This is a genomic window from Microvirga yunnanensis, from assembly GCF_025460875.1.
Genome location: NZ_JAMXFI010000021.1, coordinates 1 through 57,449 on the forward strand (window position 1 = coordinate 1; position 57,449 = coordinate 57,449).

The window sequence follows — 57,449 nt, forward strand, 5'->3', positions numbered from 1 at the left end:
CCACCAGGAAGGTGAGCTCGAACATGGCGATGGTGCGCACCAGCACCAGCAGCAGCGCCGCCAGGATGCCCGGCAGGAGCAGCGGCAGGAGCACGTGGACGAAGAGCTTGAAGGTGTTGGCGCCGAAGACGCGGGCCGCCGCCTCGATCTTCGGGTCGATCTGCTCGATGAACGGGATCATGACCAGGATGACGAAGGGCACGGTCGGCACGAGGTTGGCCGCCACCACGCCCCAGAACGTGCCCGCCAGGCCGGTCTGGTAGAGCACGGTCGCCAGCGGGATGCCGAAGGTGATCGGCGGGATCATCAGCGGCAGCAGGAAGAGCAGGATGAGAAGCCGCTTTCCGGCGAATTCGCGCCGGGCGAGCGCATAGGCGGCCGTCACCCCGAGGGCTCCCGAGATGAACACCACGGCGGCGATCACCTGGAAGGTCACCATCAGGACGTCCCAGAGCTGGAACTCGCTCCAGGCGGAGGAATACCAGCGCGTGGTGAAGCCCACCGGCAGCCACGTGCCGAGCCAGCGCGTGGCAAACGAGCTCGTCACCACGGTGGCGATCATGGCGAACAGGTTGATGACGAAGAAGCCGACCAGGAACCAGATGGCCGCGGCCCAGAGCTTGGACCCGAGTGTGGTGTCGCGGATCATCGGCTTTACCCTTTCGCGCCGGAGGCAGGACCGCGGTAGAACAACCCGCGGGAGGCGAGCACCGCCACCACGATGGCGAGCTGCACGAAGCCCATGATCATCGCGATCGCCGAGGCCATGGAGTAGTCGTATTCCTCGAAGGCCGCCGTGGCGGCGGCGATCGAGATCACCCGGGTAACGCCCGCGGGCTCGCCCAGCAGCACCGCCGAGGGGAAGACCGAGAAGGCCTGCACGAAGGACAGGCAGAACGTGATGGCGAAGCCCGGCATCAGGAGCGGCAGGTAGACGTGGCGGAAGCGCTGCCAGGCGCTGGCGCCCAGGGTCGCGGCCGCCTGCTCGAGGGCCGGGTCGATGCCGGTCACGTAGGACAGGGTCAGCAGGAAGGTGAACGGGAAGCCGGTGATCACCAGGGAGGCGAAGACACCCCAGTAATTGTGCACGAGCTTCAGGGGCTGCGAGATGAGCCCGAAGGTGATCAGGGTGCGGTTGAACCAGCCCTGCGGCCCGAGATAGTTCAAGAGGCCCTCGGCCACGAGCACGGTGCCGAGGGTGATCGGCAGGACGAGGATCGTGGTCAGGAGGCGCTGGCGCCGCATCAGGCGCACGCGGAACGCGATCGGCACTGCCAGCAGCAGGTTGATCAGCGTGACGGGGATCGCGAGCCGGAGCGTGTTGCCGATCGTGTCGTAGAGGAACGGGTCCGAGAAGAAGCGCTTGTAATTGGCGAGCCAGTCGCCGCCGGCCTTGGGCTCGAAGGAGAGCACGAACCCGAACGCGAACGGGTAGACGAAGAGGAGCAGGCTGAAGATCGCCGCCGGAACGACGAGCAGCGTCACCGCGTCGAAGCCGCGCGCGGCGAGACGCTGGCGCAGGCTCGGGCCGTGCTCGACGGGAGTCGCGGGAGCAAGGGCGTCCATCACTGCCTCCCCTGGATCGGCTCCGCGAAGACGAGGACACGCCCGTCATCCGCCCGCAGATGCACCTGCGAACCGGGCTCGACCGGCTGGTGCGACCGGAACACGAAATCGAGCCCGCCGGCCGAATGGGCCGTGCCGACGAATTCGCGGCCGCGATATTCGATGGTGTCGACGGTCACCGCGATGGCGTTCGGCCCCGCCTCCCCGACCATGAGGTCGTCCGGCCGGATGGCCGCGAAGGCCGTGGCGCCGGCGGACAGGGTCTCGCGGGCGACGCCGCTGATCCGCGCGCCCTCCACGTCGAGGACGGCGCGGCCGCCCTCGGCGCCGACCACCCGGCCTTTCAGCTTGTTGCGGAAGCCCATGAAGTCGGCCACGTCGAGATGGGACGGGGCCTCGTAGAGCTCCTTGGGCGTGCCGACCTGCCGGACCACGCCGTCGCGCAGCACCACGATGCGGTCGGCGAGCGACAGGGCCTCGTCCTGGTCGTGTGTCACGTAGATGGTCGTGGCCCCGAGCTCGTTGTGGATGCGCCGGATCTCGGCGCGCATCTCGAGGCGCAGCTTGGCGTCGAGGTTCGAGAGCGGCTCGTCCATCAGCACGAGCGGCGGCTCGATCACGATGGCGCGGGCGATCGCCACGCGCTGCTGCTGGCCGCCGGAGAGCTGGCCCGGCAGCTTGTTCTCCTGGCCCTTCAGGCGCACCAGGTTGAGCGCCTCGTCCACCTTTCGGTCGATCTCGGCCTTCGGCGTCCCGCGCATCTTCAGCCCGAAGCCGATGTTCTGGCGCACGTTGAGATGGGGAAAGAGCGCGTAGTTCTGGAACACCATCCCGAACCCGCGCTCCTCGGGCCGCAGGGTGTCGACCCGGCTCTTGTCGAGCCAGATCGCCCCGCCGGTCACAGGCAGGAGACCCGCGATGCAGTTCAGCGTCGTCGACTTGCCGCAGCCCGACGGGCCGAGCAGGGCGATGAACTCGCGCCGGCGGATCGTCAGGGAGATGTCGCGCAGGGCGTTGAGCGCCCCGAAGTCGCGGCTCACGCGATCGAGCCGGACTTCGTCGAACTGGGAAAGGGCAATGGTCATCGCGGGTCCTTGGTTCTTGGGTCGTGTATCGGTTCGAGAGTCACCGCCACTCGCAGGCCATCCTCCTGTCATGGCCGGCCCTGTGCCGGCCATCCCGATGCTGAAAGGCGCTACGCCTTGCGGATCGGGATCACCGGCACGAGGCCGGTGATGACGTCGAGAGGATGGCGATCCCCGCATCACAGCCGCCGGGGATGGCAGAAAACCTCAACCGCGACACGACCTGTCCTTGTTCTTGCTCTGGACGTCTTACTTACGCTTGCCGCCGCCGACCTGCTCGTCCCACAGGCGGAAGGCGACCACCATCTGGTCGGGCTGGAGCGGAAGCTCGATCGGGTTCTCGGCGATCCACTTCTCGTATTCGGGACGGCCGAATTCCTTGATGGCCGCCTGGCTCTCGGCGGGCGCCATGTCGAGGGTCACGCCCTTCACGGCCGGGCCCGGATAGAAGTAGCCCTCGTCGAAGGTGTAGGCCTGCTGCTCCTTGGTGAGCAGGAAGCTCATGAGATCGAGCAGCACCGCAAGCTTCTCGTTCGGCAGGCCCTTGGGCACGCACATGTAATGCGCGTCCGACACCCAGTGGAAGCCCTTGAGCGCCGCCACCTTGGCCTCCTTCGGCACGACCCCGAGGACGCGCGGGTTGATGTCCCATCCCGTGGTCGACACGGTCATGTCGCGGGAGCCTTCGCCGAGCTCCTTCATCACCGCGCCGGTGCCGGACGGGTAGTACTCGATGTTCTGCCCGAGCTCCTTCAGGAAGGCCCAGGTCTTGTCCCAGCCCTTGGCCGGATCCTGCGGGTTGCTGTCGCCCAGGATGTAGGGCAGGCCCATGATGAAGGTGCGGCCCGGGCCGGAATTGGCCGGGCGCGCATAGAGGAAGCGGCCCGGATTGGCCTTGGTGTAGGCGAGAAGCTCCTCGGCCGTGGTGGGCACGGTCTTGACCTTGTCGGGCATGTATTCGAGGAGCGGGCCCGACGGGTAGTAGGTCACGACCACGCCCTGCCCCTTCGCCAGGCCCTGCATCTTGGCGGCCGGCGCGAGATAGATGTCGTCGAGCTTCGGCAGGGAGTTCGCCTGGCCGGGGACGAGGTCGACCCACAGCTTCTGCTCGATGCCGGCGGAGAGCGCGTCCGTGCCGGTGAGCACGAGGTCGATGTCGACCCGGCCTGCATCCTGCTGGGCCTTGATCTTGCCGGCGAGCTCCGGCGCCGTCGCCTTGGTGAAGGTGATGCGCGAGACCAGGTTGGGCTTGGCCTTGCGGTAGTTCTCGATCGCCTTCTGGGTCAGCGCCAGGTTGCCGGCCACGTCGATGATGTTGAGCGTCACCGGACTCGTGGGCAGGGTCGCCTGCGCGAAAGCCTTTCCGCCGAGGGTCGCAACGCCGGCGGCGCCGGCGACACCGCCGACGAAGGTCCGCCTGGTGATCAGGTTCGTCATGTCTTCCTCCCGTTCTGTGCGACATGGCTCATGGTCGGCCATGTCCCGTGTCACAGCTTGTAGGCCTCTTTGGCGAGGCGATAGGCGAGATCGTAGGCCACCTCGTGCGCTTCGTCCTCGTCGAGGCGGTGCGTCGTCACCAGGGTGGCGAGAGAGGCGCAGTCGACCCGGCGGGCCACGTCGTGCCGGGCGGGAATCGACAGATAGGCGCGCGTGTCGTCGTTGAACCCGACCGTGTTGTAGAAGCCGGCGGTTTCGGTCGTGAGCTCGCGGAAGCGCCGCATGCCCTCGGGCGAGTCGAAGAACCACCAGGCCGGACCCAGCCTGAGGGCCGGATAATGGCCCGCGAGCGGCGCGAGCTCGCGCGAATAGCTCGTCTCGTCGAGGGTGAAGACGATGAACGTGAAGCCGGGCTCGTTGCCGAAGCGGTCGAGCAGCGGCTTCAGGGCGCGGACGTAATCCGTCTGCAGCGGAATGTCCGCCCCCATATCGCGGCCGAAGCGCCGGAACAGGGCCGCGTTGTGGTTGCGGAAGGAGCCCGGATGGAGCTGCATGACCATGCCGTCCTCGACGCTCATGGCGGCCATCTCGGTCAGCATCTGGGCGCGGAACAGCTCCGCATCCTCGGGCCCGGCATCCCCGGACGCGACCCGGCGGAACAGCGCCTCCGCATCGGTCGGTGAAAGGTCCGCCGTGCGCGCGGTCGGGTGGCCGTGGTCGGTGGAGGTCGCGCCGTAATCGCGGAAGAAGGCGCGCCGCCTGCGGTGCGCATCCAGGTAGCCGCTCCACGTGGACGTGTCGCAGCCCGTGATCTCTCCGAAGCGCGCGAGATTCTCGCGGAAGCCCTCGAATTCGGGATCGATCACCGGGTCGGGGCGGTAGGCCGTCACCACGCGGCCGGACCAGCCCGAGCGCCGGATGGCCTCGTGGTGCTTGAGCGGATCGAGCGGGCTCTCCGTGGTGGCGATCGCCTCGATGCGGAAGCGCTCGAACAGCGCGCGCGGGCGGAACTCCGGCGTGCGCAGGGCCGCGTCGATGCGGTCGTAATAGGCGTCTGCGTTCCTAGCCGACAGGCGCTCGGTGAAGCCGAACAGGGTCGCGAACGTATGATCGAGCCAGAGGCGCGTGGGCGTGCCGCGGAAGAGGTGATAATGCGACGCGAACCGCCGCCAGATCGCCCGCGGGTCGCGCTCCACCGCGCTGCCGTCCTTCGCCGGGAGCCCAAGCTCCTCCAGGCGCACGCCCTGGCTGTAGAGCATGCGGAACACGTAGTGATCCGGGATGACGAAGAGCGTCGCGGGATCCGGGAACGGCTCGTTCTCCGCGTACCACCGCGGATCCGTATGGCCGTGCGGCGAGACGATCGGCAGATCCCGGACCTGCGCATAGAGCCGGCGCGCCACCTCGCGGCTGGCGGAATCGACAGGAAACAGCCGGTCCGGATGGATCAGCATGGCGTACTCCCTCGGGCTCCGTCCGGGCCCATTCCCGGGCCGGCTGCGAGCGCCTCATTGAGCAAACCTTAAAACGATCCACGATCCTTTGCAATGGTCTACTAGTATGGTAGTGTGCCACTTATGACCAATAGACCGACCCTCGCGAAGCTCGATCTCAGCCGGGAGCCCATGGCCCGGCAGGTCGCGCGCGCCCTTCGCCAGGCCATCGTCAGCATGAAGATCGCGCCCGGCGAGATGCTGTCGGAGCAGGACCTGGCGCAGCGATTCGGCGTGAGCCGCTCGCCCGTCCGAGAAGCCCTCATCAAGCTGAGCGAGGCCGGCCTCGTTCGCGTTCTGCCGCAGCGGGGCACGCAGGTGGTCAAGATCTCGCGCGCGGCGGTCGAGGATGCCCGCTTCATCCGCGTCGCGGTCGAATGCGCTGTCGTTCGCGAGGCGGCGCTGAAAGCCTCTCCCGTTCTGATCGCGGAGCTGAACGCCAGCCTGACCCGGCAGCGGCGCGCCCAGCGGGCCACCTCGTCGGACGACTTCATGGCGCTGGACGAGGAGTTCCACCGCCTCCTGGCGGAGGCCGCCGGACGTCCGGCCGCGTGGCGCATGATCGAGGACGTCAAGCCGCAGATGGACCGGGTGCGCTACCTCGACGTGAAGCAGGCCACTCCGCGCCATCTCATCGTCGCGCAGCATGCGGAGATCGTCGACGCCATCAAGGCGGCCGATCCCGTAGCGGCCGACAGGGCCATGCAGCAGCACCTCAGCGAGATCCTGCGCTCCCTGCCCGAGCTGGCCGCGAAGCACCCGGATCTCTTCGAGCCCGAGGCCGATGCCCTGCCGGAGGTGCTCAGCGCGTGACACCCTCCAGACAAGAATCCGCACCCTCCGCCGACGCCCCCGTTCGGCCCCAGCTTTGAGAGGCAATCATGGAACAGACCTGGCGCTGGTTCGGCCCCGACGACGTCGTACAGCTCTCCCACATCCGGCAGACCGGCGCGACCGGGATCGTCACCGCCCTGCATCAGATCCCCTATGGGGTGATCTGGAGCGTCGAGGAGATCGAGAAGCGGAAAGCGCTCATTGCCGCCGATCCGTCGCTCGGCCTGCGCTGGAGCGTGGTCGAGAGCCTGCCAATCCACGAGCGCATCAAGATCGGCGAAGGCGACCTGACGAGCCTGTTCGACCATTACCGCCAGTCCATGCGCAACCTCGCGCAATGCGGCGTCACCACGATCTGCTACAACTTCATGCCCGTGGTCGACTGGACCCGCACCGAGCTCGCCTACCCGCTTCCCGGCGGCGGCACGGCCCTGCGCTTCAATATCCATGAGTTCGCAGCCTTCGACTGCTTCATGCTGGAGCGTGCGGGCGCGGAGGCGGATTACGCGCCCGACGTACTGACCCGGGCCAAGGAATGGCATCTGCGCTCGTCGGAAGCCGACCGGCGCAAGCTCCTCTCCAACATCATGGCGGGCCTGCCCGGCGCTTACGACCGCTACGACGTTCCGGGCCTGCGCGTCATGCTCGACCGCTACCGGGACATCGACGCGGCGGCCCTGCGCGAGAACCTCGCCCGCTTCCTGCGCGAGGTGATCCCGACCGCGGAAGAGGTCGGAATCCGGATGTGCATCCATCCGGACGATCCGCCGCGCCCGCTCATGGGCCTGCCCCGCATCGTGTCCAACGCGGACGACATCGCCTTCATCCTCAAGGCGGCCGATTCCCCCGCCAACGGGCTCACGCTGTGCAGCGGGTCGCTCGGGGCCAACCCGGTCAACGACGTGCCGGCCATCGCGAAGCGCTTCTCGGACCGGATCTGGTTCGCGCATCTGCGCAACGTCGCCAAGGACCCGGACGGCTCCTTCATGGAAGCCGACCACCTGGGCGGCGACACCGACATGGTGTCTCTGGTGACGGTGCTGCTCGAGGAGCAGAAGCGTCGCAAGGAAGCCGGCCATCCGCACTGGCGCATTCCCATGCGCCCCGACCACGGGCACGAGCTTCTCGACGACGTGGGCCGTCCCACCCATCCGGGCTATCCCATCATCGGACGGATGAGAGGCCTGGCCGAGCTGCGCGGCGTCATGCAGGCGGTCTCCGCCCTGCGCGGCCTGCCGCTTTAGAGCATCGGACGGAAAAGTGGCCCCGGTTTTCGCTGGCGCGGCCCGCTGGGTCCGTCTTGACCGATGCTCTCATTCAAGAAGTAAGCATCGGATGGATCCCAAAAGTGCAAGTCCACTTTTGGGTCCGATGCTTTAGGATCGTGCTCCAGAGGTCGAGGTAACAACCTCCCCGTCATGGCCGGGACAAGCCCGGCCCTGACGGGGGGGTGGTACGGCCGGCGGGAGCTCAGCCGCGGGGAGCCTGCAACCCCGTGCCGAACCTACCCGAGCAGGTTCCGCAAGGTCCGCATGAACACGCGCGCGCCGATCCCGATCAGGTCGTCGGGGAAGTCGTAGTCGGGATTGTGCAGGCTCGGGTGGTCCCTGCCGGCTCCGAGGAAGAACATGGCCGCCGGCGCCCTTTGACCGAAGCGTCCGAAATCCTCCGAGGCCCGCAGCGGGAGCTCGCCCTCGTCATGCGGAACGCCCTCTTCGTCCAGCGCGCGGCGGAGATGGGCCACGGCTTCCGGAGCGTTCTCGCAGTGCTGGAAGATGTCGTCGTGGGAGATCTCGACGCTGAGCCCCCGGTTGCGCGCGGCGCTCAGGACGAGGTGCTCGGCGCTCACGCACAGATCCTCCATGCCGGCATCGGTCATCGTGCGCAGGGTCGCCCAGATCTCGGCCCGCGCCGGGGCGACGCCGAAAGCCGGCTCGCCGATCTTCACGTGAGTCACCGTGACCATTGCGAAGCCGTCGTCCAGCGGCCCCCCATGACCGAGCCCCGTGAGCGCCGGCATCAGCTCGGCGACGACGGGCACGGGCGACAGCCCCGTCTCGGGCATGGACGCATGGGCGGTCTTGCCGTTCAGGACGATACGCATGCCCCGCGACGCGCAATTGACCGGCCCTTCCGCCAACGCGACATGGCCGAAGGGCAGACCGGGGAGATTGTGCAGGGCGAACGCGAAATCCGGGCTGATCTCGCGAAAGCGCGGGTCGGCCACGACGGCCGCGGCTCCGGAGCCGTCCTCCTCGGCCGGCTGGAACAGCAGGATGGCGCGGCCGCGCTGCGGCCGCTGGCGTCCGAGCGCGCGCGCCAGGCCGGCCAGGATGGCCGTGTGTCCATCGTGCCCGCACAGATGTCCCTTGCCGGGGGCGGCCGAGCGGTGAGGCGCGTCGGAGATCTCCTCGATCGGAAGCCCGTCGAGCTCCGAGCGGATCATGACGGCCGGGCCCGGCGCCCTGCCCTGGTAGACCGCCGCGATCCCATGGCCGCCAAGGCCGGTGATGATCTGGTCGGGGCGCGTCTGGGCCAGAAACGCCCGCACCTCCCGGGCCGTCTGGACCTCCTCGCGGGAGAGTTCCGGCATGCGGTGGAGCGCGCGCCGAAAAGCCACCAGATCGACCATGTCCTCGTTGGTCAAAACCATGGATCGCCTCCCTGCCGGGGCTCGATGGGAGCACAGCCGCTCGACCGACGACAGCCCGGCCTGTTTCGGCCGCATGTTATGGCCCGAAGAACGGGCCCGGATCAAGCTGCCGAAAAGTCGGGTGCGAAAGACGGGCAGGAGGTTCCGGCGTCTTCGGCGGCTGTCCACCCCACCCTCACGTCGTCGCCGGCCCTGTGCCGATCATGACGGTGGTGAGCATGCACGATTGCTGGCGCGGCCCGCCCGGGCCAGAGCATCGGACGTGATAAGTGGGTCCACTTTTCCGTACGATGCGCTAGGGTCCTTGCGACGCCCCCTCCCGTTTCATCGATCCGTCGTCTCATGAACCTGTTCGTTTTCGGTCTCGGCTACTCCGTCCGCCAGTTCATCGGCCTTTATCGTGACCGGTTTACCGCGATCGGCGGCACCGTCCGGTCGCCGGAGAAGGTTCGGGCCATGGCGGCGGACGGCATCCAGGCCTGCCGTTTCGACGGCGCCGGTTTCGATCCCGTCATCCCCGATCGGATCGCCCGGGCCGATGCGCTTCTCGTCTCGATTCCTCCCCTTGGGGAGACGGATCCGGTGCTGGAGCAATTTTCTCACGCCATCGCGGCGGCGGCGAACCTGCGCTGGGTCGGCTACCTGTCCACGGTCGGCGTCTATGGCAACGCGGACGGCGCCTGGGTGGACGAATCGACGGCGCCCAACCCCGCCACGATCCGCTCGCGCCACCGGATCGCCGCCGAGGAGCAGTGGCTCTCCCTCGGCGAGCGCGCGCCCTTCGCCGTGCAGGTCTTTCGCCTCGCCGGCATCTACGGACCGGGCCGCAACGCCCTGGTGAAGATCGCCGACGGCAGCGCCAAGCGCATCGTCAAGAAGGGCCAGGTCTTCAACCGCATCCACACGGCCGATATCGCCCAGGTGCTGATGGCCTCCATCGAGCGCCCGCACCGCAACGCCGTCTACAACGTCGCGGACGACGAGCCGGGTCCGCCGCAGGACGTCATCGCCTATGCGGCGCAACTCCTCGGGCGCGACCCGCCCCCGGAGGTGGCGTTCGAAGACGCCGACCAGACCCCGATGGCGCGCTCCTTCTACTCGGACAACAAGCGCGTCCGGAACACGCGCATCAAGACCGAGCTCGGCGTGGCTCTGCGTTATCCCACCTATCGGGAGGGTCTGCAGGCCCTGCTGCGGGCCGGAGACGGGATCACGCGGGAGCGCTGACGCCGCTCGCCCGGGACAGTCTGCGCCCGAAGGCCATCACGAGCGGTTTGAGATGGTAGCTGTCCTGCGGCATCGCATCGACCGGCCATCCCGCCTTTTCGACCGCCTCCGCGGTGACCGGCCCGACGGCCGCGACCAGGGTCGCGTGCATGGCCGCGTCGAGGTCCGGGTCCAATCCGAACCGGCGCGCGACCTCCTTGAGCCGCCGCACCTGGGCCGAGCTCGTGAAGGCGATCAGGTCGATCGTGCCGGACGCGAGTTCCCGGATCAACGCGACGACCCGTTCGTCCTCCTCGTGCGAGGCATAGCGATAGCTCAGGATCGGATCGACCATGGCGCCGGCGGCTTCGAGGAAGGCCGGCAGGGCCTCCTCGCCGCCCGGATACAGAAGCACGCCGACGCGCCTGCCCGTGACGGACAGGCCCGACAGGGTCGTCATCAGCCCGGCCGTCGTCGGCTCCTCGGCCATCACGTCCGGCGCGAGGCCGATGCCGCGCAGGACCTTCGCGGGCTTGGGCCCGCGGGCGACCTTGCACGTCCGGCCCAGCGCGGCGATCACGTCTGCTTCGACGCCACTGCGGCGCGCGAAGCCGAGAAGCCGCGACAAGCCCTCCCCGGTGTAGAGAACCACGACATCGTGCATCCCCTGGACCAGCCGGTCGATCCAGGCCTCCACCGGGGCCGGATCCTCCGCGTCGTGGATCGACACGAGCGGGCAGCGCACCGCGACGGCGCCATGCCGTTCGAGCATCCGCGTGAACAGATCGAGCTCCCGGCTCTCGGGTACGGCGATGCGGCGTCCATCCAGCATGATCCTGCCTTTATCGTTCTCTCAGGCTGTCGCGTCCAGCATCCGATGAGGCCCGGGCCGTGACGGCGCGGCTTCGATCGCACGCCGGAAGACCCGGCCGACCGCGATGATGACGGGCTTCGAAGGGTCGCGCCGTGCGCTGGCCCGGCCGAGATCCGCAAGCGGGCCGGCCCAGCGTTCGTCGCCGCGGGACACATTCGCCACCATGACGGCCGGCAGCTCCGGCGAGCAGCCCGCCGCGATCAGCCGATCGGCGATCGCGCCCGCGGTGCCGCCGGCCATGTAGAAGACCGTCGTGGTGTTCGGGTCGGCCAGCCCGCGCCAGTCGAGGCCTGCCGGCAGCTGTCCCGTCTTCGCGCATCCGGTCACGAAGCGGACCGACTGCGCCATGTCGCGATGGGTGAGCGACACGCCGAGTGCGGACGCCAGCGCGATGCCGGCCGTGACGCCCGGCACCACGTCGACGGGAATGCCGGCCTTCTCGAGATGCTCGATCTCCTCGCCGGCGCGGCCGAAGATCATCGGGTCGCCGGACTTCAGCCGCACCACGTGCTTTCCCTGGCGGGCCAGGCGGGTCATGAGGTCGTTGATGTCCCCCTGAGCGCAGGAGGCGCGTCCTCCCCGCTTGCCGACCATCAGGCGCTTCGCCTCGCGGCGGGCGAGTTCCAGAACTTCCTCGGACACGAGATCGTCGAAGAGAATGACGTCGGCCGACTGGAGCGCCCGCATGGCTTTGAGGGTCAAGAGCTCCGCGTCGCCCGGGCCCGCCCCCACGAGGGTCACGCGCCCCACCCTTTGCGCCGGCCCGCAGGCGATCTGCTCCAGCACGGCCTCGACGGTGCGGCCGAAGCTGTCCGGCTCCCGGCCCTGGAAGGCGAGATCGGCGAAGCGCTCCCAGAAGGCGCGCCGGGCCATGCCGGGCGCGAGACGCGCCATGACGCGCTCGCGCAGGTGCTTGGCGCAGGCCGCCCAGGAGGCCACGGAGGGGTGCAGCAGCGTCTCGATCCTGCGGCGGATCGCCTGGCCGAGGATCGGCGCGGCGCCGTCCGTCGAGATGCCGATCACCACCGGCGAGCGGTTGACCACGGACCCGAACTGGAAATCGCAATGGCCGGGCTTGTCGACCACGTTGACCGGAACGCCCGCTCTCCGCGCCGCCTCCGCGAAAGCTTCCGCCTCGTCCTCGCGGTCGAGATCGGCCACCGCGAGGGCTGCATTCTCCAGGATGCCCGGGGACCACTCCGAGCGGTGCAGGACGAGAGCCCCGTCGGCGGCGCCGCGCGCGACCAGGGCGTCCATCTCGGCGGAGACGTCCGGGGCGTAGACTTCGACGCGGGCTCCCGCGGCCGCGAGGAGCTCCGCCTTCCAGGCCGCGCCGGGCGATCCCCCGACCAGGACCGCGCGCCGGTCCTTCAAGTCGAAGAAGACCGGCAGCTTGGCCAACCGGCCGAGGCGGACCGGATCCGCCTCAGACGGCTGTCTTAAGGGTTGCAGCATCGATCAACCTCCTGATTTCGACGCGGCAGGAGCCGCAATTCGTGCCCGCGCGGACGGCCTCGCCGACCGCGTCCACGCTTGCGGCGCCGTCCGCGACGGCGGCCGCGATCTGGTTCGCCCCGACCGAGAAGCACGCGCAGACGATCGGGCCGGGATCCGGCTGGTCGGCGCCCGGCCGCCCGCTCAGCAGGCGCAGGCGCTCCGCGCCACGGATCGCCGGCGCCGCCAGACGCTCGACCACCCATGTGCGCGAGACGGCGACCGGCTGTGGGGCGATGAACAGCGCGCCCAGCAGGCGATCGCCCGAGAAGGTCGCGAGCCGGAAGCTTGCCCGGTCTTGGTCGCTGTAGGAGAGCGTCTCGGGATCCTCGCCGCGACCGATCAGAGCGGCGGCATACGTGGCCCAGTCCTGCGCCGGCGCGGCGCCGGCAAGCTCGATGCGCCAGCCCCCGTCCGTGCGGGCGAGCGCCCAGTACTCCGCCGGGATCGTCTCCGGCCTGTTGCGCACCACCGCGAAGCCGTACCAGGCGACCTCGTAAGGTTCGATGCGGGCGTGCGAGAACTTGAGACCCGGCTGCCCCGAGACGGGATCCGCCGCCGGCAGAACCGCCGCGCTGATGCGTCCCTGCGCGGCGTGCTGGTCCGTCCAGTGCATGGGAACGAAGACGCTGCCCTTCTGCTGGCGCTCGGTCACCAGCGCGCGCACGACCGCCGTGCCCTGCGGGCTGACGATCCGCACCAGGGTGGCGGGACCGATGCCGGCATCTTCGGCGTCCTCCGGATGGATCTCGCAGAAGCTCTCCGCGTAATGGCTCGTCAGGCGCGGCGTCTTCGCCGTGCGCGTCATGGTGTGCCACTGATCGCGGATGCGGCCCGTGTTGAGGACCAGCGGGAACTCCTCCGAGGCCTCCGGCGGCGCGACCGGCGTCGGGACGAAGCGCCCTCGGCGGTCGGGCGTGTAGAATCCGCCCTCGGCGAAGAAGCGCGTCGCGGTGCCGTCGAGCCCCTCGCCCGGCCGGCGCGGCCACTGGACCGGCGCCAGCGCATCGTAGGCGCTCTCGCTCAGCCCGGCGCAGGCGGAGATGTCGAAGTCGCGCGTTCCGTCGTTCGCGAGCCCGGACAGGGCCGCGTGTTCGCGGAAGATCTCCGCCGGCGACCGGTAGTCGAAGGCCTCGGAAAAGCCCATGCGGGCGGCCACGTCGCAGACGATGCGCCAGTCGGGTCGCGCTTCGCCCGGCGGCTTCAGAAACGCGCGCTGGCGCGAGATGCGGCGCTCGGAATTCGTCACCGTGCCGCTCTTCTCCGCCCAGGCGGCGGCCGGCAGGAGGACATCGGCGTGCCGGGTGGTGTCGGTCCGTGTGACGTCGCTCACGACCACGAACGGGCATGCGCGCAGGGCATCCTCGACGGCATCGGCGTCGGGCATGGAATCGGCCGGATTGGTGCCCATGATCCAGACCGCCTTGACGCGCCCCTGGCCGATTGCGCGGAAGAGATCAACGGCCTTCAGGCCGGGCCGGGCCGCGATCCCGGGACTGCCCCAGAAGGACCGCACCATCTCGCGATGGTCCGGGCGGTTGATGTCGAGATGAGCGGCCAGCATGGTGGCGAGCCCTCCCACCTCGCGCCCGCCCATGGCGTTGGGCTGCCCGGTCAGGGAGAACGGCCCCATGCCGGGCCGTCCGATCCGGCCGGTGAACAGATGGCAGTTGATGATGGCATTGACCTTGTCGGTGCCGGCCACCGACTGGTTGACACCCTGCGAATAGGCCGTGACGACGCGCTCCGAGCGGCTCCACAGCGTGTAGAACTCGCGAAGCTGCTCGGCCGGGAGGCGCGTCGCCTCCATGGCGCCCGGAAAGCCGCGGCCCTGCGCGGCCGCCAGGGCCTGGTCGAGACCCGAGGTGTGACGTTCCACGTAGTCGCGGTCACGCAGGCCTGTCCGGTCGAGGTGATCGAGCAGGCCGGCGAACAGCGCCACGTCGGAGTTGGGCGCGATCGCCAGATGGAGATCGGCCGCCTCCGCCGTCACGGTGCGGCGCGGATCGACCACCACGATCGTCGTGCCGCGCCGCTCGCGCGCCGCCAGAAGCCGCTGGAACAGGACCGGGTGGCACCAGGTCATGTTCGAGCCGACGAGGACGACGAGATCGGCCTCTTCGAGGTCCTCGTAGGTGCCGGGGACGGTGTCGGACCCGAACGCCCGGATGTGGCCGGCCACCGACGATGCCATGCAGAGCCGGGAGTTGGTGTCGATATTGGCCGCGCCGATGAAGCCCTTCATCAGCTTGTTGGCGACGTAATAATCCTCCGTGAGGAGTTGCCCGGAGCCGTAGAAGGCGACCGAATCCGGCCCATGGGCGGCAATCGTCTCCGAGAAACGCCGCGCCACGAGATCGAGCGCGTCATCCCATCCGGCCCGCCGTCCGTTCACCTCCGGATGGAGCAGACGGTCGTCGAGGCTCAGCGTCTCGCCCAGGGCCGAACCCTTCGAGCACAGGCGGCCGAAATTGGCGGGATGCCGCCGATCTCCCGCGATCGAGACGGTTCCGTCCTCCTGCGGGGTCGCCACGACGCCGCAGCCGACGCCGCAATAGGGGCATGTGGTCCGGGTCGGGGATCCGGTCGCCATCCGTCCCCCTCAGGCCGCACGCGCCATGAGCGCGGACGCCGCGAGCAGGATGCGGCCACCCTCGACCCGCAGCGGGATCCTGTGCGCGCAGCCCTGATCGGCCCCCTGCGCCTCGCCGGTCTTGAGACTGATGACCCAATTGTGCAGCGGGCAGGTCACAGAATGACCATGCACGATGCCTTGCGACAGCGGCCCTCCCTTGTGAGGGCAGCGGTCGCGCAGGGCGAAGAGCGTTCCGTCCGCCGCCTTGAAGACCGCAATGTCGCCGGACGGCGCCTGCACCACGCGCGATCCGAGGAGAGGCACGTCGTCGACCGTGCCCACATCGATCCATTCGCTCATTCCGCCGCCTCCGCCAGGGTGAAGTTCGCCATGGGCCTGAACTCGTGCGCATCCCGGCCCGCGACCCGCTCGGCCCATGGATCGATCTGCGCACCGCGCTGCGAGATCACGAAGCGCCCGTAGAGGTCACGGCGCTTCTCCAGATCGTCCACCACGGCGGCGCGGATGGAATCCACCCCGACCCTGTCGGCCCATTTGTACATGCGCTCGAGGTAATGCCCCTGCTCGCGATAGAGCTGGGTGAGGGCGGCGATCACCTCGATGCATTCGTCCTCCCCGGCCACCTTGCAGAGCACCTGCGTGCCCTTGATGTGAATGCCGGCGGCGCCTGCGAAATGGATCTCGTAGCCGGAATCGACGCAGATCACCCCGACATCCTTGCAGGTCGCTTCCGAGCAGTTCCGCGGGCACCCGGAGACGCCCATCTTGACCTTCGCCGGCGTCCAGGAGCCCCACATGAACCGCTCGATCCGGACGCCCAGCCCGGTGGAGTCCTGCGTGCCGAACCGGCACCACTCCTTGCCGACGCAGGTCTTCACCGTGCGCAGGCCCTTGGCATAGGCATGGCCCGAGACCATGCCGGCATCGTTGAGATCGGCCCAGACCGCCGGCAGGTCCTCCTTGCGCACGCCCAGCAGATCGATCCGCTGCCCGCCCGTGACCTTCACGGTCGGGATGTTGTATTTCTCGGCCACGTCGGCGATCGCGCGCAGCTCGCGCGGGTTGGTCAGGCCGCCCCACATGCGCGGCACGACCGAATAGGTGCCGTCCTTCTGGATGTTGGCGTGGACGCGCTCGTTGATGAAGCGCGAGCGGCCGTCGTCCTCGTATTCCTCCGGCCAGTCGCAGAGGAGGTAGTAGTTCAGGGCGGGCCGGCACCTGGCGCAGCCGCAGGAGGTCTTCCAGCCGAGTTCCTGCATCACGGCCGGGATCGATTTGAGCCCCGCGGCCCGGATGAGCCGGCGCACGTCGTCATGGCCGAGCTCCGTGCAGCCGCAGAGGGGCTCGACGGCCGATTTCGCGAACTTGTCTCCCAGGGTGAGGGTCATCACCTGCTCGACGAGGCCCGTGCAGGTGCCGCAGGATGCGGAGGCTTTCGTGTGCGCCCTCACCTCGCCGACCGTGCTCAGACCCTTGTCGTTGATCGCCTGGACGATCCTGCCCTTGCAGACGCCGTTGCAGCCGCAGATTTCCGCATCATCCGGCAAGGCTGCAACGGCCGCCATAGGGTCCAGGGGAGCGCCCCCGACATAGGATTGGCCGAAAATCAGGGTGTCGCGCAGCTCGGAGACGTCCGTCTCCCTGCGCAGGAGATCGAAGAACCAGGACCCATCTCCGGTCTCGCCGTAGAGCACCGCGCCGACGATGCGGTTCTCCTTGAGCACGAGGCGCTTGTAGACACCCCGCGCGGCATCGCGCAGGACGATCTCCTGCCGGTCCTTGGCCTCGCCGAAATCGCCCGCCGAGAACAGGTCGATGCCCGTGACCTTCAGCTTGGTGGCGGTGACGGAGCCGGTATAGGCGGCCGTCGCGTCGCCGGCGAGCTGCGCCGCCACGACCTTCGCCATCTCGTAGAGGGGAGCCACGAGGCCGTAGCAGAGCCCTCGATGCTCGACGCATTCGCCGACCGAGAAGATGTCGGGATCGCTCGTGCGCATGTCGTCGCCCACGAGGACGCCCCGGTTGGTCTCGATCCCGGCTTCCTTCGCCAGCGCCGCGTTCGGCCGGATGCCGACCGCCATGACCACGATGTCGGCCGGAATCTCGGTGCCGTCGTCGAGCCTGACGCCGGTCACACGGGTCTCGCCCAGGATCGCGTGGGTGTTGGCCTTGCACCGCACCGCGATGCCGCGATCCTCGAACGCCTTCTGCAGCAGGTATCCGGCGGACGGGTCGAGCTGGCGTTCCATCAGGGTCGGCATGAGGTGCAGGACCGTGACCTCCATGCCCTGCGCTTTCAGACCCGCCGCCGCCTCGAGACCGAGGAGGCCGCCGCCGATGACGACGGCCCTCCCCCCGCCCTGCGCCGCCTCGAGCATCGTGTTGACGTCGTCCAGGTCGCGGTACGTGACCACGCCCGGCAGGGTCGCGCCCGGGATCGGCACCACGAAGGGCATCGATCCGGTGGCGACGATGAGCTGGTCGTACTCCGCGGCCGTGCCGTCGGCCGCGATCACGCGCTTGGCCAGGCGGTCGATCGTCACGACCGGCTTGCCGCGATGGAGCGTGATGCCATGCGCCTCGTACCAGGCGTCGTCGTGGATCAGGATGTCTTCGTAGGTCTTCTCGCCGGACAGAACGGGCGAGAGCATGATGCGGTTGTAGTTCACCCGCGGCTCGGCGCCGAAGATCGTGACCTCGTAGGCTCCGGGCGCGCGCTCGAACAGTTCATCCAGGGCGCGGCCCGCGGCCATGCCGTTGCCGATGACGACCAGCTTCTTGGGCATCGTCGCTCTCCTTCACGCTGCGAGGGTCGGGGCCCGGTGACGCGCGTAGAGGAACTCCAGCACGGCCGCACGGGCGTCGTTGTAGGTGGGATTGCCCACGAGCTCGAGGCGCCGGCGGGGGCGCGCCAGGTCGACCCTCAGGTCCTCGCCGATCGTGGCCGCCGGCCCGTTCGTCATCATGACGATCCGGTCGGACAGCAGCACCGCCTCGTCCACGTCGTGGGTGATCATGATGATCGTGTTGCCGAGCCGGCCATGGATCTCCATGACCTGGTCCTGGAGATGCGCGCGGGTCAGGGCGTCGAGGGCGCCGAAGGGCTCGTCGAGCAGCAGGATCTTCGGCTCCATGGCGAGCGCGCGGGCGATGCCGACGCGCTGCTTCATGCCGCCGGAGATCTCGTGCGGCCGCTTGTTCTCCGCATGGGCCATGTGGACCAGCTCCAGGTTGTGGCGCGTCCAGTCGCGGCGCTCCGCCTTCGACTTCTTCCCGCGGAAGACCTTGTTGACCGCAAGCTCGACGTTCTCGCGCACGGTCAGCCAGGGCAGCAGCGAGTGGTTCTGGAACACGACGGCGCGGTCGGGTCCGGGACCGCTCACCGCCCTGCCCTCCAGGAGCACGCCGCCCTGTGTGGGCTCGAGGAGGCCCGCCACGATGTTGAGCACCGTCGACTTGCCGCAGCCGGAATGTCCGATGATGGAGACGTATTCGCCCTTGTCGATGGAGAGGTTCACGTCGCGCAGCACCTCGGTGCTCGCGCCGGCGCGCTGGAAGGAGATGCCGACATGATCGATCTTGAGATAGGCCATGATGGCGCCTCCTTACTGCGCGGCGGTGCCGCGGGTGAGCAGATGGCCGACGGCCGCGATGGAGCGGTCGAGCAGGAAGCCGACCACGCCCACATAGACCAGGGCCACGATGATGTCGGAGATGAGCGAGGAGTTCCACGCGTCCCAGATGAAGAACCCGATCCCGACGCCGCCGATCAGCATCTCGGCCGCCACGATGGCGAGCCACGACAGGCCGATGCCGATGCGCAGGCCGGTGAACATGTGCGGCACGGTGGCCGGCACCATGATGCGGATGAAGAACTCGATCGGCGACAGGCGCAGGACCTTCGCGACGTTGCGGTAATCCTGCGGGATGTTGCGGATGCCCACCGAGGTGTTGATCAGGATCGGCCAGACGCTGGTGATGAAGATCACGAAGATGGCGGAGGGCTGCCCGTCGCGGAAGGCCGCCAGGGACAGCGGCAGCCAGGCCAGCGGCGGGATGGTGCGCAGCACCTGGAACACCGGATCGAGACCGCGCATGGCGAGCGTCGACTGGCCGAGAAGCACGCCGAACCCGATGCCCACGATGGCCGCGAGCGCATAGCCGTAGCCGACGCGGACCAGGGATGCGGTCACATGCCAGAACAGGCCCTGGTCGATGCCGTTGCCGACCTTGAAGGGATTCACGATGATCTCCCAGCTGTCGTCGATCACCTTGAGCGGGCTCGGCAGGGCCGAGGTGGGGCTCGACGCCAGGATCTGCCACAGGATAAGCAGGAACGCGATGGTCAGGACCGGGGCGGCCAGCTGCGCGACGATGCTCCTGCCGATGCGGACGGCTCGCGCGGGAACGCCGACGGGCTTCGGCGCCAGGGGGTGCAGCGCCGCCTGCGAGACGGGCGGCGTCGGCTTCGGGTTCGGGAGAGCGAGGACGCGGGCGGAATGGACCATGAGCCGGTTCTCCGAGGGTTTAAGCGATGCGCTTGATCGGCAGGCTGGCGAGATAGGCCTGGGGGTTCTCCGGGTCGAAGACCTTGCCGTCGAAGAAGGCTTCCTTGCCGCGGCTGTCGCTCGCCGGGATGTCGCCCGCGGCGACGCCGAGCGTCTTCGCGGCCTCGCGCCAGAGATCGGCCCGGTTGACCTTGTCGACGAGCGCCTTTGCGTCGGTGTTCGTCTCGAACTTGCCCCAGCGCATGTTCTCGGCGATGAACCAGAGGTCGTGCGACTTGAACGGGAAGGAGGCGTGATCGCGCCAGAACTTCATGATGCCCGGCGAGTCCTTCACCACCTTGCCGTCGAGGCCGTAATCGTACTCGCCCTTCTGGCGCGGCAGGATGTCGGCGACCGGAACGTTGAACCAGGCGCGGGTGCCGACGATCTTGCACATCTCCTCGCGGTTCTCGAGCCTGTCGCACCACGCCTGCGCCTCCATGACGGCCATGAGCAGCGCCCTGGCGGCGCGCGGGTGCTTGTCGACCCACGCGGCCCGCAGCCCGAGGGCCTTTTCCGGATGCTTGTTCCAGAGCTCGTAGGTGTTGGCCGCCGTGTATCCGAGCTTCTGGTTGATGAGCTGCGCGTTCCAGGGCTCGCCGACGCAGAAGGCGTCCATGGTGCCGACCTTCATGTTGGCGACCATCTGGGGCGGCGGCACGACGATGGTGGACACGTCCTTGTCGGGATCGATGCCGCCGGCGGCGAGCCAGTAGCGGATCCAGAGGTCGTGCGTGCCGCCCGGGAAGGTCATGGCGACCTTCGGGTCTCCGCCGGCGGCGCGCTTCTTCGCGAAGGCTTCCTTCAGGGGCGAGGAATCGAGACCGAGCTTGAGCCCGTTGTACTCGGCCGCGACCGAGATCGCCTGCGCGTCGAGGTTCAGGCGCGCCAGGATGTACATCGGGGTGGGCACGCCGCCCTGCGTCACCTTGCCGGTCGAGATCAGGTAGGGCATCGGGGTCAGGATGTGCGCCCCGTCGATGCCGTTGGCCTCCGAGCCCAGCACCAGGTTGTCGCGGGTCGCACCCCAGGAGGCCTGCTTCAGGACCTCCGCGTCGGGCAGGCCGTGCTTGGCGAAGAAGCCCTTTTCCTTGGCGACGATCAGGGCGGCCGCGTCCGTGAGGGCGATGTAGCCGAGCTTCACCGACTTCGTCTCCGGCTCGGCGCTCTGGGCGAACGCGCCGCCCGGAAAGGCGGCCTTCGCGGCGGCGAGCGTCAGGGCGGCGCCGGCTCCGCGCAGCGCGTCTCGGCGTGTGAACTTCGGTGTCGGCATCGTGCTTCCCCTGTTCCTGTCGTCAGCTCCCGCGGACGGGACCGATTGAAACCTCGTCGTGGCCGATCCGCCGGAAGCCGCGAGGCTCGATCGGACGCGGATCGCCTGTTGCCGGGTCGGGCAGACCCGGCTGAAACGCAAAAAACGCCGCGAGATGAACTGAAGGCCGCACAGGCGCGGGCACAGCTGATCCGGCGACGTCGTTGTCGGGAAACGCCTTCGAGAGGCATCAACGGCCCGTCATCGTTGACAGGCCTCGTCGAGAGGGACCCGGACCTCGTTGTCCTGCCCGTCTCTCACTTAGAAAAGGTACAGACTGCCCATATTGTGCTCAAGGTCATAATTTGTGCACTGCGCCTGTGTTGTGTGCGGTGCAATGCCTATTCGGCAACCCCGGACCCGAGGCCGTTCCGAATGTCGAAGCCTGCCACATAAGCCGGGATGTCATCGGGCGAGAAGCGACGCCCGTCGATGAACGGCTCCGTCGCCACGCCCTCGACCTTGCTGTCGCCGGCGGGGACGGACGCGCTCGAAGCCGCAAGGATCCGCCGGTACACCTCCGGGCGATAGGCGGCGCGAACCCGGGCCAAACCCGCCTCGTCGTAGGGAACCTGCCCCCAGCGGACCATCTGGCTGTAGATCCACAGGGCCTGGCTGAGCCAGGGGAAATTGGCGTTCCGGTCGTGGAACGTCATGTAGCTCTGAACCTGCCGCGTTCTGCCGTCGGGGTCGATCGTCAGTTGGCCGGACAGAAGCCGCCGGATCATCTCGGACGGAGCCCCCACATGGTCGGGACGGGCCATCATGTCGGCGAGGTCGCCGTGGTTGCGCCTGTCGTCGCACCATCGGGCCGCGGCATCGAGCGCCACCACGAGCCGCGACAGGGTCTCGGGGTTCTCTTCCGCCCATTCCGGACTGACGCCCAGGACCTTCTCGGGAGCGGAGGGCCAGATGTCCGCCTTGGTCGCCACCATGCGACCGACGCCCTTTTCCACCGCGATCATGTTCCAGGGCGCGTTGACGCAGAACCCGTCGATGGCGCGCGCCGTCATGGCATCGACCGTCAGCGGAGGCGGCACGACCGTCATGGTCACGTCGGCGTCGGGATTGATGCCTGCGGCCGCGAGCCAGAAGCGGAACTCGTAGTTATGGGACGAGAAGGGATAGGTCATGGCGAAGACGAGGGGCTTCCGGCCGGTTTGCCGTCTCCGCTCGACCACCTGCTTGAGCGCCAGCCCGTTGGTGAGCGCGTCCTCCGATCCGTCGAGCCCGGCGACCCCCTGCATCTCGCGATAGAGATCGACCGAGAGCGTGATCGCGTTGCCGCCGCGCCCGAGCGCGAAGGGCGTGAAGCACGGATACGGGTTGGACCCGAGGTGGAGCTGGGACGCGATCGGCATCGGGCTCAGCATGTGCGCCACGTCGAACTGGCGGAACGCCAGGCGATCCCGGATGTTGGACCAGGACACGTCCTTGACCAGTTGCAGGCGAAGACCCTCGCGGCGGGCAAAGCCCTGCTCGGCGGCGGCGACCAGGACCGCCATGTCGACCAGGGGGATGAACCCGATCCGGACGAGACGCTCCGGGACCCGGCGCCCCTTCGTGCCCGAGGGTGTCTCGTTCACGGATCCGGCCTGGCGCATGGGGCTGCTCGCCGCCTGTTCCACATTCAACACGCTTATTTCTCCAGGAGGGAAGCCGCCGTCACGACGCTCTGGGCGATGTCGACGAGCTTGCGCTTCTCGTTCATGGCGGTCTGTCGAAGGAGGCCATAGGCCTCCTGCTCCGAAAGCTGCCTGGTTCTCATGAGAATGCCCTTGGCCCGTTCGATCACCTTGCGGGATGCCAGCTCGCTGCGCGCCTCGAGCAGTTCGCGCTGCAGGCGGTCGAAGGCGTTGAAGCGGCTCACCGCCATGTCGACGATGGGCTTCACCCGCTCCTTGCGCAGGCCGTCGACCACATAGGCCGACACGCCCGCCTCGACGGCTGCCTGGATCATGGACCCGTCGGAGTGGTCGACGAACATGGCCACCGGACGCGACACGAGCTTGGAGACCTGAAACATCTGCTCCAGGACGTCGCGGCTCGGATTCTCGATCCCGATGATGATCACGTCGGGATCGACCGTGCTCAGGCGCCGGAGCATGTTGGTCATCGTGTCGATGACCTCCACGTCATTGATGCCCGCCTCGCGCAGGCCATCGACGAGAATGGCCGCCCTGATGCCGTTTTCCTCGATGATCGCAACGCGAAGCGGCCGCTGACCGGTGTGTGTGTCTCTGGTCAAGTCCTGGAAGCTCTCGCTGCGCATGCCCATCCAACCGGGAGGCAGATGCAAGTTTCGGGCCAAGCGGCACGCCCTAGGCGGGTCTCCGGCGACCCGCCCCTTCCTGCGCAAAGTTTAGGCACCTGAAAGCCAAGCCTCCCGCAGGGCCGAAGGTCCCGAACAGGCCCCGTGGTCAAAGGGCGGTCGCTCTTTGACTAAGGAACCATCACTGAACCAGTTGCAAATTGGTTCGGCTCTGGGCTAGCCTTGTTTCGTTGAACCCGGGCGTCGCGCAACATCGGATCGCCCCTAGGGTACCAACAGCAAGATTGGTTCGCACGGGCTCGTTCGCCATGACAGACGCCGATTCATTGCTGGACAGTTCGAACTTCGCTCTGGGGAGGTTACGGGCTCTCCTGGACGCCAGCTCTCTCGACGGAGACCGGCGGCTTCCGTCCGAGCGGCTTCTCGCGGCACAGATCGGGATCGGCCGCCGGGCACTGCGGCGGGCCCTCGAGGTCCTCGAGGCCGAGGGACGGATCTGGCGCCACCAGGGCAAGGGAACCTTCCTGGGTCCGCGCCCGGCCCATACCCCGACCAACCTGGAGGAGCTGGCCAAGCGCACCCATCCGCTCGAGGTGATGGACGTGCGGCTGGAAATCGAACCCGCCCTCGCCCGGCTCGCAGCCATGCGGGCCACGAACGGCGACATCGAACGTCTTCTCCGGCTGGCCGAGAAGGCCGCTTCGAGTTCGGACGCCGACGGGCGCGAGCTCTGGGACAGCGCCCTGCACCGCACCATCGCGGAGGCGGCCGGCAACTCCCTTCTTTTAGCGATCTTCGACATGGTCGACCGCATCCGCCAGGATACGACCTGGCAGATCCTGCGCGAGCGGGCGCGATCGAGCGAGCGCCAGAAGATCTACGTCGAACAGCATCGCCGCGTGATCGCCGCCATCGCCCAGCGCGAGGCCCACGCGGCCGAGCAGGCGATGCGCGAGCATCTCGAATCGGTCCGGGACGGTCTCCTCAAGGTGATGACGACCCCCCTGCCCGACCGCATCGACGGACATATTCCGACATTCCCCGAGACGGCCAAGAACAAGGACAAGATTCGCCATGGGACATGAAGCGGCCAGACACTCGACCGCGCAGGTTCACGCTCCGGGCAATGCCGCCCGTGCGGCTGAGCCGCCGCTGCTCGCGGTCCAGGGGCTCTCCGTGCGCTTCGACGGGGCGCCCAGGGGCGTGAACGTGGTCGACGACGTCTCGTTTTCCGTCAGCAAGGGCAAGACGCTCTGCATCGTGGGCGAGTCCGGCTGCGGCAAGAGCGTGACGTCCCTGGCCCTGATGGGCCTTCTGCCGACGCCGCCGGCCCGGATCGTCGCCGGATCGGCCCGGTTCGACGGCCGGGACCTTCTCACCCTTACCGAGCGCGAGCGGGCAGATCTGCGCGGCGACCGCATGGCCATGATCTTCCAGGAGCCGATGACCTCGCTCAACCCGGCCTTCACCATCGGCGACCAGATCGCGGAGGGCATCGTCCGCCACCGCAAGGTCTCGAAGGCCGAGGCCATGGAGCGGGCGCTCGACATGCTGAAGAAGGTGCGCATCCCGGCTCCTGAAAAGCGACTGCGCGCCTATCCGCACGAGATGTCGGGCGGCATGCGCCAGCGCGTCATGATCGCCATGGCGCTCGCCAACGATCCGCAGCTTCTCATCGCGGACGAGCCCACGACCGCCCTCGACGTGACGATCCAGGCCCAGATCCTCACCCTCATCCGCCGCCTCCAGGAGGAGACCGGCACGGCGATGATCCTCATCACCCACGATCTCGGCGTCGTGGCCGAGGTCGCCGACGAGGTGGCCGTGATGTATGCGGGACGGGTGGTCGAGAGCGGCCCGGTGGAGGCGATCTTCGAGGATCCCCAGCATCCCTACACCATCGGCCTCATGGGATCGGTCCCCTCGCTCGGCCGTCGCCAGGGGCGCCTCGCCACGATCCGCGGCACGGTGCCGCCGGCGGAGCTGATGCCCAAGGGCTGCCGCTTCACGCCGCGCTGCCCCTTCTCGGACAGCCATTGCGCCAACGATCCGCCGCCCCTCGCCGAGATCAAGCCCGGCCACCAGGCCCGATGCTGGTACGCCCCCCTCGAACTTCACCGCGGAGCCGCGTGATGAGCATGGTGCCCTCAGACGACATCATCCTCGAAGGCATCGGCCTCAAGAAGCATTTCGGGGGCGGCGGTCTGCTGTCCTCGCCGACCGTCGTCCGTGCGGTGGACGGCGTGTCGCTCGGCATCCGGCGCGGCGAGACCTTCGCGGTGGTGGGCGAATCCGGCTGCGGCAAGTCCACCCTGGGACGCCTGCTGCTGCGACTGATCGAGGCCACGGAGGGCGACGTCCGCTACGAGGGCCGCTCGATCGTCAAGCTGGGCAAAGGCGAACTGCGCGGGCTCCGGCGCGAATTGCAGATCATTTTCCAGGACCCGTTCGCCTCCCTGAACCCGCGCATGAACGTGGGCGACATCATCGCCGAACCGATCTGGCTCCACAACCTCGCCAAGGGCCGCGAGAAGCGGGAGCGCGTCGCGGATCTCATGCGCACGGTCGGCCTGCTTCCGACCCATGCGGATCGCTATCCGCACGAGTTCTCCGGCGGCCAGCGCCAGCGCATCGGCATCGCCAGGGCGCTTGCCGGCGACCCGAAGCTGATCGTCGGCGACGAGCCCGTATCGGCGCTGGACGTGTCGATCCAGGCGCAGATCATCAACCTGCTCGAAGACCTGAAGGACCGCTTCGGCCTCACGCTCGTCATCGTGGCGCATGACCTTGCCGTCATCCGCCACATGAGCGACCGGGTCGCGGTGATGTATCTCGGCGAGATCGTGGAATTGTCGGACACGGACTCCCTGTTCGACAATCCGCTTCATCCGTATACGCAGGCGCTCCTCGCGGCGATCCCGATCCCGAGCCCGACGAACCGCCAGCCGAAGGCGCTGCTGCAGGGGGACGTTCCGAGTCCCGCCGCGCCGCCCTCGGGCTGCCGCTTTCACACCCGCTGCCCCCATGCCCGCGCGGTCTGCAAGGAGCAGCACCCTGCTCTCGAAACGGCGACGGACGGGCGGCAGGTGGCGTGCCATTTCTGGCGCGAGATCCAGGGCGCCGGCGCCGGCTCCATCAGCGCACCGCCGAGCCCGGCGCTTGCCAGGCGTCTCGCGCTCTACCGAACTTGGCGCGAACGGCAGGATAAGCCCGTCGCGACGAGCGCCTGAATCCAGAGGACGACTCCCAGAGGACGATTGGAGGACAACCGAATGAAGAAGAGACTGCTCCTTGCCGTGGCGGCCGGGCTCCTGATGAGCACCGCAGCCTCCGCCCAGACCCTGCGCATCGGCCTGAACGAGGATCCCGACGTGCTCGACCCGCACCGTGCGCGCACCTTCGTCGGGCGCATCGTGTTCACGTCCCTGTGCAACAAGCTCGTCGACATCACGCCCGACCTGAAGTTCACGCCGGAACTCGCCACGGAGTGGAGCTGGAGCGACGACGGCAAGTCGCTCACCTTCAAGCTCCGCCCCGGTGTGAAGTTCCACGATGGCGAACCCCTCAATGCGGCGGCCGTGAAGGCCAATATCGACCGCGCCCGCACCCTGCCGGACTCGCTTCGCAAGAGCGAGCTGACCTCGGTCGACAATGTCGAGGCCGTGGACGACCTGACCGTGAAGGTCAATCTCTCCCGGGCCGATGCGACCCTGCTGTCGCAGCTCTCCGACCGCGCCGGCATGATCATGTCGCCGAGGGCGCTGGCCTCGGCCGATTTCGGCCAGAAGCCCGTCTGCTCGGGCCCCTACAAGTTCGTCGAGCGCGTGCAGAACGACCGCATCGTGCTGGAAAAGTTCGCCGATTACTGGGACGCCAAGAACTATAACTTCGAGCGCGTCATCTTCCAGCCGATCCCGGACACGACCGTTCGCCTTGCGAACCTGCGCTCCGGAAACCTCGACCTGCTGGAACGCTTGGCACCGAGCGACGTTCCGGCCGTGAAGGGCGATTCGAGCCTCGTCTTCGCGCCGGTCTCCGGCATCGGCTACCAGGGCCTGACCATCAATACCAACAACGGCGAGCGCTCCAAGACGCCCCTCGGACAGGACAAGCGCGTCCGCCAGGCGCTGGAGCTCTCCATCGACCGCAACGTGATCAACGAAGTCGTGGGCGCGGGCATCTATCCGCCCGCCGGCCAGCCCTTCCCCGAGGCCAGCCCGTACAACAATCCGAAGTTCAAGGCGAACGAGCGCGACGTCGCCAAGGCGAAGCAGCTCCTGAAGGCGGCCGGCGTGGACCGGGTGAAGCTCGAGCTGACCTTCGGCACCGGAACGACCGCCCAGCAGATCGCCGAGATCATCCAGGCCATGGCGGCCGAGGCGGGCTTCGACATCTCGCTGCGTCCGACCGAGTTCGCCGCCATGCAGAAGGAAGCCCAGGCGGGCAATTTCGACGTGAACGTGATCGGCTGGTCCGGCCGCGTCGATCCCGACGGCAACATCCATCCGTTCGTCACCTGCAAGGGTGCCCTCAACGACGGCCGCTACTGCAACGAGCAGGTCGACAAACTCCTGAACGACGCCCGCGTCACCAACGACGAGGCCAAGCGCAAGCAGCTCTACGACTCCGCTCAGGAGATCCTGAAGCAGGATCTGCCGATCATCTACACCTACTACCAGCCCTGGCCCTTCGTTCACACGAAGAAGGTTCAGAACTTCAAGCCCTATCCGGACGGCATGATCCGCCTGAAGGGCGTGAAGTTCGCCTCCTGAGGCCATCCGAGAACAGCGTGCCCGGCTGAAAGGCCGGGCACGCCCCTGCCCTTCCTCGATACGGGTTCCACGAGCTGATGCTGCGCTACATCGGACGACGAATACTGATTGCCATCCCGACACTGATCATCGTGTCGCTCCTGGTGTTTGCCCTGCAGAAGCTCCTGCCCGGCGATCCGGTGCTCACCATGGCGGGCGAGGAGCGCGACCCGCAGGTGCTCGCCTATCTGCGCGAGAAGTACCGCCTCGACGATCCGATTCCCGTCCAGTACTTCGCCTGGATCGGCTCGGCGCTCACGGGGAACCTCGGAATCTCGCTGCGCACCGACATCCCGGTGCTCGACCTCATCATGAGCAAGCTCCCGGTGACGATCGAGCTTGCCATCATGGCGATGATCGTGGCCCTGGCGATCGGCATCCCTACGGGGATCATCTCGGCCGTGAAGAAGGGAACGACGGTCGACTACACGGCCAACGTCATTGCCCTGTCCGGGCTGTCGATCCCCAATTTCTGGCTCGGCATCATGCTCATCATGCTGATCTCGGTCCGCTGGAAGCTCCTGCCCGCCTCCGGCTACGTGCCGCCGACCGAGGATCTGTGGCTCAACATCAAGACCATGCTCATGCCGGCCTTCGTGCTCGGCACGGGCTTGGCCGCGAGCCTCATGCGCCATACCCGCAGCGCCATGCTGGGCGTGATGCGGTCCGACTACATCCGCACCGCCCGCGCCAAGGGTCTCCTGTCGCGCAAGGTCATCCTGAAGCATGCCCTGCGCAACGCGCTCGTTCCCATCGTGACGCTGTCCACGCTCCTGTTCGGCGAGCTTCTCGCGGGCGCGGTTCTCACGGAGCAGATCTTCACGATCCCGGGTTTCGGCAAGCTCATCGTCGACGCCGTGTTCAACCGTGACTACGCGGTGGTGCAGGGCGTCGTGCTCTGCACGGCCGTGGGCTTCATCTTCATGAACCTGCTCGCCGATGTGCTCTACGTTCTCGTCAATCCCCGCCTGAGGCACGCCGCATGACCGCCACAGCCGTAATCGCCGACGAGGTCGCACTGCCGAAGAAGCGCAGCCGCGTCCTGGCCAAGTTCCTGAAGAACAAGAGCGCCGTGCTCGGCGCCGTCATCGTCCTGTTCTTCGTGCTCGTCGCCCTGGTTGGCCCGTACTTCGCACCGTACGATCCCGTCAAGCCGAGCTTCACGAGCATCCGCAAGGCACCCTCGGCCCTGTTCTGGTTCGGCACGGACGAGCTCGGGCGCGACCTTCTCTCCCGCATGCTGTGGGGGGCCCGCGCATCCATCATGGCGGGCGTGGTCTCCGTGACCATCGCCATCGTGCTCGGGGTCCCGTTCGGCCTCGTGGCGGGCTATTTCGGCGGCTGGATCGACGCGGCGATCTCCCGCGCCACGGATGCCATGCTGGCGATCCCCTTCCTGATCTTCGCCATTGCCCTGGCGGCGTTCCTCGGGCCGAGCCTCACCAACGCGATGATCGCCATCGGCTTGTCGGCCATGCCGATCTTCATCCGTCTCACCCGCGGGCAGGTTCTGACCGTCAAGGCGGAGGACTATGTGGAGGGCGCGCGCGCCATCGGCCTGCCGGATTTCTGGATCATGGCGCGATACGTCCTGCCGAACGTGCTGCCTCCGATCCTGGTCCAGGGAACGCTCACCATCGCGACCGCCATCATCGCGGAGGCCAGCCTTTCGTTCCTGGGCCTCGGCCAGCAGCCGCCCAATCCCTCCTGGGGCTCCATGCTCAACACGGCCAAGAACTTCATGGACCAGGCTCCGTGGATGTCGATCTTCCCGGGCTCGGCGATCTTCCTGATCGTGCTCGGATTCAACCTTCTCGGCGATGGCCTGCGCGACGCGCTCGATCCCCGCGAACAATAACAATCTCCGCCAACTTCGGATAACAGACATGTTTACGACACGCCCAGAGATCCTCGGCACCTTCGGCATCGTCACGTCGACCCACTGGCTCGCCTCCGCGGCGGGCATGTCGATGCTCGAGAAAGGCGGCAATGCCTTCGACGCCTGCGTGGCCTCCGCTTTCGTCCTGCAGGTCGTGGAACCGCATCTCGTGGGGCCGTCCGGCGAGGTGCCGGCCGTGTTCTATTCGGCCAAGACCAAGAAGGTCGAGGTGCTCTGCGGCCAGGGCACGGCCCCGAAGGGCGCCACCATCGCGCATTACAAGAACGAAGGCCTCAAGCTCATCCCCGGCAACGGCCTTCTCGCCACGGTGGTGCCCGGCGCCTTCGACGCCTGGATGCTGCTCCTGCGCGACCATGGCCTCCTGTCGCTGCGGGACGTGCTGGAGCCCGCCATCTACTATGCCGAGCAGGGACACCCCCTACTGCCCCGCGTATCGGACACCATCAAGGGGCTGAAGGAATTCTTCGAAACCGAGTGGCCGACCTCGGCGGCCGTGTTCCTGCCCGGCGGCGAGGTGCCGAAACCCCGTCAGCTCTTCCGCAACCCGCAGCTCGCCGATACCTGGAAGCGCATCATCCGGGAAGGCGAGGCCCGCGGCAGCGACCGCGAGGCGCAGATCGAGGCCGCGCGCAACGCCTTCTACAAGGGCTTCGTGGCCGAGGCCATCGACGCCTTCGTGCGCAGGACGGAGGCCATGGACCAGAGCGGCTCGCGCCATCGCGGCGTCCTCACCGCCGACGACATGGCCCAGTGGCAGGCATCCTACGATGCGCCGCAAACCTACGAGTACCACAATTACCGCGTGAACAAGATCCGGCCCTGGGGCCAGGGACCGGTCTTCCTGCAGACCTTGGCCCTCCTGAAGGGCTTCGACCTCGCCGCCATGGGCCCGACCAGCGCCGAGTTCATTCACACGGTGGTCGAATCCATGAAGCTCGCCTTTGCCGACCGGGAGGCCTATTACGGCGATCCCGACTTCGTCGACGTGCCGATCGGTACCCTTTTGTCCGATGCCTACAACGACGAAAGACGGAAGCTCATCACCGACAAGGCCTCCCGGGAGCTGCGGCCCGGCCGGGTCGAGGGCTACGAGGCTCAGGTGGAGCGGACCCTCGAGGCGCTGCGCGAATTGTCGACGACCGACAGGAAGGTGTCCGGCGGAGAGCCGACGCTCCAGTCCATGCGGTCGGCCCGCAAGGGCGACACGGTGCACATCGACGTGGTGGACCGCTTCGGCAACATGATCGCCGCGATGCCGTCGGGCGGCTGGCTGCAATCCTCGCCGGTCGTCCCGGAACTGGGCTTCATGCTCAACTCGCGCGCCCAGATGTTCTGGCTCGAAGAGGGACTGCCTGCGAGCCTCGCCCCGGGCAAGCGCCCGCGGACCACGCTCACCCCGACCCTCGCGGAGAAGGACGGCGAGCCCTACATGGTCTTCGGCTCTCCGGGCGGCGACCAGCAGGAGCAATGGCAGCTCCTCCTCTTCCTGAGGCATGCGCATCACGGCCTGAACCTGCAGGAGGCGATCGACCAGCCCATGTCGCACACGGCACATTTCCCCTCCTCGTTCTATCCGCGCGAGCAGAAGCCCGGTCACCTCATGGCCGAGGAGACCTACGGGGCGGAGGTGCTCGACGACCTGAGGGCGCGCGGGCACGAGGTCGAGGTGGCGCCGGCCTGGACGGTCGGGCGCCTTGTGGCCGCCAGCCGCGACAAGGATGGCCTGCTGCACGGGGCGGCGACGCCACGTCTCATGCAGGCTTATGCGGTCGGCCGCTGAGGAGAACACGCCATGACATGGTCGATCATCGCCAAGGATCCCGAGACCGGCGCCTTCGGCGTTGCGGTGACCACGAAGTTCTTCGCCGTGGGGGCGCTGTGTCCCCACGGCGCGGCCCGCATCGGTGCTCTCGCCACGCAGGCGCTCGTGAACCCTCTTTACGGGACGGACGGCATCAGGCTCCTGGCCGAGGGCCGGAGCGCCGAGGAGATCGTGGCCGTTCTCACGGCTCAGGATCCGGGCCGCGGCTCGCGCCAGCTTCACGTCATCGACCGGGCCGGGCGCACGGCGGCCCATACGGGAGAGGACTGCATCGACTGGTGCGGTCACCTTACGGATGAGGGCGTCTCCGTGGCGGGCAACATGCTGGCCGGCCCGGCCGTCATCGAGGCGACGCTCGAGACGTACAAGCGGCGCCTGGACCTGACCTTCGCGGATCGTCTCATGACGGCCCTGGACGCGGGTCAGGCCCAGGGCGGCGACAAGCGCGGCAAACAATCGTCCGCCATCAGGATCTGGCGCGACGAGCCCTATCCCGTGCTTGATCTGCGCGTAGACGACCACCCGGAGCCCCTGGATGAACTGCGCCGCCTCTACAGGGTTGCCCATGAACGCTTCCTCGCCTTCATGGACGCCATGGCGACCCGCAGCAACCCCGCCGGCATCACGGATCGATCCTGGATCGACGAGCGGGCACGCGCGTACCAGGAACGGCTCGCGGCAAACACCTCAGCATAGGGCGGGCCTGAATTCGCCTCCCTGCCCAGGATCAAACCGGTCCTACGGCGATTTCACTCCGTTGCGATGGACTTCTCGATGTTTGGCATTCCCCTGTTCGATCTGGCTTGGCTGGTGGTGGCGCTCCTGGCCGCGGGCGCCATCACGGGGCTGCTCGCCGGCGTTTTCGGCGTCGGCGGCGGCGCGGTCGCCGTGCCGATCCTCTACGAGCTCTTCCGCATCCTGGAGGTGCCCGAGGAGGTGCGCATGCCTCTCTGCGTCGGCACCTCGCTGGCCATCATCATCCCGACCTCGATCCGCTCGTTCAACGCTCACAAGGCCAAGGGCGCCGTCGACATGTCGATCCTTCGGGTCTGGGCCGTGCCCGTCGTGCTCGGGGTCATCGTCGGCAGCATCGTCGCCCGCTACGCCCCGGCAGACCTGTTCAAGGCCGTGTTCGTCGTGGTGGCCGGCATCTCGGCCATCCGTCTGCTCTTCGGCAAGGACACCTGGCGCTTCGGCCTCGACATGCCGGCCAAGCCGATCATGGTGGTCTACGGCTGGATCATCGGCGTTCTGTCGGCCCTGATGGGAATCGGCGGCGGTCAGCTCTCCAACCTGTTCATGACCTTCTACAATCGCCCGATCCACCAGGCGGTCGCGACCTCGTCGGGGCTCGGCATTCTGATCTCGATTCCCGGCGCCATCGGGTACATCTATGCCGGCTGGCCCCATATGGCCGATTACCCGAACGTGATCGCCTTCCAGCCGCCGCTGGCACTGGGCTACGTGTCGCTTCTGGGTCTGGTGCTCTTCATCCCCACCAGCACCTGGATGGCCCCGATCGGAGCGCGCCTGGCGCACCGGCTGTCCAAGCGCCGCCTCGAGGTGGCATTCGGGGTTTTCCTGCTCCTGGTCTGCGCGCGTTTCGCCGCCAGCCTTCTCGGTTGAGCCAGCGAATGACCGCCCTCTCCCCCCGAACCGGAGCCAAGGAATGAGCAGCTCAACGGCAGCGCCTCTCCTCGCCTTCCTGGCCGGAACCGGGCGCGACGGTCGTGGACGCCTCGCAGCCGACGTGCTCGACTTTTCCGACGAGCGGTTGGAGGAGGTGCACGACTATATCCAGTGGCTGTTTCCGCTTCCGACCCGCAGCGGCGCCCAACCGGGAGCTCCCATCCTCACCCAGGCCGAGATCGATGCGATCAGGGCCGACGGGCAAGCGCAGGATACCCTGAAACGGGCAAGCGAACGGATGCTCCGCTTCTATCGGGATACGGGCTGGTGGCTGACCACGTTCGATCACAATCACCTGCGCATCACCCGGATCATCCATAGCCTGAGGCTGCTCGTCGGCCAGAGCGCAGCGCGGCGCTTTCACAGCGCCGTCCTTGACATGAACGCCGCAGCAGGATCGCCCGTCAACGCGCGCAGCCTCGCATACTGGTCCGAAGCAGCAGGCTCCTGACCGTCCGGATCGTCTCGCTTCAGGCGAACTGCGCCGCGCTCAGCCGCTTGTAGATCCCGTCTTTCGACAGGAGCTCGTCGTGGCTGCCCTGTTCCACGATGACGCCACGATCGATCACGGCGATGCGGTCCGCGTTCACGATGGTGGCGAGGCGGTGGGCGATGACCAGGGTCGTGCGCCCCTTCGACAATTCGCCGAGCGCCTGCTGGATCGCCCGCTCGGTCTGCGTATCGAGGGCCGACGTGGCTTCGTCGAGGATCAGGATCGGCGGATTCTTCAGGAAGATCCGGGCGATGGCGAGACGCTGCTTCTGGCCGCCCGACAGCTTCACGCCCCGCTCCCCGATGATCGTGTCGAGGCCGTTCGGCAGGGAGGCGATCACCTCGTCGAGCCGGGCCCGCCGGGCGGCCTCCAGGATTTCGGCCTCCGTCGCTTCGAGCCGGCCATAGGCGATGTTCTCGCGGATCGTGCCGGCGAACAGGAACACATCCTGCTGCACGATGCCGATCTGGCCGCGCAGGGAACGGAGGGTCATGTCGCGGATGTCGATCCCGTCAATGGTGATCTCACCCTCGTCGATCTCGTAGAACCGGGGCAGCAGCGAGCAGATGGTCGTCTTGCCTGCGCCCGACGGACCGACGAAAGCGACGGTTTCGCCGGCACGGATGCAAAGATCGAGACCGTCGAGGATGCTGCGATCCAGGTCATAGCCGAAACGGACATTCCTGTACCGGATGTCGCCCTTGAGCTTGCCGACGTCCTTCGCGCCCGGCCGGTCCGCGATATCCGGCCGGGTATCGAGGAAGGCGATGTAGCGTTCGAAGCCGGCAATTCCCTTCGGATAGGTCTCGATGACCGAGTTGATTTTCTCGATCGGCCGGAAAAAGACACCGACCAGAAGCAGGTAACCGACGAAGCCGCCGGCGCTCAGCTCGCCTCGAAGCACCAGATAGCTGCCGGCCATCATGACGACCATCTGGATCAGGCGCATGCTCAAGTAGCTGAGCGACGTGGAGGCCGCCATGATGCGGTAGGCCTCCAGCTTCGTTCTGCGATAGCTCTGGTTGTCGACCGCAAACAGCCGCCGCTCGTGATCCTCGTTGGCGAAGGCCTGAACCACGCGGATTCCCCCGACATTCTCCTCGATGCGCGCGTTGAAATCACCGACGCGGCTGTAGAGCGCCTGCCAGTTCCGGGTCATGCGGCCGCCATAGCGGGTCGTGAGCCAGGCGGTGAGCGGGACCACGAGTGCCGTGATGAGGGCGAGCTTCACATTGACCGTGAACATCAGGATGAACGCGCCCACCAGGGTCATCACGGCGATGAAGAGGTCCTCCGGCCCGTGATGGGCGACCTCGCCGATCTCCTCCAGGTCCTTGGTCAAGCGCGCCACGAGATGCCCGGTCTTCTGGTTGTCGAAGAAGCCGAACGACAGTTTCTGGAGATGGTCGAAGGCCTTGCGCCGCATCTCGGTCTCGATGTTGATGCCGAGCATGTGGCCCCAGTAGGTCACGGTCGCCATCAGCCCGGCATTGAGGACATAGACGGCGAGCAGCACCGCCGAGGCGAGCGCGATCAGGCCCCACTGGCCGGTCGGCAGCAGGGTATCGATGAACAGCTTGACGGCGATCGGAAAGCCGAGCTCGAGCAGCCCCGAGGCCACAGCGCAGGAGAAATCCAGCACGAACAGGCGGCGATGAGGTCTGTAATAGGCAAAAAAGCGATGGAGCAGCGGTCGCATGGCAGGATTAGCTACCGCCCCCGGCCGGAGAGAGCAAGCGCCCGCTTTGAGGCGCGGTCAACGGACGAAGCTCACCGGCTGGCCCGTCGACGGGTGGGGAAACACCTCCATGGCGATACCGTAGATCGCCTGCAACTGCCGGGGCGTCACGATCTCGCCCGGGGCGCCGCGGGCAACCAGCCGTCCCGCCCGAAGGGCCAGGATCTCGTCGCAGAAGCGAGCCGCCATGTTGACGTCATGGAGGACCACGACCACGCCGAGGCCACGCTCGCGTGAGAGGCGCCGGACCAGCGCGAGCACCTCGACCTGATGGGCGACATCGAGGGCCGAGATCGGTTCGTCGAGAAGCAGGAAGCGGGCATCCTGCGCCACCAGCATGGCCAACCAGACCCGCTGCCGCTCTCCTCCGGAGAGAGTGTCGACGAAACGGTCGGACAATGCTTCCACATCGGCGAGCGCCATGGCCTCGCTCACCTTCCGGCGGTCGGTCGTTCCGAAGCGGCCCAGAGGGCCATGCCACGGATAGCGCCCCAGCGCGACGAGTTCCTTGACGAGCATGCCCGAGGCCAACGGCGTCTGCTGCGGCAGGTAGGCGACCTGTCTCGCGAAGGACCGCTCGCCCCACTGGGTCAGGTCTCGCCCTTCGAACGCGATCGAACCGCCGGAAGCCGCCTGCTGGCGGGCCAGCAGCTTGATCAGTGTCGATTTGCCTGAACCGTTGTGACCGATCAATCCGGTGACGCGCCGACCGGGCAGGGTCAGCGTGAGGGGATGCAGCAGGGTACGCCCTGGGATGGCATAGCTCACGTCGGTCAGCGCGAAGGACGGAACCCCGACGCGGGATCCGCGCCCGTCATCCTTCTCCGGCTCCAGCGTGCCGGTGCGGGCGCCCTGCCGCGGCGCCCCATCGATCACCATTTGTAGCTCGCCTTGAGGGTCGCGACACGCCCGGCCCCGTAGTTGCACGTGTACTGCGTGTCGCACGACGAGACATATTCGTTGTCGAACAGATTGTTGACGTTGAGCGCCACCGTGAAGTTGTCCCGGGTGTAGCGGATGGCGGCATCGAAGACGGTCGCAGCGGGCACCTTCAGGGTATTCTCGTTGTCGGCATACGAGAATCCGACATAGCGGACACCCGCACCGAAGCCGAGTCCCTTGAACGAACCGTCCTGGACCGTGTAGTCGAGCCAGCCGGATGCCAGGATCTCCGGGACGACGTTCGGGCGGTTGCCGATCAGCAACGGGTTGGTATCCTCGGTGATTTCGATGTCGTAGGCCGTGAAAGCCGCGATCGCCTTCAGCCCGGACGTGATGTTGGCCTGCGCTTCGAGCTCGAAGCCGCGGGATCGGACTTCGCCGAGCTGGACTTCGAAGAATGAATGCTCCGGATCGGTCGTGTTGACGTTCTGACGCGTGAGATCGAACAGGGAGGCCGTGATCAAGGCATCGGCGAAGGCCGGCTTGTACTTGAGTCCGACCTCGACCTGCCGTCCGGTCTCGGGCGCGAAGGATTGACCGAAGAAGTCGGCGCCGATGACCGGATTGAAGGTGCGGGAGACCGCGATATAGGGCGTCATCCCGTTGGCGAGTTCGTAGCCCAGCCCGACGCGTCCGCTGAACTCGCCCGCTTCGTCGCTGTAATTGGCGGCGCCGACCGTGTCCGTGCTCTTCGTCGAGACGTGATCGTAGCGCCCGTTCAGCGTCGCGATCCAGGCGCCGTAGCGGATCTGGTCCTGCGCATAGAACCCGACCTGATTCATGGTCAGGTCCTGATCGAGATAGGGAACCGTCGGGCCCTGGGGCGCTCCATAAAGCGGGTTCACCGGGCTGATCGGCGTGCCGCCGCCGGACGCCTGGATCTGGTCGATATTGTAGTACTTGTAGTCCAGGCCGAGGAGCAGCGTGTGATCGAGCGGACCGGTGCCGAACTTCGCTTCCGCCTGATTGTCGAGCGACAGCGTGTTCACCACCGTGTGGTGATTGAACCCGACCCGGAAGAGCAGGAAATCCGGACCGGCCGGCGCCCCTCCGATATAGCCGAAGGGATAGGGTCCGCGTTCCTTCGAATCCGTATGCGCGTAGCGGAAGTTCTGCCGCAGCGTCCAGACATCGTCGACCGCGTGCTCGAACTCGTAGCCGATCATCGCCTGCTCGCGGCGATAGAGATCGATGTCGGGCTCGCTGTAGTAGAAACGTCGGGAGATCCGTCCGAACGGCGCCGGCACCACGGTGCCCACATAAGGCAGGAACCCACCCGTGTGCATCAGGTCCATCTGCTGGTAGGACGCCAGCACGGTGACTTCCGTGCCCGCGTCGGGACGGAACGTGAGCGCCGGCGCGATGACGCCCCGGAAGTCATCGGCCTTCTCCGTTTCCCAGCCGCCGCCGGACATCTTGCCGGTCAGGCGATACGACCAGATCCTGTCCTTGTCGAGCGCGCCGCCGAAATCGAAGGCCGCATAGCCATTGCCCCACGAGTTGACGCCCGTCTCCACGTAGCGCAGCGGTTCCGTCGTCGGACGCTTGCTGATGAGATTGACGATGCCGCCGATCGAGGATCCGCCATAGAGAGCCGCAGACGGACCCTTGAGCACCTCGATCCGCTCGAGCACGAACGGGTCGATATAGAACCCGCCGAAGCCATATTGATAAAGCGGCAGGTTGTTCAGGAAGACGCCGGTCTGGCCCGCATCGAAGCCACGGATGAAGAACCAATCGGTATCCGAATCCAGACCGTAAGGCTGCGCGAACACGCCCGCGGTGTACCGGAGGGCCTCATCGACCTTCTGGACCTGGCGATCTTCCAGTTCCTCGCGGCCGATGACCGACACCGATTGCGGAATTTCCTCGATCGGCGTGTCGGTCTTGGAGCCTGTCGCGGTGCGCGTTGGAACATAGCCGTTCACAGGCCCGGTGGCGCTCCCGCCCTGCCCTTCGACGGTCACCGTCTCAAGGGTGATCTCGCCTGACGACGGCCGGGTCTGGGCCGCAGATTGCTCGCTCGACGCCACCATCATGGCGAGCGAGGCCAGGCTCACCCCCATACTCAATACGCAACGACGCTTCATGGATGTCCCCAGGGGTTTCGATCGCATGGGAGACCTCCGGGTCTCCCATGCAGGCGCAATCGAGGGATCGCTGGCCCGGTCGCCTGACTATGTGTTCCACTGAGTTGTGGCAAGAATTATGTTTTAAAAATACTCTAAACAGCAACTTAGAAAGATTTTAAACTCATGCTATACTCTTTAAAATTGATCTAAACTACCATCTTGTTTAGGGTCGCGGCGTCAGACAATGCGGCCATTCCCGGAGGTGTCTGACGGAGCGCTGCAGCACCGCGCGACCGAGGGAAGCAGAGGCACAGGCCCGTGAAGGGCCAGTCTTGAATCATTCTAACTTCATAGTTTTACTGACGTTTTCAGAACAAATGTATTGACGGGAGCGAGGCCGCGGTTCATGACGCCCGTGCGCTGCTCGGCCGGGTCGGATCTTCGCGCTTCGCGTCGCGACACAGCCCCGCGTCAAGTCATCAGCCTATGCGAGCTAAACCACGCAAGTATAGAATGTCATTTCGAAGTAAATTATTCGACCCGATCAAGCTTTGAGAGTTCAGGTTCGCCGCATGCCGATGCATCCCGCCTCCCGTCACAATGCCTTCACGGTGAGCCGACGCCGCTTTCTCGGAGCCGCGATCGGTTCGTCCCTCGCAGGCGGTGTCAGGGCCCGGCCGCGCCAGCGCGTCGCCGTTCTGGACTGGGCCATGTTCGAGACCTTGCTCGCCCTGGATGTGACGCCGGTCGCCGCCACCGAACTCGTCCAGTTCCGCAAAGTCGCCGTCGAGCCGGATGTGCCGTCTCACGTTGCCGATCTGGGTCTTCGCGGCTCACCGAATTTCGAGATGCTGCGCCTGTCCGATCCGGATCTGATCGTCAGCTCGCACTGGTTCTCGTGGATCCAGGACCGTCTCGAAACGATCGCTCCCGTGGCGTCCTACGCGGTCTACGAGCCCGGCCGCCCTCCCTACGCACCGGCCGAGCAGATCACGATGGCGCTCGGCGAACGGCTTGGTCGGGAGGTGCAGGCACGGTCCTCTCTCGATGCCGCGTCCCTCGAGCTGGCGCAGGCCAGCCGCCGCCTTGCCGAGAGAACCGCACGATCCGTTTTCCTCATCAACCTGGGGGATGCCCGGCACTTCAGGGCGTTCGGCCATGACAGCATGTTCGGCGACGTTCTCCAGCGCCTTGGGTTGAGGAACGCATGGGCGAAGCCCACCAGCTATGCCGCCGCGGCACCGGTACCCCTCGAGGCTCTCGCCGAGATGCCCGAGGCCTGGATCGTCATCGTTTCTCCGATCCCTCCCGATGCGCACGGCACCCTGCGCGACAGTCCCCTGTGGAAGGCGCTTCCGGCGGTCCGGCAGGGGCGGGTCGTGGCGCTCCCACCGGTCAACCCGTTCGGCGCTCTTCCGGCGGCCCGCCGTTTCGCGCGTCTCCTGACCGGCGCGCTCGTCGGCGCCGGAGGTGGCGTTGGTTGACGGCATGACGCATCGGCCGCTCACCTTGGCATGGTTCGCGGTGTTTGCCGTCGCCCTGGGATTGTGCGCGTATCAGATCCTGCGCCTTCTCCCTCTGGCGAGCGGACAGAGCTTCGATCTCGACAGCATCCTTCTTTTCAACAGTGTGCTCCCCCGTGCGGTCGTTGCCCTGTTGTCGGGCGCCGCGCTCGGGCTGTCCGGAGCCCTCCTGCAGCAGATCCTGCGCAATCCGATCGCCGACCCGTCGACGCTCGGCATTTCAGCAGGGGCGCAATTCGCCATGACGGCCGCCACCCTGTTCGCGCCCGCGCTCATGGACACGTCGCGCGAGGCCGTCGCTCTTGTCGGCGGACTGACCGTCGCGATCATGCTCATGGCCCTGAGCTGGCGGCGAGGACTCGAGCCGATCACCATCGTTCTTGCCGGTATGGTTGTGTCTCTCATCGCCATGGCCCTGAGTGCGACGCTGATCCTCGCCCATGGCGAGTACATGATGTCGCTCCTGATCTGGGGCAGCGGCTCGCTGACCCAGCAAGGCTGGGGCCCGGCCCAGGCCCTTGCCGTCACGCTGCTGTTCTCCTCCGTGGCGTGTTTTCTTCTGATCCGGCCGCTGGAGCTTCTCAGTCTCGCCGACGCGAGCGCGCGCAGCCTCGGGGTCAATCTTCCGGCATTGCGCCTTGCGACCCTCGCTGTCGCCGTGTGGCTCGCCACCACGGTCACGGCTGAGGTCGGCGTGCTCGGGTTCGTCGGGCTCGCGGCCGCGACTCTCGCCCGGCTCGGCGGCGCCCGCACCCAGCGCGACACTCTCGTGGCCGCACCGCTCATCGGCGCCGTCATCCTGTGGCTCACGGACGGACTCGTTCAACTTGCCGCCCATGGATCGGCCGAGATGGTGCCGACCGGAGCCGCCACGGCCCTCCTCGGAGGACCGCTTCTCCTGTACCTGCTGCCAAGGCTCAACCTGTCGCGCCAGGCACCGGTTTCCGGGCAGCCCGCGCCCACACGGCGCATCGCGTATCCGGCCCCCGTGCTTGCGGCGCTCGCGCTCCTTGTCGTCGCCATGACCACCTTGGCGCTGCTCGTCGGGCGCGGACCGGACGGCTGGAACTTGGCGACCGGCCAGCTTCTCACCGACCTTCTTCCGTTTCGCGCGCCTCGCATCGCTGCTGCCGGGGCCGCCGGGGGGATGCTGGCCGCCGCCGGCATGATCCTTCAACGTATGACCGGCAACCCTCTCGCAAGTCCGGAAGTCCTCGGCGTGAGCGCCGGCGCGGGCATCGGGCTCGCTGCGGTTCTCTTCACGGTATCGAATGCCCCGATGGGCACCCGCCTGGCCGGGGCGACCCTGGGCGTCGGCGTCGTACTGGGCGCACTCCTTTTCGTCGCAAATCGGCAGGACCGAAATCCGGAACGGCTCCTGCTCGGCGGCCTCGCCGTCGGAGCGCTGTGCAACGCCCTTGTCAGCGCAGCAATGATCACGGGCGACGTTCGCGCCTTCCAGCTCCTGGCCTGGCTCAGCGGCTCGACGAACCATATCACCCGGGGTGAGGCCACGATCGCCGTCACGGTGGCGGCATTCCTGCTCGGCCTCCTGCCTTTGATGGTCCGATGGCTTGAAATCATGCCTCTCGGCCCCGATCAGGCGCGTGCGATCGGATTGCCGGTCCGCGCGAGCCGGGGGGCGCTCACCCTCGTCGCCGCCGGCCTGACGGCCGCCTCCTCGCTCGTCGTCGGCCCGTTGAGCTTCGTCGGCCTTGTCGCTCCCCATATGGCGCGGCTGATCGGCTTCGGCCGCGCGCGCCACCAGGCCATGGCGGCGGTCCTGATCGGCACAGGCCTGATGATCGGGGCCGATTGGCTCTCCAGGATCGTGACCTTCCCCTATCAAGTCCCGCTGGGTCTCTTCGCGTCACTCATCGGGGGACCTTACCTGATCTGGCTCCTGCACTGGAACCGATAGACGGAGCCCAACCGCCCATGGACCATATGACCACATCGACCTCCCTCCGTGCCGAAGCCTCAGTCGCGCTCGCATGCCCCGTTGAGATCATGGACAAGCTCTGCGAGCATTTCGTCGAACATGGACGGGTCGACCGGTCCGCACGCTCCGCCAGAGTGGAGTTCGACTACGGCGTTGCATCCGTGGAGGCGCGCGACAGCGTTCTCTACCTCCTTGCGGAAGGACCCGATCCGACCGGTCTCGCCTATGTCAAATGGAGCCTTGCGGAGCACATCCTCGGCTTCGTCGAGGGAGAGAGCCCGCGCATCGCCTGGGAGGGAGATGGCCAGGCCGGAACGCCGCTCCCGTATTTTCGGGAGATGCAGGTGGTCGGCGCGATCAACGTGACGCCACGGATGCGCCGCGTGCGCCTCAAGGGACGGGATCTCGCACGTTTTGCCACGGGCGGGATGCATGTTCGGCTGCTGTTTCCTCCGGACATGGGGCGTGCTCCGTCATGGCCCGTCATGGGAGAAGATGGTCGGCCCGTCTGGCCGCGCGGGGAGGATCGACCCGTGATGCGGATCTATACGATCCGCGAGATCGATGTGGCGCGCAGCGAGATCGAGATCGAGTTCGTCCTGCATGAAGGCGACAACACGCCCGGGTCGACCTGGGCGTCACAGGCGCGCCCGGGAGACGTCGTCGGAATCCTGGGTCCTGGCGGCGGCGAATTGCCCCCGGCCGACTGGTATCTTTTCGCAGGAGATGAAACGGCCCTTCCGGCCATCAGCCGAATCTTGGCGGAGCTCCCCGCCGACTGCAAAGCCACCGTGCTGCTCGAGGTGGCCGACGCCTGCGAGGAGCAGCCCCTCCGCTCCATGGCCGCGCTGGACATTCGCTGGATGCACCGGAACGGAGCTCCCGCGGGAACGACGTCCCTCATCGAGGACGCCTTGCGGGCGATCGTCGTGCCCTCGGACGGGAGCCGCCGCTTCATCTGGGCCGGCTGCGAGCAGAAGAGCTGCCGATGCCTCAAGAGGCTCCTGCGCCAGGAATGGAAGATGCCGACCTCGGAGCACCAGGTCGTCGCCTATTGGCGCGCCGGCCATTCGGCCGATCAGGTCGAGCATTGACGGAGAGCCGCGGCAGATCCTCCCGCGGCGGCTGACGTCTGGTTGGCGAGTTCCTTCACCTCGGAGGCCACCACGGCGAAGCCCCTGCCGGCCTCGCCCGCGCGGGCAGCCTCGATGGTCGCGTTCAGGGCCAGCAGGTTGGTCTGGGACGCAATGCTGTTGATGAGCTGGACCACGTGACCGATCTTGTCGGCGGAGCCCGCGAGCATCTGCGCGATCCCATTGGTACGCTGCGCGTCGGACACGGCTCGCTCCGCAATGCCCGAGGACTAGAGCTGTTTCCACTTGCATGGAATCACCTCTGGTCTTTGGCTTGCCGCATTTTCAACGGCGAACCGGATCCACTTCGCCGAAGAATGCTCTTTGCCTGGGCCCGGCCGCGGACCGCTCAAGCCGCGTATTTGCCGCGCAGGTATCGAAGGTACGGGCCCGGATCGAGCGGGCGACCCGTTTCGCGCTCCAGCAGTTCGTCGCGCGTGAACCGGCGACCGTGCTGCCAGATCCGGGTGCGGAGTTCGTCCGCGAGGACTGCATAGTGTCCGGCCTCGATCGCGTCACCGAGAGACGGGTTTCGGCTGCACAAGGTGTCCATCACCTGGGCGCCCATGACATTTCCGATGGTGTAGGTCGGGAAGGAGCCGATATAGCCGGTGGACCAATGCACATCCTGCAGGACTCCGCGGGCGTCGTCGGGAACCACAAGGTCGAGGTCACGCCTGATGGCCGCGTTCCAGGCCTCCGGTAGATCGCCGACGGGAAGCGAGCCGTCCATGAGCGCGCATTCGATGTCGGCGCGCAGCATGATGTGGAAATCGTAGGTCAGCTCATCCGCCTCGACCCGGATGAAGCCGGGCTCGACGCGGGTGACGGCGCGATAGAACTCGTCTGCGCCGACATCGCCGAGCTGATCCGGGAAATGCTGCCGCAACTCGGAGAAGTGCCGGTGCCAGAACGTCCGGCTTCGCACGATGTGGTTCTCCCAGAGACGCGACTGGGACTCGTGGGCCCCGAAGCTCGTTCCCCCGACCGCATAGAGACCGACGAGATCGGTCGCCAGCGCCGTTCGGGTATGGGCCGGATCGACCCCTTGCTCGTAAAGGCCGTGTCCGGTCTCGTGAGCGGTCCCGAAAATGGAGGCAGGCAGGTAGTTGCGGTTATAGCGAGTCGTAATCCGCACGTCGTTGCGGGTGAACGACACCTCGAACGGATGGACGGTGGTGTCCAGACGCCCGCGCCCGAGGTCGTAGCCGAGCCTCTCGGCGAGGCTCAGGCCGAAGGCCCTCTGCTCCTCCTCGGGAAACTCGCGGAACAGGAAGTCGGAGCGGGGCTGGGGACGAGCCCTCGCGGCATCCAGGATAGGCAGCAGCCCGGCCCGCAAGGCGGTGAACAGCTCTTTCAGGCTCGCCGCCGTCTCGCCGGGCTCGTAGATCGAAACCATCGCGTCATAGGGATGCCCGTCCCAGCCGATGCAGTCGGCATAGGCGCGGGATAGCGCAACGGTCCTGGCAAGATGGGGCGAGAAGAGGGTGAAGTCGCTCTTCGAGCGAGCCTCGATCCAGGCCGCCTGCGCGACCGTGCGAAGAGCCGCCCGCTCCTGGATCAGAGAGGCCGGAACGCGCTTATGGTGCTCCACCGCATGGCGGGTCTGCTGCACCATGCGTCGTTCGGCGGCATCCTCTCCGAAGCCTTCCGTCGCCCGCTCGGCTTCCTCCAGGGCCTTCTCGGTCTGCGGCGCGAGAAGCAGATCGCGGGCGATCCGGGTCAGCGTCGCGATCTGAAGGCCACGGGTTTCCGCTCCGCCGGCCGGCATCATGGTGCGGGAATCCCAGGTGAGGACCGACACCGCATTGAGGACGTCGTTGACGGCGGCAACGCGCTCCTGGAGCGCCGCGAGGGAAGCTTGCTGGGTCATGTCTTTCGATCGTCTCGATTATTCCGTACCGCCGGTGTTGAGATGACAGGCGGAGGACCGGCCAGGCGCGATCGCGGTCAGCGCGGGCGCCTCCCGCTTGCAGCGCGGGCCCGCGAAAGGACACCGCGGATGGAAGTGGCATCCGCTCGGCGGGTGCAGCGGGGATGGAATTTCGCCGGCGATCGGGCGGAAATCCTTCCGGCCCACGCCGATGCGAGGCACGCTCTCGAAGAGCGCGCGCGTATAGGGATGGTTCGGGCTCGCATAGAGTTCGGACGTCGGCGCCATCTCGACGATGCGACCGAGATACATGATCGCGACCCGGTCGGACACATGGCGCACGACACCGAGATCGTGGCTGATGAAGATCCCGGTCAAATCCAGATCCCGACGCAGATCCATGAACAGGTTGAGCACCTGCGCCTGGATCGACACGTCGAGAGACGCCACGGGCTCGTCGAGGACCAGAAGGTCGGGCTTCATGGCAAGCGCGCGGGCGATGGCGATGCGCTGGCGCTGACCGCCGGAGAACTGATGCGGGAACCGCCTGCGGTAACCGGGATCGAGGCCGACGCGCCCGAGGAGATCCGCCACATAGGCATCTGCCTCGCGGGGCTTCACGATGCCATGCGCCACCGGGCCTTCAGCGACCGTATCGCCGATCCGGATGCGCGGATTGAGGCTCGCGAAGGGATCCTGATGGATCATCTGGACACGCGTCGTCAGCTTCTGCGTGCGCCGTCCCTGCGACTTCGCGACCGGCGCCCTGTCGAACAGGATCTTGCCGTCGCTCGGGGTGTAGATGCCGGCGATCATCCGGCCGAGGGTCGATTTCCCGCAGCCGGATTCTCCGACGAGGCCCACGACCTCGCCCTTTGCGACCGTGAGGCTGACATTGGTCACCGCGCGCACGGTCTCGGCTGTCGGTCCTGCACCGAGAAGCCCGGCGATGCGCTCGCCGAGATTCGGGTGCTTTACGAAGCGCTTCGATACGTGTTCGACGTCAAGGAGTGCGGCTGGCATGAAACGGGCTCGATCGGATAATGGCAGAGGGCGGTACGTCCGTCCTCGAAGGTCTGGACAGGCGGTGTCATCGTGCAGGCGGGTCCCGCCTTGGCGCACCTGGGCGCGAAGGCGCACCCCGGTGGCAGGTTGGCCAGAGCGGGAGTCGATCCGGGAACCTGAGGCAGCTTGGTTCCAGGTTCGTGCTCGGCAGGCACCGATGCGAGAAGGCCGGCCGTATAGGGATGGCGTGGCGATGCGATCACCTCGGCGGCCGGACCGCTTTCCACCACCTTCCCGGCATACATGACACAGATGTCGTCTGCCAGGCTCGAGACCACCGCGAGATCGTGGGTGATCCAGACGAAAGCCGTCCCGGTCTCGTCGGCGAGGCGTCGCACTTCCGCCAGGATCTGCCCTTGGATGGAGACGTCGAGGGCAGTCGTCGGCTCGTCCGCGATGATGACGGCGGGGCTGTGCAGGAGCGCGATGGCGATGGCCACCCGCTGTCGCATTCCGCCGGAGAGCTGATGCGGATAGGCGTCGAGACGCTCCTCCGGGCTCGGAATGCCCACTTTGGCGAGGGCGTCGCGTGCCCTCGCGCGGGCAGCCTTACGCGAGACCCTGTCGTGAGCCCTGACCGCCGCGATCATCTGCGTCCCGATCTTGAGGACCGGGTTGAGCGTCATCATCGGGTCCTGGAACACCATCGCGATCTGGGCACCGCGAACCTGGCGAATGGCCTCGCCTTTCAGGCGCGTGAGGTCCTTGCCGTTCAGGAGAACCTGACCGCCCGCGATCCTGCCGGGAGGCTCGATCAGGCCGAGAATGGAGTAGCCCGTGACGCTCTTGCCCGATCCGGACTCGCCGACGAGCCCAAGGATGCGGCCGCGCCCGACTTCGAAGCTGACGCCGTCGACGGCCTTCAGGGCTCCGGCGCGGGACTGGAACTGGGTCTGAAGGTCTTTGACACGAAGAACCGCGTCGCTCATCGGCTGCGCCTCGGATTCAGAACGTTACGGACCTGATCTCCCACCAGATTGATCGCCACGACGGTCAGCATCAGGGCGATCCCCGGGTAAATGGAGATCCAGTAGCGCCCCGACAGAAGGAACTGGAAGCCGTTGGAGATCAGGGAGCCCAGCGACGGCTGCGTGATAGGGAGCCCGAGCCCCAGAAAGGAGAGCGTCGCTTCGAGGGCGATGGAGTTCGCCACCTGGACGGTCGCGACCACGATCAGCGGCGGCAACGCATTGGGCAGGAGGTGGCGGAACAGCACGTGGCGGGCCGGCAAAGGGGTCGAGAGCGCCGCCTCGATATAATCCTTGCGCCTCTCCGCACTGGCCGCCCCGTGGGTCGTGCGGGCGAAGTAGGCATATTGCGCGGCAACGAGCGCGGCGACGAGCTGCATGAGCCCCTGCCCCAGCATGGCGACGAGAACCAGTGCGAGCAGGATCGCCGGAAGCGAGAGCTGAAGGTCGATCACGCGCATGATCAGCGCCTCGATGCGGCCGCCGTAATAGGCCGCGACAAGGCCGACGGTCGTGCCGAGAACGAGTGCCAGGGTACCGGCCATCACGCCCACGATCAGACTCGTGCGCAGGCCGTAGAGGATCGCCGAGAAGATGTCTCGGCCCGCGGCATCCGTTCCGAGCCAGTGGACGTAACCGCCGGATCCGACTTCCCCAGGCTCGAGGCGAGCATCGAAGAGATCGAGGGCCTCCTGGTTGTAGGGATCCTGCGGCGTCACGAACGGCGCGAGGACCGCCATGAGAACCACGACCACAACCACGATCAGGGCCGCGACCGCGACGGGGCTCTGTCTGAAGTCCGACCAGAAGCTGGAGACCCGGCTCCAGCTGGTCTCAGCGGGTAACGGGAGAGCGGGAGAACTGCTCATGACGCCGCCTTTACACGGATGCGCGGGTCGAGCTGGCCATAAACCAGATCGACGACAAGATTGATCATAACGAAAAGGAACACGACCAGGATGAGATAGGCAACCATGACAGGACGGTCGAGAACGGTGATGGAATCGATGATCAGCTTGCCCATGCCGGGCCAGTTGAAGACGGTTTCCGTCACCACCGCGAAGGCAAGCGTGGAGCCGAGCTCCAACCCGAACACGGTCACGATGGGGATCGAGATGTTCTTGAGAACGTGCAGGCCGACAACCTTGCTCTCCGACAACCCTTGGGCCCGGGCGAAGCGCACGTAGTCGGAGCTCATCACTTCGGCCGTGCCCGCCCGTGTGAGCCGGATCAGAAGCCCCAGTTTGAACAGTGCCAGATTGAAGGCCGGGAGGATGATGTAACTCCATCCCTCCAGAGAGGTGATCGACAGGTTCATGCCGAGCACGTGGGTGGTCGGGCCGCGGCCGCCCGACGGCAGCCAGCCGAGTTCGACCGCGAACGCCATGATGAGCAGAAGCCCGACCCAGAAGCTCGGAACGCTGAAACCGAGAACGGAGAACGCCATGATCGCCTTGGCGGAGAGCGACTCAGGCTTGTAGCCCGCCCATAAGCCTAGCGGAATGCCGAGACAGGTGGCGATCAGCATCGCGGTCAACGCAAGCTCCAGGGTTGCCGGGAACCGCGACCAGATCAGGTTCAGAACAGGCAGCCGGTAGATGAACGACTCTCCCAGATCCCCATGCAGCATGTTGCTCATGAAGACGAAGTACTGCTCGTAGAGGGGAAGGTCGAGGCCGTAGCGCCGGATCAGGGCCTCACGCAATGCCTGGTCGGATGCAGGATCGATCATGACGTCGATCGGGTTGCCGATCGCATAAACGCCCAGGAACACGATGATGGACATCGCGATCACGACCATGAGCGCCTGAAGGACGCGCTGAATAAGAAAACCAATCATGCTGTCTCGTGCATGGTGCCAGGATGTTGTGATGTGAGGGTCGAGGGGCCGGGTGCTCTGGGGGGAGCATCGATCAGGGGTTGCCGGGGGATGCCGCATCCGCCCGAAGGAAGGCGGCCGGCATCAGCCGGCCGCCTGTGAGTACGATCAGCTCTTCGGCTTGATCTCATAGGCCAGGGTCTCCTGGTCGACCCGCGGCGGAATGGTGAGCATGCCCTTCTTGGCCGCCCAGACTGTCTGGATCTGGACGGTCGGGATCAAAGCGCGATCGTTCATGGAAACCTCCGTCACCTTCTCGAACAGGGCGCGGCGCTTCGGGTCATCCATCGTGCGCGCGCCCTCTTCCAGCAGCTTGTCGACCTCCGGATTGGAGTAACCCTGCTTGTTGAACGCGCCGAGGCCGATCTGCGGGTCCGCCGTGTGAACGAGCGAGCCATAGGTATAGCTCGCCTCACCGGTCAGCGTGCCCCAGCCGCTCATCCACAGCGAGAATTCTCCCTTCTGTTGAGCCGGGAAGAACACGGTGCCGTTGAGCGCGTTGGCATTCACCTTCAGGCCGGCCCGGGCCCACATCTGCGAGAGCGCCTCGCACACCGCGCCATCGCCCGGCAGGCGGTTGTTGGTGCAGTGGAAATCGATCTCGAAGCCCTTCGGATAGCCCGCATCGGCGAGAAGCTGCTTGGCCTTGGACAGATCGTAAGGACGCTCGGGCAGGTTCTTGTTGCCGCCGAAGAAGTTGGCGGGCATCAACTGGTTGGCCGGACGACCCAGGCCTTCCAGGACGACACGCACCAATGTCTTGCGGTCGATCGCAAGATCCATGGCCTCACGCACCTTGGGATCCCGCAACGGATTCGCGTCGATCTCCTTGCCGTCGACCTTCACCTTTCTCGGGAGGGTCTCCTTCACGTTCGGAGTGATGTTCAGAAAATAGACCGAGTCGGCGACGAAGGTGTCGACGGACTTGTCCTTCTGCATCGCAGCATAGTCCGTGGCCGGCACGTAGTTGACCAGGTCCACCTGACCCGACTTCAGGGCCGCCATGCGGGCCGGATCGCTCGGAATTTCCTTGCGGACGACCTTCTGCCACGGCTGCTTCTGGCCCCAATAGCCGTCGAAGCGCTCCAGGACGAGATCGCCCTTGGGCTCCCAGGACACGAACTTGTAGGGACCCGTGCCGATCGCGGCCTTGCCGGAGTTGAACTGCTCGTTGCGAGCCTCCATGCCGACATTCTTCGAAACCACGAAGAGGCGGATGAAGTCGTTCGGAAGGGTCGGCGCCGGAGCCTTGGTCTTCACGTGCAAGGTGTACTTGTCGGCGACCTTCGTCTCCGCGACCTGCTTCGTGTAGATCGTCATGCTCATGGGGCCGGTGACGACCGGAATGCGATCGATCGAGAACTTCACGTCCTCGGCCGTCAGCTCCGATCCGTCGTGGAATTTCACGCCCTCGCGGATCTTGAACTCCCAGGTCGTGTCATCGACGGGCTTCCACGAGGTCGCCAGACCGGGCTTCAGGCCCAGGTTCTCGTCCGACATCACGAGCGTATCGAAGATGTGGCGCAGCGCTTCCGCCTGACTGCCGAGTGTCGACCAATGCGGGTCGATCGAGTCCGGTCCTGCGCGCAGTCCCATGGTCAGCGTCTGCGCGGAAACCGAGCCGCAAAGAACGGTTCCAAGGACGAGAGCCGCAGCGAGCGATCCACCAAGCTTGAAGTTTTGTTTCACTTCACTTCCCCTCTTGCTAAGACCCTGGCTTTTCGTCCAAGGTGTTCTTATCGATTAGAACGGTAGGTCACTCGGTTAAGAAAAGTCAACAGCGCCTTGCCCAAACCTCAATCAACATCTGACGCTTATGAGGGCACCCGTTATAGCGACACGGAACGGACGCCCGATGAGCGGATCCTTGCCAGCCTTGCGGGAGCGCTCGACCGGACTCTGCCGGTGCCGCTCGGCATCCAGCTGCGTGGGCTGATCGAGTTCGGCATTGCCCTGGGCGAACTGCCGACAGGGCAGCGCCTGCCTTCCGTGCGGGAGTTGGCCGAGCGGGCCGGGATCGCCCACATGACCGTGGCGACGGTTTACCGGGAGTTGCGTGAGGCGGGTCTCCTCGAGGCAAAGCCTGGAGCGGGCACCTATGTGGGCGACGGACACAACAGCGACGGCCTCCGGTCGAGCGCCGTCCGGAAGATCCAGCGCCGGATCGAGGGCCTCTTCCAGGAGGCGGAGCAGCTCGGCCTGGCTCCTTCCGTCGTTTCATCGCTGGTCAATGCCCGCGCGGCGCGAGGTCCGACGCCCTCCCGGGCACTGCGCCTCGTCATGGTGGGCAACTTCGTCGAGACGACTCAGCAATACGCCAACCGCATCCAGGACTATCTCGGCGCGGGCGATACGATCGCGGTGACGACCGTCGATGCCCTGCACGCGGGTGAGCCCTTCCCCTCGCCCTGCGATATCTGCGTAACGCTCGCGCATCGGCGCGGCGAGGTCGAGCATCTCGTTCCGACGGGCGTTCCGGTCGTCGGCCTGAGTTTCATTCCAGCCGAAGAGACGCGCGCGCAGCTGGCCATGATCGACCCCATGGCCCGCATCGGCATCGTGTCGATTTTTCCCGAGTTCACTGCCCTGATGAAGCCCGGCGTCCTGCGCTTCGCGCCTCATGTTTCCGATGTGGATGTGCGCCTGATCACGGCGCCGGATCTGGAAGCGTTCCTGTCCGAGGTCGATGTGGCGATCTATGCCAGCGGTGCGGAAGCGACCGTCAGGCGCATGCTTCCGCCGAATCGTCGCGCGATGGAGTTCCGCTACGTGCCGGACCCCCATGCCATCCGTGCGACCCTGCTTCCCGCAATCGAGCGGCTGCGCTCGTCCATCGTTTCGCAAGAGGAAAACTTTCATGAAAATAAGTGAGATGAACTGGCTTCAGGTCGAAGAATACCTGAAGACGGATGATCGCGCGATTGTTCCCCTTGGCTGCACGGAGCAGCATGCCTATCTGAGCCTGTCCGTCGACAGCATCCTGGCAGAGCGCGTGGCCCTGGAAGCCGCGGAACCGACCGGCGTCCCGGTGTTCCCTGTCCAGGCCTATGGCATCACGCCATACTTCATGGCCTATCCCGGAACCATTTCTCTGAAAGCCGAGACCTATCTGCGCATCGTCACCGATATCCTCGATTCCCTGAAGCGCACGGGCTTTCGCCGCATCCTCTTCGTGAACGGTCATGGCGGGAATGCGCCCGGCCAAACGGCCGCCATCGAATGGATGGGTGAGAACCGGGATTGTCGGGTGAAGTTCCACAACTGGTGGAATGCGCCCCGCACGCTCGAGAAAGCGAAACAGATCGACCCGGTTGCCTCCCATGCATCTTGGATGGAAAACTTCCCCTGGACCCGTCTGGAGGGTGTCGAGCAACCGGCGCATCAAAAGCCGATGGTCGATCTCGAACGGATGCGGACCTTCGGCCCGGAGGGGGTCCGTGAGATCCTGCAGGACGGAAACTTCGGCGGCTACTTCCAGCGTTCGGACGAAGACATGAACGCCATCTGGGCCGTGGCGGTCGAGGAAACCCGCGCTCTTATCGAGACTTGGTAGATGAACCGGAACACCATTCTGATCTGGGGCGCAGGCGCCATCGGCGGCACGCTCGGAGCCTATCTGGCCCGCGCGGGCGAGGACGTGCTGCTCGTGGATATCGTCGAGCCGCATGTGGACGCCATGAATGCGGACGGACTGCTCATCGAGGGTCCCGTCGAAACCTTTCGGCAACCGGTCAAAGCCGCAACGCCCGACGGCGTCACGGGCCAGTTCGACCGCATCATCCTTGCCGTCAAAGCTCATCATACGCGCGATGCCGTCCGCACGCTGAAGCCTCATCTTGCGGAAGGCGGCACCGTTCTCTCCGCGCAGAACGGACTGAACGAGATCATCATCGCCGAGGAGATCGGAGCCGAGCGGACCATCGGCTGCTTCGTCAATTTCGGCGCGGACTGGCTCGAGCCGGGCCGTATCCTTTTCGGCAACCGGGCGGCGGTTGCGGTCGGCGGTCTCGACGGCCAGACCGGCGCCGCCGTGCGCGAATACCATCGCCTTCTGTCGATCTTCGAGCCGAAGGCTGTCCTGACCGACAACATCTGGGGCTATCTCTGGGGCAAACTGGGCTACGGCTCCCTGCTCTTTGCGACGGCGCTGACCAACGCCTCGATGTCGGAGAACCTTGCCTCCGAGCGGCACTTTCCGGTCTACCGTCGGCTTGGCCAGGAGGTCATGGCGGTTGCGAACGCACGCGGCGTGAAGCCATTGGGCTTCAACGGGTTCAACCCGGACGCCTTCATGCCGGGAGCCGGCGAGGATGCTGCCCGTCGCTCCGTCGCCGACATGGCGGAGTTCAACCGGCATACGGCCAAGACGCATTCCGGCATCTGGCGCGATCTCGCCGTGCGCAAGCGCAAGACCGAAGTGGACGCCCAGATCGCCATCATTGCGACCCTCGGCCGCGAAGCCGGGATCGCGACTCCTGCCATCGGCAGGCTCGTCGACCTGATCCATGACATCGAGGACGGGCGGAGAGAACAATCCTGGTCCACTCTCGACGAGATGCTGACGCTATGAATCTGGATTTCACCAACCGTCGGGTCGCCGTGACCGGGGCGGCGCAGGGCATCGGCCGGAGCATCGTGCAATGCCTTGCATCGGAAGGCGCCCATGTCTGGGCTCTCGACCTGGACGAGGCCGGGTTGCGCATCGCTTCAGAAGCGGGCGCCGCGGCGACGCGCGTCCTCGACTTGGCCGATCGTGCCGCTGTCGGCCGCGTGTTCGGAGACATGGCGGAGAGCCTGGGGAATATCGACATTCTGGTCAATTGCGCGGGAGGCGTACGTGGCCAGGTGGCGAAGCCGATTGACGAGGTCAGCGAGCATGAGTGGCTTGTCCTCTTCGAAGCCAATGTACACGGCGCCTTCTGGTGCTCGCAGGCTGTCGCTCCGCATATGAAGCGCCAGAAGTTCGGCCGCATCGTCAACATCTCGTCCGGAGCGGGCCTGCGCCCGAGCCTGACCGGCATCCAGGCCTATACGGCGTCGAAACATGCCCTGGTGGGCCTGACCAAGCAACTCAGCTTCGAGCTCGGCCCCTATGGGATCACGGTCAACAGCGTCGCTCCCGGCTTCGTGCTGTCCAACCCGGCGACCCAGCGTCAATGGGAGAGCTACGGCGCCGAGGGACAGGCTCGGCTGGTCGAGAGCATTCATACGCGTCGGCTGGGTCACCCGCAGGACATCGCCAATGCCGTCATGTTCCTGGCCTCCGATGCCGCGTCCTGGATCTCGGGCCAGATCATTTCGGCGGACGGTGGACGTTCCTGAGATCCCCCGAGGGTAAGCAAGTTTATGGCAAGGACATCGAGGAAGAATCATGGATGATGGTGGCAGCCAACCCTGGACCTGGGACGAGCAGATCTGGCGTAGCAAGGTCGAGCATGTGCGCGCCGGGAGGTCCATGAAACCAGCGAAATGGAAGAACGGAGCCCGCTGCGCTGTCGCCCTGTCGTTCGATTCAGACCACGAAACGAACGAGTTGCGCGACGGTGGCAGATCCGTGGGCCGCATGTCTCAGGGGCAGTACGGCAATCGCCAGGGTGTTCCGAGAATTCTCGACGCGCTCGCCCGGTACGATGCGAAGGCGACGTTCTTCGTCCCGGCCGTGGCCGCCCTTCTGTACGAAGATGAGCAGCGGCGGGTCGTCGCGGAAGGCCATGAAATCGGCATTCATGGCTGGATCCACGAATTGAACAGCCAACTGCCCTATGAGATCGAACGTGATCTCATGTTCCGGTCGGCCGAGACCCTGGAGCGGATCACGGGAGTCCGGCCGGTAGGCTTGCGCACTCCCTCCTGGGATTTCAGTCCGAGCACGCTGCGGATCGAGCGGGAGCTCGGTCTTCTCTACGACTCGTCCCTGATGGCCGACGACGACCCCTACGAGTTGCTGGAAAATGGCGAGCCCACCGGCATCGTGGAGCTCCCCGTGGAGTGGATTCGCGACGATGCGGTGTACTTCAACATGCACCGCTTCAACGGCCTGCGTCCGCATACCCCGCCGACGGCTGTCTACGACATCTTCTTCCGCGAGTTCGAGCGGGCCTACGAAGAGGGCGGCCTTTTCCTTCTGACGATGCATCCGCATGTCACGGGCTACCGGTCGCGCATCTGGATCCTCGAGAAACTCCTGGAGGAGATCACGCAGCGTCCGGACGTGTGGATTGCCACCCATGCGGAGATCGCCGCCTTTGTCAGAGGGGAATGCCCCTGATGGATCGCGCTCATCGCGCTCGGGATGCTGGCCTCGCCTGTGGCGATCTGCCCCCAGGCACGTTCAACAGCATCGCCGATGTCCCGGGCGTCAAGGTCGGCCATCGTACGATCAATGACGGCGACATCCGCACCGGCGTGACGGCCATCATCCCGCATGGCGGGAACCTCTACCGTCAGAAGCCGGTCGCTGCGGCGCATGTTCTGAACGGTTTCGGCAAGAGCGCAGGCCTGATGCAGGTGGAAGAGCTGGGCGCCCTTGAAACGCCCATTCTCCTCACGAACACCCTCTCGGTCGGAACCTGCTGCACGGCACTCGTGCGCCACGCGATCTTGAGCAATCCGGATATCGGCAGAGAGACATCAACGGTCAATCCGGTCGTGCTCGAGTGCAACGACGGCTATCTGAACGATATCCAGGCTCTCGTCGTTGCGGAGGATGATGCACGAGCCGCTCTGGACATCGCTTCATCGGACGTCGCAGTCGGGTCGGTCGGCGCCGGCTGCGGGATGAGCACCTTCGGATTCAAAGGCGGCGTCGGCACAGCCTCACGCCGGCTCGAGATCGACGGACGGAGCTTCCACCTCGGTGTCCTCGTTCTGTCGAATTTCGGCCGGCCGGGCGACCTGCGCCTGCCCGACGGCAGGGTCATAGCGCCTGTCATCTCCCTTCCTGACCGCGATCGAACCGAGAAAGGTTCCATCATCGTCGTGGCGGCGACCGACATTCCTCTCAGCGATCGACAGCTCACTCGGATCCTTCGTCGCTCCGGCGTGGGGCTGGCCCGGCTCGGCTCCTTCTGGGGCCATGGGAGCGGCGATATCGCAATCGGCTTCACCACCGGCAACATTCTGTCTCACGACGAGACTGCGGATCTTGTCGCGATCCGGATCCTGAACGAGCAGCGTATCGACCTTCTCTTCCAAGCCATGGCCGACACCACGCAGGAGGCTGTCCTCGACGCGCTGGTTGCCGCAGGCTCCATGACGGGCCGATCTGGCCACCACCGCCCAGGCCTGCTCGACACCCTTGCAACACCCTCTCCCGGAACGTGATTCCCATGACAAGCAATGCACCCACCCAGAACGATTTCGCCTTGGCGGTCCACGGGGGCGCAGGCACCATTCTTCGCAGCAAGATGACGCCCGAGCGCGAAGCCGCTTATCACGCAGGCCTGCGCCGGGCATTGAATGCAGGCCGCGTCGTCCTGGCTGACGGCGGCAGTGCGCTCGATGCGGTCTCGGCCGCCGTGATGGCGCTCGAGGACGAGCCTCTCTTCAATGCCGGAAGGGGCGCAGTCTATACGTCGGCCGGCAAGCAGGAGATGGACGCCGCCGTCATGGACGGCCGCGACCGGGCCGCAGGCGCCGTTGCGGGCATCTGCGGCCCGCGCAATCCGATCCTGGCCGCCCGCGCCGTCATGGAGCATTCCGGCCATGTCATCCTCATCGGCGAAAGCGCCATGGAATTCTGCCGCAGGCAGGGCCTCCCGTTCGAGGAGCTATCCTACTTCCACACCGAGCAGCGCTGGAACGCCCTGCAGGAAACTTTGGCCATGCGCCACAGCGGAACGGACGACCACGACGAGTCGCGCAAGCATGGCACGGTTGGCGCAGTCGCCCGCGATCGCAAAGGAAATCTCGCTGCGGCGACATCCACCGGCGGCATGACGGCCAAGTCTCCGGGGCGTGTCGGCGACAGCCCCGTCATCGGCGCCGGAACCTGGGCGGACAACGAGACCTGCGCCGTCTCGGCGACGGGCCATGGCGAGATCTTCATCCGTTATGCGGCGGCTCACGAGATCGCCTCCCGGATGCGCTATGCGGATCAGTCCCTCGAAGAGGCTTCACGCGCGGTCGTGATCGATATGCTGGCGCCGGCCGGCGGATCCGGCGGCATCATCGCGGTCGATCGTGCAGGCAACCTGTCCCTGCCCTTCAATTGCTCGGGAATGTATCGGGG

Annotated in this window: 48 protein-coding genes and 1 pseudogene (1 of these 49 running past the window's edge); 23 read left to right on the forward strand and 26 right to left on the reverse strand. The window is 66.5% G+C overall.

The window, feature by feature from the left end; genetic code table 11:
- The 5 genes from NF876_RS12740 to uxaC all read right to left on the reverse strand — a co-directional run.
- On the reverse strand, positions 1-649 hold a 649-nt coding region (locus tag NF876_RS12740; protein ID WP_262269166.1), incomplete at its 3' end, for an ABC transporter permease.
- A gap of 5 nt (positions 650-654) precedes the next feature.
- Positions 655-1,566 (reverse strand): ABC transporter permease, encoded by a 912-nt coding sequence (locus NF876_RS12745; RefSeq protein ID WP_262269167.1) that lies wholly within the window; start codon positions 1,564-1,566, stop codon positions 655-657.
- Positions 1,566-2,651 carry an ABC transporter ATP-binding protein gene (locus NF876_RS12750; RefSeq protein ID WP_262269168.1) on the reverse strand — a complete coding sequence of 362 codons (1,086 nt, stop codon included), beginning with the start codon at positions 2,649-2,651 and terminating at the stop codon, positions 1,566-1,568. The genes NF876_RS12745 and NF876_RS12750 overlap by 1 nt, the downstream gene beginning before the upstream one ends.
- Before the next feature lie 249 nt (positions 2,652-2,900).
- Entirely contained in the window at positions 2,901-4,088 is a 1,188-nt protein-coding gene (locus NF876_RS12755; RefSeq protein WP_262269169.1) for an ABC transporter substrate-binding protein, read from the reverse strand.
- A 50-nt stretch (positions 4,089-4,138) separates the two neighbouring features.
- On the reverse strand, positions 4,139-5,542 hold the full coding sequence (gene uxaC / locus NF876_RS12760; RefSeq protein ID WP_262269170.1) for a glucuronate isomerase: 1,404 nt from the start codon (positions 5,540-5,542) through the stop codon (positions 4,139-4,141).
- Positions 5,543-5,665: 123 nt separating this feature from the next.
- On the opposite strand from uxaC, the gene NF876_RS12765 reads away from it, so the two are divergent.
- Together NF876_RS12765 and uxuA are read left to right on the forward strand one after the other, a co-directional pair.
- Positions 5,666-6,394: a GntR family transcriptional regulator gene (locus NF876_RS12765; protein ID WP_262269171.1), complete on the forward strand. Its 729-nt coding sequence runs from the start codon at positions 5,666-5,668 to the stop codon at positions 6,392-6,394.
- 68 nt (positions 6,395-6,462) lie between these two features.
- Complete coding sequence (uxuA, locus tag NF876_RS12770; protein WP_262269172.1) at positions 6,463-7,659, forward strand: mannonate dehydratase; 1,197 nt, start codon at positions 6,463-6,465, stop codon at positions 7,657-7,659.
- 260 nt (positions 7,660-7,919) lie between these two features.
- On the opposite strand, the gene NF876_RS12775 is transcribed toward uxuA, so the two are convergent.
- Complete coding sequence (locus tag NF876_RS12775; RefSeq protein ID WP_262269173.1) at positions 7,920-9,068, reverse strand: amidohydrolase; 1,149 nt, start codon at positions 9,066-9,068, stop codon at positions 7,920-7,922.
- Positions 9,069-9,410: 342 nt separating this feature from the next.
- On the opposite strand from NF876_RS12775, the gene NF876_RS12780 reads away from it, so the two are divergent.
- Positions 9,411-10,295: an SDR family oxidoreductase gene (locus NF876_RS12780; protein ID WP_262269174.1), complete on the forward strand. Its 885-nt coding sequence runs from the start codon at positions 9,411-9,413 to the stop codon at positions 10,293-10,295.
- Here the strand turns inward: NF876_RS12780 and NF876_RS12785 are convergent.
- From NF876_RS12785 to NF876_RS12830, 10 genes are all read right to left on the reverse strand, one after another.
- On the reverse strand, positions 10,279-11,106 hold the full coding sequence (locus NF876_RS12785; protein WP_262269175.1) for a uroporphyrinogen-III synthase: 828 nt from the start codon (positions 11,104-11,106) through the stop codon (positions 10,279-10,281). The genes NF876_RS12780 and NF876_RS12785 overlap by 17 nt on opposite strands.
- Positions 11,107-11,127: 21 nt before the next feature.
- Positions 11,128-12,603 (reverse strand): siroheme synthase CysG, encoded by a 1,476-nt coding sequence (gene cysG, locus NF876_RS12790; protein ID WP_262269176.1) that lies wholly within the window; start codon positions 12,601-12,603, stop codon positions 11,128-11,130.
- Positions 12,575-15,235 (reverse strand): nitrate reductase, encoded by a 2,661-nt coding sequence (locus tag NF876_RS12795; RefSeq protein ID WP_262269177.1) that lies wholly within the window; start codon positions 15,233-15,235, stop codon positions 12,575-12,577. Before NF876_RS12795 ends, cysG begins: the two co-directional genes overlap by 29 nt.
- Positions 15,236-15,244: 9 nt before the next feature.
- Positions 15,245-15,577 (reverse strand): nitrite reductase small subunit NirD, encoded by a 333-nt coding sequence (gene nirD, locus NF876_RS12800; RefSeq protein WP_262269178.1) that lies wholly within the window; start codon positions 15,575-15,577, stop codon positions 15,245-15,247.
- Positions 15,574-18,024: a nitrite reductase large subunit NirB gene (gene nirB, locus NF876_RS12805; RefSeq protein WP_262269179.1), complete on the reverse strand. Its 2,451-nt coding sequence runs from the start codon at positions 18,022-18,024 to the stop codon at positions 15,574-15,576. The genes nirD and nirB overlap by 4 nt, the downstream gene beginning before the upstream one ends.
- 12 nt (positions 18,025-18,036) lie before the next feature.
- Entirely contained in the window at positions 18,037-18,831 is a 795-nt protein-coding gene (locus NF876_RS12810; RefSeq protein WP_262269180.1) for an ABC transporter ATP-binding protein, read from the reverse strand.
- A 12-nt stretch (positions 18,832-18,843) separates the two neighbouring features.
- A complete protein-coding gene (ntrB, locus tag NF876_RS12815) occupies positions 18,844-19,746 on the reverse strand; it encodes a nitrate ABC transporter permease (protein WP_262269181.1) in 903 nt (300 codons plus the stop codon).
- 19 nt (positions 19,747-19,765) lie between these two features.
- Positions 19,766-21,058: a CmpA/NrtA family ABC transporter substrate-binding protein gene (locus NF876_RS12820; protein ID WP_262269182.1), complete on the reverse strand. Its 1,293-nt coding sequence runs from the start codon at positions 21,056-21,058 to the stop codon at positions 19,766-19,768.
- Positions 21,059-21,438: 380 nt separating this feature from the next.
- Positions 21,439-22,701 carry a CmpA/NrtA family ABC transporter substrate-binding protein gene (locus tag NF876_RS12825; protein ID WP_373696654.1) on the reverse strand — a complete coding sequence of 421 codons (1,263 nt, stop codon included), beginning with the start codon at positions 22,699-22,701 and terminating at the stop codon, positions 21,439-21,441.
- Positions 22,702-22,736: 35 nt separating this feature from the next.
- Positions 22,737-23,369 (reverse strand): ANTAR domain-containing response regulator, encoded by a 633-nt coding sequence (locus NF876_RS12830; RefSeq protein WP_373696651.1) that lies wholly within the window; start codon positions 23,367-23,369, stop codon positions 22,737-22,739.
- Positions 23,370-23,677: 308 nt separating this feature from the next.
- On the opposite strand from NF876_RS12830, the gene NF876_RS12835 reads away from it, so the two are divergent.
- From NF876_RS12835 to NF876_RS12880, 10 genes are all read left to right on the forward strand, one after another.
- The gene (locus NF876_RS12835; protein WP_262269185.1) at positions 23,678-24,454 is read left to right on the forward strand and encodes a FadR/GntR family transcriptional regulator; all 777 of its coding nucleotides are present in this window, start codon (positions 23,678-23,680) and stop codon (positions 24,452-24,454) included.
- Positions 24,444-25,502, forward strand: a complete 1,059-nt coding sequence (locus tag NF876_RS12840) for an ABC transporter ATP-binding protein (RefSeq protein ID WP_262269186.1) — start codon at positions 24,444-24,446, stop codon at positions 25,500-25,502. Before NF876_RS12835 ends, NF876_RS12840 begins: the two co-directional genes overlap by 11 nt.
- Positions 25,502-26,599: an ABC transporter ATP-binding protein gene (locus tag NF876_RS12845; protein ID WP_262269187.1), complete on the forward strand. Its 1,098-nt coding sequence runs from the start codon at positions 25,502-25,504 to the stop codon at positions 26,597-26,599. The genes NF876_RS12840 and NF876_RS12845 overlap by 1 nt, the downstream gene beginning before the upstream one ends.
- A gap of 42 nt (positions 26,600-26,641) precedes the next feature.
- The gene (locus tag NF876_RS12850; RefSeq protein ID WP_262269188.1) at positions 26,642-28,141 is read left to right on the forward strand and encodes an ABC transporter substrate-binding protein; all 1,500 of its coding nucleotides are present in this window, start codon (positions 26,642-26,644) and stop codon (positions 28,139-28,141) included.
- Positions 28,142-28,218: 77 nt separating this feature from the next.
- The gene (locus tag NF876_RS12855) at positions 28,219-29,166 is read left to right on the forward strand and encodes an ABC transporter permease (protein WP_262269189.1); all 948 of its coding nucleotides are present in this window, start codon (positions 28,219-28,221) and stop codon (positions 29,164-29,166) included.
- On the forward strand, positions 29,163-30,038 hold the full coding sequence (locus tag NF876_RS12860; RefSeq protein ID WP_262269190.1) for an ABC transporter permease: 876 nt from the start codon (positions 29,163-29,165) through the stop codon (positions 30,036-30,038). The genes NF876_RS12855 and NF876_RS12860 overlap by 4 nt, the downstream gene beginning before the upstream one ends.
- Before the next feature lie 28 nt (positions 30,039-30,066).
- The gene (locus NF876_RS12865; RefSeq protein ID WP_262269191.1) at positions 30,067-31,860 is read left to right on the forward strand and encodes a gamma-glutamyltransferase family protein; all 1,794 of its coding nucleotides are present in this window, start codon (positions 30,067-30,069) and stop codon (positions 31,858-31,860) included.
- A gap of 12 nt (positions 31,861-31,872) precedes the next feature.
- Complete coding sequence (locus NF876_RS12870) at positions 31,873-32,598, forward strand: DUF1028 domain-containing protein (RefSeq protein WP_262269192.1); 726 nt, start codon at positions 31,873-31,875, stop codon at positions 32,596-32,598.
- Positions 32,599-32,676: 78 nt separating this feature from the next.
- A complete protein-coding gene (locus NF876_RS12875) occupies positions 32,677-33,528 on the forward strand; it encodes a sulfite exporter TauE/SafE family protein (RefSeq protein ID WP_262269193.1) in 852 nt (283 codons plus the stop codon).
- Positions 33,529-33,571: 43 nt separating this feature from the next.
- The gene (locus NF876_RS12880) at positions 33,572-34,042 is read left to right on the forward strand and encodes an opioid growth factor receptor-related protein (RefSeq protein ID WP_262269194.1); all 471 of its coding nucleotides are present in this window, start codon (positions 33,572-33,574) and stop codon (positions 34,040-34,042) included.
- Between the two features lie 19 nt (positions 34,043-34,061).
- On the opposite strand, the gene NF876_RS12885 is transcribed toward NF876_RS12880, so the two are convergent.
- From NF876_RS12885 to NF876_RS12895, 3 genes are read right to left on the reverse strand one after another with little or no spacing between them, the layout of a single operon-like run.
- A complete protein-coding gene (locus NF876_RS12885) occupies positions 34,062-35,783 on the reverse strand; it encodes an ABC transporter ATP-binding protein (protein ID WP_262269195.1) in 1,722 nt (573 codons plus the stop codon).
- A gap of 57 nt (positions 35,784-35,840) precedes the next feature.
- Positions 35,841-36,701 (reverse strand): ATP-binding cassette domain-containing protein, encoded by an 861-nt coding sequence (locus NF876_RS12890; RefSeq protein WP_262269196.1) that lies wholly within the window; start codon positions 36,699-36,701, stop codon positions 35,841-35,843.
- The gene (locus NF876_RS12895) at positions 36,695-38,881 is read right to left on the reverse strand and encodes a TonB-dependent siderophore receptor (RefSeq protein ID WP_373696652.1); all 2,187 of its coding nucleotides are present in this window, start codon (positions 38,879-38,881) and stop codon (positions 36,695-36,697) included. Before NF876_RS12895 ends, NF876_RS12890 begins: the two co-directional genes overlap by 7 nt.
- A 533-nt stretch (positions 38,882-39,414) precedes the next feature.
- Between NF876_RS12895 and NF876_RS12900 the strand changes: the two genes are divergently transcribed.
- Genes NF876_RS12900 through NF876_RS12910 form a run of 3 tightly spaced genes read left to right on the forward strand, consistent with a single transcriptional unit; the run spans position 39,415 to position 43,395 of the window.
- Positions 39,415-40,320 (forward strand): iron-siderophore ABC transporter substrate-binding protein, encoded by a 906-nt coding sequence (locus NF876_RS12900; protein WP_262269236.1) that lies wholly within the window; start codon positions 39,415-39,417, stop codon positions 40,318-40,320.
- Positions 40,321-40,324: 4 nt separating this feature from the next.
- Entirely contained in the window at positions 40,325-42,280 is a 1,956-nt protein-coding gene (gene fhuB / locus NF876_RS12905; protein WP_262269198.1) for a Fe(3+)-hydroxamate ABC transporter permease FhuB, read from the forward strand.
- A gap of 17 nt (positions 42,281-42,297) precedes the next feature.
- Complete coding sequence (locus NF876_RS12910) at positions 42,298-43,395, forward strand: DUF2218 domain-containing protein (RefSeq protein ID WP_315975032.1); 1,098 nt, start codon at positions 42,298-42,300, stop codon at positions 43,393-43,395.
- Here NF876_RS12910 and NF876_RS12915 read toward each other — a convergent pair.
- The 7 genes and pseudogenes from NF876_RS12915 to NF876_RS12945 form a co-directional block, all read right to left on the reverse strand.
- A pseudogene (locus NF876_RS12915) lies at positions 43,392-43,664 on the reverse strand (methyl-accepting chemotaxis protein); the annotation flags it as partial. The gene NF876_RS12910 and the pseudogene NF876_RS12915 overlap by 4 nt on opposite strands.
- A gap of 119 nt (positions 43,665-43,783) precedes the next feature.
- Positions 43,784-45,307, reverse strand: coding sequence for a carboxypeptidase M32 (locus NF876_RS12920; RefSeq protein WP_262269199.1), 1,524 nt, complete (start codon positions 45,305-45,307; stop codon positions 43,784-43,786).
- 18 nt (positions 45,308-45,325) lie between these two features.
- Positions 45,326-46,330 carry an ABC transporter ATP-binding protein gene (locus NF876_RS12925; RefSeq protein ID WP_262269200.1) on the reverse strand — a complete coding sequence of 335 codons (1,005 nt, stop codon included), beginning with the start codon at positions 46,328-46,330 and terminating at the stop codon, positions 45,326-45,328.
- Positions 46,282-47,301, reverse strand: coding sequence for an ABC transporter ATP-binding protein (locus NF876_RS12930; RefSeq protein WP_262269201.1), 1,020 nt, complete (start codon positions 47,299-47,301; stop codon positions 46,282-46,284). Before NF876_RS12930 ends, NF876_RS12925 begins: the two co-directional genes overlap by 49 nt.
- On the reverse strand, positions 47,298-48,209 hold the full coding sequence (locus NF876_RS12935) for an ABC transporter permease (RefSeq protein WP_262269202.1): 912 nt from the start codon (positions 48,207-48,209) through the stop codon (positions 47,298-47,300). The genes NF876_RS12930 and NF876_RS12935 overlap by 4 nt, the downstream gene beginning before the upstream one ends.
- Positions 48,206-49,180, reverse strand: a complete 975-nt coding sequence (locus tag NF876_RS12940; RefSeq protein ID WP_262269203.1) for an ABC transporter permease — start codon at positions 49,178-49,180, stop codon at positions 48,206-48,208. Before NF876_RS12940 ends, NF876_RS12935 begins: the two co-directional genes overlap by 4 nt.
- A gap of 147 nt (positions 49,181-49,327) precedes the next feature.
- On the reverse strand, positions 49,328-50,908 hold the full coding sequence (locus NF876_RS12945; RefSeq protein ID WP_262269204.1) for an ABC transporter substrate-binding protein: 1,581 nt from the start codon (positions 50,906-50,908) through the stop codon (positions 49,328-49,330).
- A gap of 96 nt (positions 50,909-51,004) precedes the next feature.
- Between NF876_RS12945 and NF876_RS12950 the strand changes: the two genes are divergently transcribed.
- The 7 genes in view from NF876_RS12950 to NF876_RS12980 are tightly spaced (at most 49 nt apart) and all read left to right on the forward strand, a layout consistent with a single transcriptional unit that may run on beyond the window.
- On the forward strand, positions 51,005-52,090 hold the full coding sequence (locus NF876_RS12950; RefSeq protein ID WP_262269205.1) for a GntR family transcriptional regulator: 1,086 nt from the start codon (positions 51,005-51,007) through the stop codon (positions 52,088-52,090).
- Complete coding sequence (locus NF876_RS12955) at positions 52,077-52,772, forward strand: creatininase family protein (protein WP_262269206.1); 696 nt, start codon at positions 52,077-52,079, stop codon at positions 52,770-52,772. The genes NF876_RS12950 and NF876_RS12955 overlap by 14 nt, the downstream gene beginning before the upstream one ends.
- A complete protein-coding gene (locus NF876_RS12960; RefSeq protein ID WP_262269207.1) occupies positions 52,773-53,789 on the forward strand; it encodes a ketopantoate reductase family protein in 1,017 nt (338 codons plus the stop codon).
- The gene (locus NF876_RS12965) at positions 53,786-54,541 is read left to right on the forward strand and encodes an SDR family NAD(P)-dependent oxidoreductase (protein ID WP_262269208.1); all 756 of its coding nucleotides are present in this window, start codon (positions 53,786-53,788) and stop codon (positions 54,539-54,541) included. The genes NF876_RS12960 and NF876_RS12965 overlap by 4 nt, the downstream gene beginning before the upstream one ends.
- A 49-nt stretch (positions 54,542-54,590) precedes the next feature.
- Entirely contained in the window at positions 54,591-55,487 is an 897-nt protein-coding gene (locus NF876_RS12970; protein ID WP_262269209.1) for a polysaccharide deacetylase family protein, read from the forward strand.
- The gene (locus NF876_RS12975; protein ID WP_262269210.1) at positions 55,487-56,542 is read left to right on the forward strand and encodes a DmpA family aminopeptidase; all 1,056 of its coding nucleotides are present in this window, start codon (positions 55,487-55,489) and stop codon (positions 56,540-56,542) included. Before NF876_RS12970 ends, NF876_RS12975 begins: the two co-directional genes overlap by 1 nt.
- Before the next feature lie 5 nt (positions 56,543-56,547).
- On the forward strand, positions 56,548-57,449 hold the 5' portion of the coding sequence (locus NF876_RS12980; protein WP_262269211.1) for an isoaspartyl peptidase/L-asparaginase family protein. 88 nt of this gene lie beyond the right edge of the window; the window shows 902 of its 990 coding nt (coding positions 1-902); its start codon is at positions 56,548-56,550; its stop codon lies beyond the right edge, outside the window.

What these genes read in the sequence shown, in the direction of transcription:
- NF876_RS12870 (WP_262269192.1), top strand. Translation starts at nt 31,873, where the DNA reads ATGACATGGTCGATCATCGCCAAGGATCCCGAGACCGGCGCCTTCGGC.
- NF876_RS12860 (WP_262269190.1), top strand. Translation starts at nt 29,163, where the DNA reads ATGACCGCCACAGCCGTAATCGCCGACGAGGTCGCACTGCCGAAGAAG.
- uxuA (WP_262269172.1), top strand. Translation starts at nt 6,463, where the DNA reads ATGGAACAGACCTGGCGCTGGTTCGGCCCCGACGACGTCGTACAGCTC.
- ntrB (WP_262269181.1), bottom strand. Translation starts at nt 19,746, where the DNA reads ATGGTCCATTCCGCCCGCGTCCTCGCTCTCCCGAACCCGAAGCCGACG.
- NF876_RS12750 (WP_262269168.1), bottom strand. Translation starts at nt 2,651, where the DNA reads ATGACCATTGCCCTTTCCCAGTTCGACGAAGTCCGGCTCGATCGCGTG.
- NF876_RS12810 (WP_262269180.1), bottom strand. Translation starts at nt 18,831, where the DNA reads ATGGCCTATCTCAAGATCGATCATGTCGGCATCTCCTTCCAGCGCGCC.
- NF876_RS12785 (WP_262269175.1), bottom strand. Translation starts at nt 11,106, where the DNA reads ATGCTGGATGGACGCCGCATCGCCGTACCCGAGAGCCGGGAGCTCGAT.
- NF876_RS12765 (WP_262269171.1), top strand. Translation starts at nt 5,666, where the DNA reads ATGACCAATAGACCGACCCTCGCGAAGCTCGATCTCAGCCGGGAGCCC.
- NF876_RS12885 (WP_262269195.1), bottom strand. Translation starts at nt 35,783, where the DNA reads ATGCGACCGCTGCTCCATCGCTTTTTTGCCTATTACAGACCTCATCGC.
- NF876_RS12745 (WP_262269167.1), bottom strand. Translation starts at nt 1,566, where the DNA reads ATGGACGCCCTTGCTCCCGCGACTCCCGTCGAGCACGGCCCGAGCCTG.
- uxaC (WP_262269170.1), bottom strand. Translation starts at nt 5,542, where the DNA reads ATGCTGATCCATCCGGACCGGCTGTTTCCTGTCGATTCCGCCAGCCGC.
- NF876_RS12845 (WP_262269187.1), top strand. Translation starts at nt 25,502, where the DNA reads ATGAGCATGGTGCCCTCAGACGACATCATCCTCGAAGGCATCGGCCTC.
- fhuB (WP_262269198.1), top strand. Translation starts at nt 40,325, where the DNA reads ATGACGCATCGGCCGCTCACCTTGGCATGGTTCGCGGTGTTTGCCGTC.
- NF876_RS12795 (WP_262269177.1), bottom strand. Translation starts at nt 15,235, where the DNA reads ATGGCGACCGGATCCCCGACCCGGACCACATGCCCCTATTGCGGCGTC.
- NF876_RS12880 (WP_262269194.1), top strand. Translation starts at nt 33,572, where the DNA reads ATGAGCAGCTCAACGGCAGCGCCTCTCCTCGCCTTCCTGGCCGGAACC.
- NF876_RS12940 (WP_262269203.1), bottom strand. Translation starts at nt 49,180, where the DNA reads ATGATTGGTTTTCTTATTCAGCGCGTCCTTCAGGCGCTCATGGTCGTG.
- NF876_RS12820 (WP_262269182.1), bottom strand. Translation starts at nt 21,058, where the DNA reads ATGCCGACACCGAAGTTCACACGCCGAGACGCGCTGCGCGGAGCCGGC.
- NF876_RS12890 (WP_262269196.1), bottom strand. Translation starts at nt 36,701, where the DNA reads ATGGTGATCGATGGGGCGCCGCGGCAGGGCGCCCGCACCGGCACGCTG.
- NF876_RS12865 (WP_262269191.1), top strand. Translation starts at nt 30,067, where the DNA reads ATGTTTACGACACGCCCAGAGATCCTCGGCACCTTCGGCATCGTCACG.
- NF876_RS12840 (WP_262269186.1), top strand. Translation starts at nt 24,444, where the DNA reads ATGGGACATGAAGCGGCCAGACACTCGACCGCGCAGGTTCACGCTCCG.
- NF876_RS12920 (WP_262269199.1), bottom strand. Translation starts at nt 45,307, where the DNA reads ATGACCCAGCAAGCTTCCCTCGCGGCGCTCCAGGAGCGCGTTGCCGCC.
- NF876_RS12895 (WP_373696652.1), bottom strand. Translation starts at nt 38,881, where the DNA reads ATGCGATCGAAACCCCTGGGGACATCCATGAAGCGTCGTTGCGTATTG.
- cysG (WP_262269176.1), bottom strand. Translation starts at nt 12,603, where the DNA reads ATGCTGCAACCCTTAAGACAGCCGTCTGAGGCGGATCCGGTCCGCCTC.
- NF876_RS12955 (WP_262269206.1), top strand. Translation starts at nt 52,077, where the DNA reads ATGAAAATAAGTGAGATGAACTGGCTTCAGGTCGAAGAATACCTGAAG.
- NF876_RS12910 (WP_315975032.1), top strand. Translation starts at nt 42,298, where the DNA reads ATGGACCATATGACCACATCGACCTCCCTCCGTGCCGAAGCCTCAGTC.
- nirD (WP_262269178.1), bottom strand. Translation starts at nt 15,577, where the DNA reads ATGAGCGAATGGATCGATGTGGGCACGGTCGACGACGTGCCTCTCCTC.
- NF876_RS12900 (WP_262269236.1), top strand. Translation starts at nt 39,415, where the DNA reads ATGCATCCCGCCTCCCGTCACAATGCCTTCACGGTGAGCCGACGCCGC.
- NF876_RS12965 (WP_262269208.1), top strand. Translation starts at nt 53,786, where the DNA reads ATGAATCTGGATTTCACCAACCGTCGGGTCGCCGTGACCGGGGCGGCG.
- NF876_RS12925 (WP_262269200.1), bottom strand. Translation starts at nt 46,330, where the DNA reads ATGCCAGCCGCACTCCTTGACGTCGAACACGTATCGAAGCGCTTCGTA.
- NF876_RS12835 (WP_262269185.1), top strand. Translation starts at nt 23,678, where the DNA reads ATGACAGACGCCGATTCATTGCTGGACAGTTCGAACTTCGCTCTGGGG.
- NF876_RS12935 (WP_262269202.1), bottom strand. Translation starts at nt 48,209, where the DNA reads ATGAGCAGTTCTCCCGCTCTCCCGTTACCCGCTGAGACCAGCTGGAGC.
- NF876_RS12755 (WP_262269169.1), bottom strand. Translation starts at nt 4,088, where the DNA reads ATGACGAACCTGATCACCAGGCGGACCTTCGTCGGCGGTGTCGCCGGC.
- NF876_RS12775 (WP_262269173.1), bottom strand. Translation starts at nt 9,068, where the DNA reads ATGGTTTTGACCAACGAGGACATGGTCGATCTGGTGGCTTTTCGGCGC.
- NF876_RS12850 (WP_262269188.1), top strand. Translation starts at nt 26,642, where the DNA reads ATGAAGAAGAGACTGCTCCTTGCCGTGGCGGCCGGGCTCCTGATGAGC.
- NF876_RS12780 (WP_262269174.1), top strand. Translation starts at nt 9,411, where the DNA reads ATGAACCTGTTCGTTTTCGGTCTCGGCTACTCCGTCCGCCAGTTCATC.
- NF876_RS12830 (WP_373696651.1), bottom strand. Translation starts at nt 23,369, where the DNA reads ATGCGCAGCGAGAGCTTCCAGGACTTGACCAGAGACACACACACCGGT.
- NF876_RS12960 (WP_262269207.1), top strand. Translation starts at nt 52,773, where the DNA reads ATGAACCGGAACACCATTCTGATCTGGGGCGCAGGCGCCATCGGCGGC.
- NF876_RS12825 (WP_373696654.1), bottom strand. Translation starts at nt 22,701, where the DNA reads ATGCGCCAGGCCGGATCCGTGAACGAGACACCCTCGGGCACGAAGGGG.
- NF876_RS12875 (WP_262269193.1), top strand. Translation starts at nt 32,677, where the DNA reads ATGTTTGGCATTCCCCTGTTCGATCTGGCTTGGCTGGTGGTGGCGCTC.
- NF876_RS12855 (WP_262269189.1), top strand. Translation starts at nt 28,219, where the DNA reads ATGCTGCGCTACATCGGACGACGAATACTGATTGCCATCCCGACACTG.
- NF876_RS12970 (WP_262269209.1), top strand. Translation starts at nt 54,591, where the DNA reads ATGGATGATGGTGGCAGCCAACCCTGGACCTGGGACGAGCAGATCTGG.
- nirB (WP_262269179.1), bottom strand. Translation starts at nt 18,024, where the DNA reads ATGCCCAAGAAGCTGGTCGTCATCGGCAACGGCATGGCCGCGGGCCGC.
- NF876_RS12975 (WP_262269210.1), top strand. Translation starts at nt 55,487, where the DNA reads ATGGATCGCGCTCATCGCGCTCGGGATGCTGGCCTCGCCTGTGGCGAT.
- NF876_RS12930 (WP_262269201.1), bottom strand. Translation starts at nt 47,301, where the DNA reads ATGAGCGACGCGGTTCTTCGTGTCAAAGACCTTCAGACCCAGTTCCAG.